Consider the following 57,671-nt stretch of genomic DNA (forward strand, 5'->3'; position numbering starts at 1 on the left):
GAGCTGTGGAGAAAAAAATCAGGAGAGTTCACACAGAAACTTCGCAATCAAAAACAGTTAAAACCATTTCTTGAACAACATGAAATCAATCATCAGACTGTTCATACGAATCGTCAGCGAATGAATTATTCAAAAGATGAATATCAGAAAATTTTTGTTAATATATTTAAGGGAATTCAAAATCAAAAGATTATTCTTTTTGGTTCAGGGAATTTTACAAAGCGTTTTTTGAGTCTGTATGGAGAAGATTATGCGATTGCGTTTATTGTGGATAACAACCCAGCACAATGGGGAAAAAAACTAAATGGAATAGAAATTTGTTCGCCAGAGCGCTTAGTCAATCTAAACCTAGAGGCATACCGAATTATTATCTGTATTAAAGCGTTTTTACCGATTGTACATCAGCTAAAGGCAATGCAGATTGATACCTACTATGTGTATGACCGGAATATCGAATATAAACATAGCCAGGCACCAAAGATGATCGTATCAAAGGATGAAGATCAGACAATAAAAAAATATAATGTTGGGTATATCGCCGGGGTCTTTGATTTGTTCCATATTGGGCACTTGAATCTATTAAAGCGTGCAAAAGAGCAATGTAATTACCTTATTGTTGGTGTGGTCTCAGATGAGGGGGTTAAGCGAAACAAAAAAGTTGAACCCTATATTCCTTTTGAGGAGCGTATAGAGATTGTTCGTTCCTGCCGATATGTAGACAGAGCAGTCGAGATTCCTTTGGATTTTGCTGGATCACGGGAAGCTTATGAGAAGTATCAGTTTGATTGCCAATTTTCAGGAAGTGATTATACACAAGATCCGGATTGGAAGGCCAATCAATTGTTCTTAGAAAAAAAAGGGGCAACCCTTGTTTTCCTACCATATACAGAGCAAACGAGTTCGACAAAAATAAAAAAGGCTATTCAATCAAGAGACGAAAAGAATAATTAAGATTAGAGGTTAATTTTTTTTAAGAACGATCCGATAATTATATCAGAGGTAGTGAATTTGAGGAGGTAATGCAATGAGAGTTGAAACAATCAATAGTGAATATCAGGCAAGAGCATCCTATATGAATGGAATGCAATCAAAAAATATGGGAGTATCGCAGGCTGAAGCCAAAAAGACAAAACAAAACAACGATAACAGTGCGGCTGCTCATGCAGAGCCCAACAATACAAAGGAAACCGGAAAAGAAGAAAAAGACAAAACATTAGAAGCAATTGAACAAGCAAACAAGCATTTACGTATATATAATCGTCGTTTGGAATATGAAATCCATGAAGCGACAAACCATATTATGGTCAAGGTCATTGATGCGGAAGATGATAAGATCATTCGCGAAATCCCTTCAGAAAAGATTCTTGATATGGTCGGACGCATTTGGGATGTAGCAGGAATTTTAGTTGATGAAAAGCGATAGTATCTTTTTAAGGAGGCAATAACCATGGGTATACAATTTACTGGATTGGCATCAGGATTAGATACACAATCCATTATTAGTGACATGATGAAAGTTGAAAATTTAAAAGTACAGCGTGTCAAAAATCAAAAAACAATGATTGAGTGGAGAAAAGACGCGTGGAGTGAGATGAATTCAAAACTATATTCTTTTTATAAAGAAGAATTGTTTGATTTTAAATCTCAAGGAACATATCAACAGAAAAAAGTAACGAGTTCAAATGATGCGATTGTCTCAGTTAAGAATACGAACAGTGCATTAATTGGCAGTCATACAGTGGATGTTCAGCAGATGGCTAAAGGATCGTTTTTAACAGGGACAGAGCTTGCGGATACAACGACGGGGTCAACAACGGCTCGAGACTTAATGGGCTTAGCAGCAGGTGATGCTTGGACCGATAAGACGATCACGATTGAAGCGGATGGTGTGACCAGTAAGTCGATTACCATTGAAGAAACTGATACACTAGATAGTATCATGAAAAAGTTCAAAGATACAGGACTCGATATTAATGCAACTTATGATTCAAACTATAACCGTATCTTCTTATCCACAAAAGACACAGGAGAAAACCTTCAACTTGAATTATCAGGGGATAGCCAAGCATTAGAAAAACTTGGTTTCCAAGCAGGGAATCTTGTGGGAACAGCTGGACAAGACGCAATCTTTACATATAATGGAACAGAGTTGACAAGTGCGACAAATGATGTTAATGTCAATGGATTATCTCTATCTATTCGTGCAGATAGCGGTTCGGTTAATATTGCGGCAACGCAAGATACAGATGCTATTTATGAAAAAGTCAAAGAGTTTGTCTTAAAATATAATGAACTAAAAGATTTGTTTAACACAAAATTAAATGCGGATTCAGCCAGAGGTTATGATCCGTTATCATCAGAAGAAAAAAGTGCAATGTCGGATGATGAAATTGAAGCATGGGAGACAAAAATTAAAGACGCACTTCTTCGACGTGATAGTAAACTGGAAGATGTAGATAACCTCATGCGAAGTACGTTGACAGCATCTATCGGCGTGGATACAAGCGGTATGGAGTATAATTACTTGGCAGACCTAGGTATTGTTACAGGGGCATATACTGAAAAAGGATTGCTACATATTGAAGGCGACGATGATGATACACTTTTTTCTGAAAAAGAAAACAAACTTCGTCAAGCCATAGAGGAGAATCCTGATGATGTAATGGAATTTTTATCTGCATTAGGTGGACAGCTATATGATGAGATGCGCGATAAGATGAAATCATCAACAATGAGCAGTTCGTTAACTTTTTACAATGATAAATATATGAGTGATCAAATTGAAGATAAAGAAGAAGAGATTGCAAAACTGGAAGATCGACTTGCTGCAATTGAGGAAAGATATTATAATCAATTTGCGGCTATGGAACAAGCTATGCAAAAAAGCCAGTCGACAGGTCAGTGGCTATCGCAACAATTTGCATCATTTTAAGTTGTAAGAGTATTCAGGAGGAATTAAATGACAAGTAATCCATATGCGAAAATCAAACAAAATTCAGTGATGACAGCTTCAGCACAAGACTTGACACTCATGTTATATGATGGAGCTATAAAATATGCTAATCAAGCAATTGTTGCAATTGAGCATAAGCAATATGACGTGGCTCATGCCAAAATTATGCGAGTTCAAGACATAATACAAGAATTTATCGTGACCCTTGATCCTAATTACGAGATTTCAACGGATATGCGTCGATTGTATGATTATCTATATCAGCGACTAGTTCAAGCAAATGCGCGGAAAAATGTGGAGATCATAGAAGAAGTACTTGGTTTTCTAAGAGATTTTCGAGATACATGGAAACAGGCGATGGAACTATCCAAGCAAGGGACGCAATCTGTACAAGTACAATAAGTCAGGCGGTGAAGTTGTGCAAGAAGTCATTACAACATTGGAATTGTTGAATCATGGTCTTTTATCAAAGAAAAAAAGCCTTGAGGCTTTATTAATTTACACAAAAGAACAGCAACAATTGTTAGCTGAAGAATTGTTTGATATGAAAGCTTTTAATACGCTTATTAAAAAGAAACAACAAGATATTAACAATATTGTTCAAATTGATGATGGGTTTGCGCAAAGTTACAAACGCATTCGCAATCAAGTGGAAAAACACCCAGCAATGTATGCGGATTACATACGATTAATACAAGAAAATTTAAAAGAGATATCAGAATTAAGTACAGAGATAAGTGTTTTAGAAGAAAAAAACAATATGACCTTTAAAAATGTATCAAAAAAAACAAAAGAGTATATTCGTTCCTTTAGAACGAACAAGAAGTCTGTTGTTAATTATTATAAAAATTATAATAAGCAGCAAGAAAGTGTGCGCGACCGATTTTTTGATTCGCAAAAATAAATGCGAGTAATCCTATTGACAAAAGCCCCTAAGTGTGATAAATTATTAGTTGCACGTTTAGAGGGCTCTTTTTTTTTGTAAGAAAATGTCCGAAAAACAACCTTATTAGACTAAGTGGAGGTGGAAGTTGTGCGTGTAAAAATTACTTTAGAGTGTACGGAGTGCAAAAACAGAAACTATAACATGACCAAGGATAAAAAAGCACACCCAGAGCGCTTAGAAACAAAAAAATATTGCAAGTTCTGTAAAAAGCATACGAATCACAAAGAAACGAAGTAATTCTTGATTCCGTTTTTTATGGAAGAAAAGGAAGTGAATCAATGGGAGAAGCAGACGCTAAGAAAGTTGGTTTTTTCAAAGGGGTCCGATCTGAATTTAAAAAGATTGTGTGGCCCAACAAAAAGACAATAATGAAACAAACGTATGTTGTTGTCATTCTTGCCCTCATCCTTGGTGGACTTATTGCGGCCATCGATGCAGGTTTTCAGTTCGTTATTTTTGATCTGATTTTAGGAAATCTATAAAGGTGGTTACTTATGGCAGAAGAAGCTAAGTGGTACGTAGTTCATACCTATTCTGGGTATGAAAACAAAGTAAAAGCAAATATTGAGAAGTTGATTGAAAATCGTAAGATTCAAGATCAGATTCTAGAAGTCATCGTTCCGTTGCATAAAGTATATGAAGACAAAAACGGTACACGAAAAGAAGTCGACAAAAAACTTTTTCCAGGCTATGTCTTGTTGAAAATGTTTATGAACGATGAGACGTGGTACGTAGTTCGAAATACACGAGGTGTAACAGGATTTGTAGGTCCGGGTTCTAAACCGGTTCCGCTTTCGGAAGCAGAAATTTCTGCGATGGGTATTGACTTATCTGTTGTTGAGTTGTTTGTCGAAATAGGTGACACTGTTACTGTTGTTGACGGACCATTTGAAGGTTCTGTTGGAGTGATTAAAGAGATCCATGATCATAAACGAACAGTTATTGTTAATCTATCTATTTTTGGACGAGAAACACCGGTAGAATTAGATTATGCAAAGATTCAAAAAATGAATTAAACGAACAAAGCTTTTTATGGAAGAAATTCAGGAGGTGCGCTAAATGGCGAAAAAAGTTACAGGACTTATTAAATTGCAGATTCCTGCTGGAAAAGCAACTCCAGCACCACCAGTTGGACCGGCGTTAGGTCAACATGGTGTGAACATTGTGCAGTTTACAAAAGAGTTCAACGCAAAAACGGAAAAAGATGCCGGTATGATTATTCCGGTTGTAATCACAGTATATCAAGATAGAAGCTTTAGCTTCATCACAAAGACTCCACCTGCAGCCGTTCTTATCAAAAAAGAATGTGGAATCAAATCTGGTTCAGGTGTACCACAAAAAGATAAAGTGGCTACAATCACAAAAGAGAGTCTTAAAAAGATTGCAGAAATCAAGATGCAAGACCTTAATGCTGCAAACGTTGAATCAGCAATGAGCATGATCGCTGGTACATGCCGAAGCATGGGTGTTGTTGTCGAAGAATAGTTAGATTTGTGTGGGAGGGATACTCCCGATATTACCACAAGGAGGAAATGGAATGAAAAAAGGTAAAAGATATGCAGAAATTGCCAAACTAGTTGATAGAACCAAACTGTATGATCCTGAAGAAGCTTTGAGTTTAGCGACAGAAACAGGTAAAGCAAAATTCGATGAAACTGTAGAAGCACATATTCGATTGGGAGTAGACAGTCGTCATGCAGACCAACAAGTACGTGGTGCGGTAGTATTACCTCACGGTACAGGTAAAACAGTTCGTGTTTTAGTATTTGCTAAAGGCGAACAAGCGACACAAGCAGAAGAAGCAGGAGCTGACTTTGTTGGTGCAGAAGAACTTATTCCTAGAATCCAAAATGATGGATGGTTGGATTTTGATGTAATCGTTGCTACACCTAACATGATGGGTGTTGTTGGTCGTTTAGGACGTGTCCTTGGTCCAAAGGGATTAATGCCTAACCCAAAAGCGGGTACAGTTACTATGGATGTTGCGAAAGCTGTTAATGATATTAAAGCCGGTAAAATTGAGTACCGACTTGATAAAGCCAATATTATACACGTACCAATCGGTAAAGTGTCATTTGGTAAAGAAAAATTAATGGACAACTTCCACACATTAATGAGTGCGATTATTAAAGCGAAGCCAGCGGCAGCAAAAGGTAAATACCTTCGAAGTGTTAACGTTGCTTCAACAATGGGACCTGGTATTAAAATTAATACAGGTAAAATTGAAGATAAATAGTACTTAATATAATATGACTTTAATGTGGAGAATGACTCCCATCATTCTCCACAAAATATTACTTGACAGCGAGTAATATCTCTGATATACTTTGTCAAGTGAAAAAAATGACTACCGCAGACAGTAGGTGCTTAAGAGCATAACGTACACAACCTACCGAGGAGATAATAACGATATGGTTAGACTCTTTCTGCGTGTGTAGTAAGAGCTTTTTTTATTTACACAATACTTAAGGAGGTGTAACAGTGCCAAAAGTTGAACAAAAACAAACAGTAGTACAAGCGATAAAAGATAATCTTGAAAATGCAAGTTCAGTCGTTCTTGTTGACTATCGTGGATTGACAGTAGAGCAAGATACGAATCTTCGTAAAGCTTTACGTGAAGCGAATGTAACATATAAGGTTTACAAAAACACAATGATGAAGTTTGCTTTTGAAGGAACGGCGTTTGATCAACTTAACGATCAATTAGCAGGTCCTAGTGCGATTGCAATTAGTTATGACGATGCAACTGCAGGTCCACGCGTGCTTAAGAAAATGTCTAAAGACATGCCTAAGCTTGAATTTAAAGCCGGTGTTGTTGATGGTGAGTTGTTTGATGTTGACGGAATCATTAAAGTGGCTTCGGTACCATCAAGAGACGAATTACTTGCAAAACTATTTGGAAGCTTCAAGTCTCCAATGTCATCATTTGCTCGTACAGTTAAAGCGATTGCAGACAAAATGGAAGAAACAGGCGTTGCTACAGCAGCTGATCTTGCAGCCACTGTAGAAAAAACAGAAGAAGTAGCAGAAGAAACAACAGAAACAGTAGAAGAATAATATAAAATATTTCGGAGGTGCAAATAATGGCAAAATTAACTACTCAAGAATTAATTGATGCAATTAAAGAATTATCAGTTTTAGAACTTAACGAATTAGTAACAGCTTGTGAAGAAGAATTTGGTGTATCTGCAGCAGCAGGTGTTGTTATGGCAGCAGCTGGTGGAGCTGAAGGTGGCGCAGCAGAAGAAAAAACTGAATTTGACGTAGAACTTACAGAAGTAGGTGCTTCTAAAGTTAAAGTTATCAAAGTTGTTCGTGAAATTACTGGATTAGGACTTAAAGAAGCAAAAGCTCTTGTAGACGAAGCTCCTAAAATGGTTAAAGAAGGCGCTAGCAAAGAAGAAGCAGAAGAAATCAAAGCTAAACTTGCAGAAGTTGGAGCAACAGCTACAGTTAAGTAGTCTGAAATACTTAAAATTTCAAAAGTCTCGATTCATTATGAATCGAGGCTTTTTTTACACTATAGGGTAACACATATACTTTTTAAAAATAGTGTTGACATACTTGACAAGATATGATATTATCTGTTAATGCGTCAGTATGGAATTGTATGCTTATTTTTAAGGTATACTAGATGAAGATTATTATAGCCAAGGGGTGAATCATAACTATGGAAAAAAATAGGATCAATCCTATCGAAAGTGGAGTATCAGTTCGAATGAGCTACTCCAAGCAAAAAGAAGTCCTTGACATGCCAAATCTAATCGAAGTTCAAAAAGATTCTTATAATTGGTTCCTTGATGAAGGATTAAAGGAAGTATTTCGAGACATATCCCCAATTTCGGATTACACAGGGAATTTAATGTTAGAATTTGTCGGTTTTTCTTTTAATGAAGATGCAAAGTACACAATGGATGAATGTAAAGAAAGAGATGCAACGTATGCTGCACCTCTTAAAGTTCGTGTGCGTCTAATTAACAAGGAAAAGGATGAGATTAGTGAACATGAGATATTCATGGGTGACTTGCCGTTAATGACAGACACAGGAACGTTTATCATTAATGGAGCGGAGCGTGTTATTGTAAGTCAGTTAGTACGTTCTCCGGGGATTTATTATGCACAAAAGCATGATAAAATCGGTAAAGAACTTTTTTCGGCAACAGTGATTCCGAATCGCGGGGCATGGCTTGAATATGAGACAGATTCAAATGACATTTTTTATGTGCGAGTAGACCGAACACGTAAAGTGCCGGTAACAGTGTTAATGCGTTCATTTGGCATCGGGACAAACGCAGAGATTATTGAACTTTTTGGTGAAGAACCTAAAATCCTTGCGAGTTTAGACAAAGATAGCTCATCTTCATATGAAGAAGGGCTCATTGAAATATATAAACGCATACGTCCAGGAGAGCCACCAACCGTTGAAAGTGCAGAATCTCTATTAAACTCCATGTTTTTTGACCCAAGACGTTATGATTTAGCCAAAGTTGGTAGATATAAATTCAATAAAAAATTAGCGTTTTCTAACCGAATTACAGGACATGTTTTATCCGAGGATGTAGTTGATAAATCAACAGGAGAAATACTAGCAGAAGCGGGAACCGTTGTTGATCAAGAATTAGCCAATCTAATTCAAGATGCGGCGATACCTCATGTTTTTGTGACGGTTGAAGATAGAAAAGTTAAAGTGTTAAGTAATATGGTCGTGAATATAAAAAATTATGTTCATGCAGATATTGAAGCGCTTAGAATTCATGAACGTGTATATTATCCAGTGTTAAAAGAATTAATGGACGAATATACGAATGAAGAAGAATTGGTTGAACAAATTGGACGTAATATGCATCGATTAATTCCAAAGCATATTACAAAAGAAGATATCTTTGCTTCAATGAACTATAATATTCATGTTGAATATGGTGTAGGCAATGTTGATGATATTGACCATCTAGGAAATCGACGCATTCGTGCAGTTGGAGAATTACTTCAAAATCAATTTAGAATTGGTTTGTCTCGAATGGAGCGTGTAGTTCGTGAGCGAATGACAATTCAAGATCCAGATGGTATTACACCACAATCACTTATTAATATCCGTCCGGTAACGGCGTCAATTAAAGAGTTCTTTGGTAGTTCTCAGTTATCACAGTTTATGGATCAGACGAATCCGCTAGCAGAATTAACACATAAGCGACGTTTGTCAGCATTAGGACCTGGAGGTCTTAGTCGAGAGCGTGCAGGTTTTGAGGTTCGTGACGTTCATTATTCCCATTATGGCCGTATGTGTCCAATTGAAACGCCAGAGGGTCCAAACATTGGACTAATCAACTCATTGGCTTCCTATGCGCGAATTAATGAATATGGCTTTATTGAAGCGCCATACCGTGTGATTGACCAATCAGGAGATGCGCCTGTAGTAACTGATGAAGTAATCTATGTTACTGCAGATGAAGAAGAAAAATATCGTGTTGCACAGGCAAATGAGCCGCTAGATGAAAGTGGACACTTTATCCATAAATATGTTACCGGGCGTGACCGCGAACATATTATAGAGATGGAAGCTAGAACAATTGACTTAATGGACGTATCACCTAAGCAGGTCTTTTCTGTGGCGACATCAATGATTCCTTTCCTTGAGAATGATGATGCCAACCGTGCGCTTATGGGATCAAACATGCAACGTCAGGCAGTACCACTGCTTATTACAGATTCATCCCTTGTAGGAACAGGAATGGAAAACAAAGCAGCGGTTGACTCAGGAATTGTTAAGGTTGCTAAAAATGCAGGTGTTGTTGATCGTGTAACAGCAGCTGAGATCGTTATTCGAACACCGGAAGGTGCTAGAGATACATACAAGCTACAAAAGTTTTCACGTAGTAACCAAGGAACGTGTATTAATCAGCGACCGTTAGTCACTAAAGGACAAAAAGTTCAAAAAGGTGCGGTGATTGCTGATGGTCCATCCACGCAAAATGGAGAGATTGCTTTAGGTAAGAACCCATTAATCGGATTTATGACTTGGGAAGGTTATAACTTCGAGGATGCGATTTTGTTAAGTGAAAATCTAGTTAAAGAAGATGTATATACATCAATACATATAGAAGAATATGAAGCAGAAGCCAGAGATACAAAGCTTGGACCGGAAGAAATTACTCGAGACGTTCCAGGGGTTGGAGAAGATGCGCTTAAAGACTTAGATGAACGTGGTATCATTCGTATTGGTGCGGAAATCCGCTCAGGCGATATTCTTGTTGGGAAAGTCACACCTAAAGGTGAGACTGAACTGACAGCGGAAGAACGTTTGCTACGTGCAATCTTTGGTGAAAAAGCAAGAGAAGTGCGCGACACTTCCCTTCGAGTGCCACATGGCGAAGAAGGAATCATTGTTGATGTTCATGTCTTTACACGTGAAAATGGGGATGAACTGCCACCGGGAGTGAATCAGTCTGTACGTGTCTACATTGCGCAAAAACGTAAGATCTCGGTTGGAGATAAGATGGCAGGACGTCATGGTAATAAAGGTGTAATCTCACGTATATTACCGGCAGAAGACATGCCGTTTTTACCAAATGGTCGACCGCTTGACATCGTACTAAACCCGCTAGGGGTACCTTCACGTATGAATATTGGACAGGTACTTGAAGTCCATTTAGGACTAGCTGCCAAAGCGTTAGGTATTAAAATTGCAACACCTGTATTTGATGGTGCTAACGAGATTGATATCATGGAAACGCTGGATATGGCCAATGATTATGTGAATACACCATGGGATGAATTTGAAGAAAAATGGGGCGAAATATTAAACCCTGAAATAAAAGAATTCTTATTAACGAATGTGAATCATCGAGAAGAGTGGAAGAATGTTCCAATCCGTGAAGACGGTAAGATTAATCTTCGTGATGGACGTACTGGAGAGTATTTTGATAATCCGGTTACGGTTGGATATATGCATTACCTGAAACTACATCACTTGGTTGATGATAAGATACATGCACGTTCAACAGGACCTTATTCACTTGTAACCCAACAACCACTTGGTGGTAAAGCACAATTTGGTGGACAGCGTTTTGGAGAGATGGAAGTTTGGGCACTTGAAGCTTATGGTGCAGCATATACATTGCAAGAAATCTTGACAGTTAAGTCCGATGATGTCGTTGGTCGTGTTAAAACATATGAAGCAATTATTAAAGGAGAAAACATTCCGGAACCAGGAATTCCAGAATCCTTTAAAGTATTACTTAAAGAATTACAATCACTCTCCTTAGACATTAAGATTCTTTCAAATGAAAAAGGTGAGATTAGTTTAAAAGATGATTATGACGATGATGCAGATATGGAACTACACTTGACAGATGATGAATTTGTAAATCAAAACATAGCTGTCGGTAAAAGTGAAGATGTCCCAGATCTTGATGCAGAAGAAGATGATGTAGATGAAAGTGATGAAGAACTATTAGATTCAAGTTTTATTCTTGAAGATGATGACCAGTAAATGATCTTAAAGGAGCGTGTAGTTAATGCCAAATGAAGCTATGGAGCAATCAGTGAATTTTGATGCCATTAAGATTGGTTTAGCATCACCGGAACGAATTCGTGAGTGGTCTCGTGGCGAAGTTAAAAAGCCCGAGACGATTAACTACAGAACATTAAAACCTGAACGTGATGGTTTGTTCTGTGAGAAGATTTTTGGACCAAGCAAAGACTGGGAATGTCATTGTGGAAAGTACAAAAAAATTCGTTATAAAGGTGTTGTCTGTGACCGATGTGGTGTTGAGATAACAAAATCAAAAGTACGTCGTGAACGTATGGGGCATATCGAATTGGCAGCCCCGGTATCACATATTTGGTACTTCAAAGGTATTCCAAGCCGTATGGGACTTATCTTAGATATGTCTCCTCGTACATTGGAAAAAGTACTGTATTTTGCTTCTTATATCGTTATTGATAAAGGAAATACAAACCTTCAGTACAAACAAGTTTTAACTGAAAAAGAATTTAGAGATGCCTATGACAAATATGGCAATTCATTTAGAGCTGCGATGGGCGCAGATGCAATTCGGGAAATCTTATCTGAGATTGATCTTGAAAAAGAGTCTGTTGAACTACGAAAAGCACTTAAAGATGCAACTGGTCAGAAAAAAGCTCGTATTATAAAACGTATGGAAGTTGTTGAAGCCTTTAGAGAATCGGGAAACAAACCTGAATGGATGATACTTTCTGTTGTTCCTGTTATTCCACCGGATTTACGTCCGATGGTACAACTTGATGGTGGACGATTTGCTACGTCAGACTTAAATGATTTATATCGTCGTGTCATCAATAGAAACAACCGTTTACAAAGACTTCTTGATTTAGGAGCACCTGAAATTATTGTTCGAAATGAAAAGCGTATGTTACAAGAAGCAGTTGATGCATTGATTGATAATGGTCGCCGTGGTCGTCCAGTTACAGGACCAGGAAACCGTCCATTAAAATCTTTGTCCGATATGCTTAAAGGAAAGCAAGGTCGATTCCGTCAAAACCTTCTTGGAAAACGTGTTGACTATTCGGGTCGTTCAGTTATTGTTGTTGGACCGGAACTTAAAATATATCAGTGTGGTCTTCCTAAAAAGATGGCGATTGAATTATTTAAGCCATTTATCATGAAACGTCTTGTAGCTGATGGTGTTGCACATAATATTAAGTCAGCGAAAAAGATGGTTGAACGTTTAGAAGATGGCGTGTTTGATGTTCTTGAAGAAGTTATCCGTGAACATCCGGTTATGTTAAACCGTGCGCCTACATTGCATAGACTTGGAATTCAAGCCTTTGAACCGGTTCTTGTTGAAGGTAAAGCAATTCGCTTACATCCATTGGTATGTACTGCGTATAACGCCGACTTTGATGGTGACCAGATGGCGGTTCACTTACCTTTGTCTGTAGAAGCGCAAGCTGAGTGTCGATTCTTGTTATTGTCACCGAATAACTTACTTAAACCTTCAGATGGTGGACCCGTAACGGTTCCTTCACAGGATATGGTTTTAGGAACATACTATTTAACCCTTGATAAAGATGGTGAAAAGGGTGAAGGTATGAAATTTAGAAGTGAAAATGAAGCAGTACTTGCATATGAGAACAATGTAGTTACACTTCATGCTAGAGTACAAGTGCTTCGTGAAGCAGAAATCGATGGAGTAAAACAAAAGAAACTCATTGAGACATCTGTTGGTCGTATTATCTTTAACGAAGCTATTCCTCAAGACTTAGGTTTTGTCGATCGCGAAGAACCTGGACATGAGTTTGAATATGAAGTTGATTTCTTAGTTGGAAAAAAACAATTGCAACAAATTTTACACCGTTGTATTGATATTCATGGATCAACACGAACTTCTGAGATTTTAGATGCAATTAAAAAACTTGGATTCAAATATTCAACCAAAGGTGCTTTGACCGTATCTGTATCTGACATGGAAGTACCAGAAACAAAACCGGCAATCATCAAAGAAGCTGAAGATACATTAGAGACAATCATGAAGCAATATAAGCGTGGTATGATGACTGAAGAAGAACGCTATAAAAATGTTGTTGAAACATGGCGTTCAGCCGATGAACGTATTACTCGTCAGCTTCTAGGAAATCTTGACCGATATAACAACATCTTTATGATGGCTGATTCAGGAGCCCGTGGTTCAGAAAGCCAGATCAAGCAGTTGGCTGGTATGCGTGGTTTGATGGCCGATACCCAAGGACATACGATTGAGTTACCGATCAAGTCAAACTTTAGAGAGGGTCTTGACGTTCTCGAGTACTTTATCTCAGCCCATGGAGCGAGAAAAGGACTTGCCGATACGGCACTTCGTACAGCGGACTCAGGATACTTGACCCGTCGTTTGGTTGACGTATCTCAAGACTTAATCATTCGTGAGCAAGATTGTTGTGCAGGTGAAGATGAAGTTGTTGGACAAACAGTCAAAGCGTTCATGGATGGAAAAGAAGTTGTTGAAAGTCTTGAAGAACGTATTACAGGACGTTGGTCTGTTGAGGAAATTGTTCATCCAGAGACTGGAAAAGTCCTTGCAAAAGCAGACACCATGATTAACCCAAGACAAGCACGTAAAATTGTCAAAGCAGGAATCACATCGGTTCGAATTCGAACGGCATTAACGTGTAAGTCGGATGTTGGTGTATGTGCTAAATGTTATGGAGCAGATATGGCTACTGGTTTACCGGTACAAGTTGGTGAATCTGCAGGAATTATTGCAGCACAATCAATCGGAGAGCCAGGAACACAGCTTACAATGCGTACCTTCCATACAGGTGGTATCGCAACAGCTGATGACATCACTCAAGGTCTTCCAAGAATCGAGGAGCTGTTTGAAGCTAGAAAGCCAAAAGGTCTTGCAATTATTGCAGATTTTGCTGGTGTTGTACGTATCAATGAAACGAAGAAAAAACGTGAAGTTGTCTTAACGGACGAGACAGGTGAAAATACAAAAACATACTTGATTCCATATGGATCTCGTATCAAAATTGAAGATAACCAAGTTGTAGAAGCCGGAGATGAACTCACAGAAGGTAGCGTTAACCCGCACGATATCCTAAAAATTAAAGGCCGACGCGCACTACAAGATTATATGTTGCAAGAAGTTCAAAACGTATATCGACTACAGGGTGTTGAAATCAATGATAAACACGTTGAAGTTATTTGCCGTCAGATGCTTAAAAAAATACGGATTGAAGAAAGTGGAGATACTACATTCTTACCAGGTAGCTTAGTGGATAAATTGGAATTTGATAAAGTGAATAAACAATTGGAGCAAGATGGCTTAGAACCAGCTGAAGGAACGCAAGTTCTTCTAGGGATTACAAAAGCATCACTTGCAACGAATTCATTCTTATCTGCTGCGTCATTCCAAGAGACAACAAAAGTATTAACAGAAGCAGCAATCCATGGAAAAGTTGATCCATTGATTGGTCTTAAAGAAAACGTTATCTTAGGTAAACTGATTCCGGCAGGAACAGGAATGAACCTATACCGTAATGTTGATATAGAAAAAAAAGTACCTGTAGAAGAACCAATAAATGAAACAGATGTATTTTTAGATTAAATGTAAGGCACTATTAATATATAAGCAGATGACCATGTAAATGGAAGTGCCGGACACACAAGCATGTAGGACTTACCACCTAAAACCTTGTTTTAGGCAGTAAGTCCTACACACGCCAGTGGCCGGGACACCTATGATTACATGGTCATCTGTTTTTTGATAGAACGGTCATTCCCCTCATCAATAGCGACTATAACGTACATTTTTGTCAATAGATAAAATAAAATTTTACTTGACATATTTATATAGAAGTGGTATTATTCATCAGTGTGCATTTTCAACATGTTTTTCAGCATGTCAATGCACTTATGAAAGGAATGATGAATGTGCACGATACCATGAATGGTCCGCTGGTTGTTGGGACCAAGCAAACGTTGAAAGCCCTTGAAGATCAAGACGTTTTGACACTTTATATTGCTAATGATGCAGATAAAGATATCAAACAACAGGCGATTCAACTTGCAAATTCACGAAAAGTTCCTATTGTATATTATGATACGATGGAAGAACTTGGGAAAGCTTGTAAAATACGAGTTGGAACAGCGACTGCTGCACTAATTAAACAATCATAAACGGAGGTGAAATGGATGCCAACTTTTAACCAGTTAGTTAGAAAAGGTAGAGCTACGTCAGAGAAAAAGTCAAACTCCCCAGCTTTTCAAAAAGGGTTTAACTCTCTAAAAAAGAAGACTACAGATATTTCGGCGCCACAAAAGCGTGGAGTATGTACAGCAGTAAAAACAGCGACACCTAAAAAACCTAACTCAGCGCTTCGAAAGATTGCCAGAGTACGTCTTACAAACGGAATAGAAGTAACAGGATATATTCCGGGAGAAGGTCACAACTTACAAGAACATAGTGTTGTTCTTTTAAGAGGTGGTAGAGTAAAAGACTTACCAGGTACACGATACCACATTGTCAGAGGAACTCTTGACACAGCAGGTGTTGCAGACCGTAAACAATCTCGTTCTAAGTATGGAGCGAAGCGACCAAAGAAATAGAATAAGATTAGTGCCGGTCAATGAATGTCGATTACCTATTGTTAGGATTATATAGATAAAGAATTAACCGTGCGCGAACAGATTCTATCTGAGTACCTAAGATTTAATTCATGTTAAGGAGGGAAGAACCGTGCCACGTAAAGGTCATATTGCGAAAAGAGAAGTTTTAGCAGATCCAATCTACAAGGATAAAGTGGTTACAAAGTTAATCAACAATATCATGTTAGATGGTAAAAGAGGAACAGCTCAAAGAATCGTATACGGTGCTTTTGAAAAAGTAGCGGAAAAAACAGGTAAAGATGCAATTGATGTTTTCTATGAAGCATTAAACAATATCATGCCAGTTCTTGAAGTTAAAGCACGTCGTGTAGGTGGAGCAACATATCAAGTTCCGATTGAAGTACGACCAGACCGAAAGCAAGCTTTAGGTCTAAGATGGTTAGCATTGTATACTCGTAAAAGAGGAGAAAAGACAATGGTAGACCGTTTAGCAGCAGAACTTATCGATGCGTCCAATAATACAGGCGCTTCAGTTAAGAAAAAAGAAGACGTACACAAAATGGCGGATGCCAACAAAGCATTTGCAAGCTACAGATGGTAGGAGTTTTACCATTTATTTAAACTATACACAACAATCCATAACCAGAGGAGGTTATTACTTTGGCAGGAAGAGAATTTGCGTTAAGTGATACCAGAAATATAGGTATCATGGCTCATATTGATGCCGGTAAAACAACTCTAACAGAACGTATTTTATTTTATTCAGGAAAGACGCATAAACTTGGAGAAACACATGAAGGTGGAGCGCAGATGGACTGGATGGAACAAGAGCAGGAAAGAGGTATCACCATTACTTCTGCTGCAACGACATGTTCATGGTTAGATAATCGCGTCAATATTATAGATACACCAGGTCACGTTGACTTCACAGTTGAGGTTGAGCGTTCCTTACGTGTACTTGACAGTGCTGTAGGTGTTTTCTGTGCAAAAGGTGGTGTTGAGCCACAATCAGAAACAGTATGGCGTCAAGCTGATAAGTACAGAGTACCACGTATGGCATTTGTTAACAAAATGGACCGTAGCGGTGCGGATTTCTTCAATGTAGTTGAAATGATGCGCGAACGCCTAGGTGCAAATGCAATACCAGTTCAAGTTCCAATTGGATCCGAAGAAGATTTCAAAGGAATGGTCGACTTATTCAAGATGAAAGCATATGTATACAATGATGACTTAGGAAATGACATCGATGAGTTAGACATTCCAAGTGAACTTGAAGATATTGCTACAGAATATAGAGAAGCTATGGTTGAAGCTATTTGTGATACAGACGAAGATCTTATGATGATGTATCTTGAAGGGGAAGAAATTCCTATGGAAGATTTGAAAAAAGCTATGCGTAAAGCAGTATGCAACGTTCAAATCATCCCAGTTTTTTGTGGTTCAGCTTACAAAAACAGAGGAGTACAAAAACTTCTTGATGCAGTTGTAGAATTTGCGCCATCACCACTTGATGTACCAGCAATCAAAGGTACTTTAGTTGATAGCGAAGAAGAAGTGGAAAGACATTCATCGGATGAAGAACCTTTCTCAGCACTAGCATTCAAAATTATGACAGACCCATTTGTAGGTAAGTTAGCCTTTTTCAGAGTTTATTCTGGAGTAACAAATGCAGGATCTTATGTATATAACTCAACAAAACAAAAGAAAGAACGTTTAGGACGTATACTTCAAATGCATGCGAACAAACGTGAAGAGATTGACAAGGTGTATGCAGGAGATATCGCAGCAGCTGTTGGTCTTAAATTTACAACAACAGGTGATACACTATGTGACGAAAAAGATCAAGTTATCCTTGAGTCCATGGTATTCCCTGAGCCGGTTATCTCGGTTGCAATTGAGCCAAAAACAAAAGCTGGTCAAGAAAAAATGGGTATCGCATTATCTAAGCTTGCAGAAGAAGACCCAACATTCAAGACATATACAGATGAAGAAACTGGACAAACAATCATCTCAGGTATGGGTGAACTTCACCTTGAGATTATCGTTGATCGTTTGTTAAGAGAATTCAAAGTAGAAGCGAATGTTGGAGCGCCTCAAGTTGCATATAAAGAGACGATTACCAAAGAAGTTGAAATCGACAGTAAGTTTGCTCGCCAATCTGGTGGACGTGGACAATATGGTCACTGTAAAGTACGTTTCAGCCCGATGGATGTTAACGGCGATAATAGTTATGAATTTGTTAACTCAATTGTTGGTGGTGCGATTCCTCGTGAATACATTCCTGCAGTTGATAATGGTATTAAAGAAGCAATGCAAGCAGGTGCGTTAGCTGGATACGAAGTTGTTGGTATTAAAGCTGAATGTTATGATGGTTCATATCATGATGTTGACTCCTCGGAGATGGCGTTTAAAATTGCTGGTTCTATGGCGTTTAAAGATGCGATGCGAAAAGGTGATGCACAATTACTTGAACCGATATTCAAAGTTGTTGTAACTGTTCCGGAAGAATACATGGGTGACGTTATTGGTGACATTAACTCACGACGTGGACAAATGGAAGGAATGGAAGCACGAAGTGGCGCTCAAGTTATCAATGCTTATGTACCATTATCTGAAATGTTTGGATATGCAACGGACTTACGTTCAAAATCACAAGGTCGTGGAACATACTCAATGGAATTCCATCATTATGAGCCACTACCAAGAAGTATTCAAGAAAAGGTTATCAGCAAGCAAGGAGAATAATACGAATAAACCCTTGCAAAGTATGATGCTACATACTATAATTTGATTGATGGCTTTTTTGTAAGCATAAGCTACATAAAACGAAAGAATGGGGATAGTACCCCGATAATAAAGGAGGAAATATACAAATGTCTAAAGCTAAATTTGAAAGAAGCAAACCACATGTTAACATTGGTACTATTGGTCACGTTGACCATGGTAAAACAACATTAACAGCGGCAATCACTAGAACATTACATGAAAGATTAGGAACAGGTGAAGCTGTTGCATTTGATAACATTGACAAAGCTCCTGAAGAGAGAGAACGTGGAATCACAATCTCAACATCTCACGTTGAATATGAGTCAAATGCACGTCACTATGCGCACGTTGACTGCCCAGGGCATGCCGACTACGTTAAAAACATGATCACAGGAGCTGCTCAAATGGATGGTTCAATCCTTGTTGTTGCTGCTACTGATGGTGTTATGGCTCAAACTAGAGAGCATATCCTTTTATCTCGTCAGGTTGGAGTACCTTACATCGTAGTATTCATGAACAAATGTGATATGGTAGACGATGAAGAGTTACTTGAATTAGTAGAAATGGAAATTCGTGAGTTATTAAACGAGTATGAATTCCCAGGTGATGACCTTCCAGTTATCCAAGGTTCAGCTCTTAAAGCTCTTGAAGATCCAAGCAGCGAATGGGGAGACAAGATTCTTGAGTTAATGGAAGCTTGTGATGAATTTATTCCAGAACCAATTCGTGATACAGATAAGCCTTTCTTGATGGCTGTTGAGGACGTATTCTCAATTACAGGACGTGGAACAGTTGCAACTGGTAAAGTTGATCGTGGTGTTCTTCATGTTCAAGATGAAGTTGAAATCGTTGGTTTATCAGAAGAAAAACGTAAAGTTGTTTGTACTGGTATCGAGATGTTCCGTAAACTTCTTGACGAAGCTCAAGCTGGTGACAACATCGGTGCATTACTTCGTGGTGTTCAACGTGATGAGATCGAGCGTGGTCAAGTACTTGCTAAACCAGGTACAATCACTCCTCATACAAAGTTCATGGCTCAAGTTTATGTACTTAAAAAAGATGAAGGTGGCCGTCATACACCATTCTTCGCTAACTACAGACCACAATTTTACTTTACAACAACTGACGTAACAGGCGTAATCACTTTACCAGAAGGTGTTGAAATGTGTATGCCTGGTGACAACATCGAAATGAATATCGAATTGATCGCTCCAATCGCTATGGAAAAAGGTCAAAAATTCGCGATTCGTGAAGGTGGACGTACAGTTGGTTCAGGATCTGTTGTTGAGATCATTGAATAATTAAGACGTTTACAAAAGACTATATAAAGTCATATATGACTTTATATAGTCTTTTTTTATACGCATTTCGATTCTTGTTTTTGTAATCTTGAAATGCTATAATAGACTGATGTCGGACATAAAGAAAAAAAGGAGGTATATTATGAAAAATATTCATATTATGCTATGCGGATCAAACGATCAAATATTAAAGCAATCTAAAGGACATGAAAGTTGTGAATTAATTTATGAAAAGGAATATCCAGAAGGGGCGTATTATGTCATTGAAACAAAGGAAAAATATTTAAAAGTTGACATAGATGAACATATCCACCCTTCGATTATCTATATTCCAGATGGTCGTATGGTATATAAAATCCCAGAAGGAGAAAAGTTAACTGCTTATCACCCAGAGGCATTTAAAGGAAGCTACCATCACGTACATATTTTAGCTGTGACAAAACAGGAACTTAAAGAAAGACGTAATATAGCCCTCAATGGCTATGACATCCGAAATGCAAAAGGATACTATCCTCATTCAGATGCCAACGTGATGACAAGAGATGAAGCTGTTTTTGAATCACGTAATGCTATCGATGGATATTTAGATAATAAAGGTCATGGAGCTTTCCCATATCAATCATGGGGTGGAGGATTACGTGATGATCTGGAATTTGAATTATATTTTGGACGAACAGTGGTTGCTGATGAAGTTATCATAACTTTAAGAGCTGACTATGTGGATGATCATGACATTCATTGGGAAAGTGCAGTCATTGAATTTTCAGACAGTGATCGATTACCGATAAAGATGATCAAAACGACTGAACCGCAAAGTTTTAAATTTGAAGCAAAAGAGATCGAATGGATAAAGCTGAACCATTTACAACGTGAAAAATCATCAGCGTTTTCAGCGTTATCACAAATTCAGGTGATGGGAAAAGATATAGTATAAGGAGAGCATATGTTTAAAAATTTGAAATTAATGCGAAAATATCAATCAATTCTTTTGTTATTAGGCATTTTCTTTGTTGTATTTATGTTACTTATAACCAGACAAATTAACGTCGTAGAAAATGAAATAGAAATATTAAATCAAGAAGATGTTCGAGTACAGGAATTAAAAGATATTCAAAAATTGTATCTACATGGAGATAGCTTAGTTTCAGAATATATTTCTTTAGTGATACCAGAGACTATTACAGAGTATGAAACTGTGATTGCGTCGATTAAGACAGATGTAACAGAACTTATGAATAATAGTGAAGATGAAGAAGAAAAGCAAGCCTATGCATCAATACTTGAAAAAACAGATCATCTTACCGTTCTTTTTAATGAAGAGATTATCTATGGTACAGACAGAGGTTTAAAAAGTCGATATGTCATAGGAAAAAATAATTATATTGACACAAATAAAGCAATATTAACAACCTTAGACTTAATTATTGATGAATATAATCAATCAAAAATAACGGCAAACACAAACCTCACAAGTAGCTTACAAACAACACAAGTTGTATTTTTGATATTATTAATTATTGTTGGAGTAGTAAGTTATGTACTTGTATATTTACTAACACGAAATATTAGTAAGCGCTTGAAGCAATTAGTAGAAACCAATAATGAAATTAATAATAAAAATCTTAGGGTTAATCGAGTTTCAGAAGATTGTAAAGATGAGATTGGTCTGTTGGCAGCGTCTTCAAATACGATGGTAGATACACTAAATGAAATCATAAGTGAGATGCACTCCGTTGCAAAAAATCTTGAGCAACAAGGGGAAAATGTAAAAACATCGACCAATGAAGCCAAAAGTGCCAGTGGATATATTCACACCACAATGGATGAGCTTTCATTAGCGATGAATAATCAAGCAGACGTACTCTACCAAATTGTTGAGAATATAAACACGTTGAAAGATGAAATTGTAAGTACGAACAATGAAAGTAGAAAGCTTTCAAAGGCATCCGAAGCTTTAAGTGATTTATCAACAACAGGTAATGAACTCATGGATGATTCGATAATCAGTATGAAAAAAATAGATGAGGTTGTGAATAATGCCGTTAATATGATGAAACAATTAGAAATACATGCAAGCGGTATAACATCACTCACCGATGTGATTAACAATATTTCAGCGCAAACCAATCTGTTATCGCTTAATGCGTCAATTGAAGCAGCTAGAGCCGGTGAAGCAGGAAAAGGCTTTGGTGTTGTCGCAGGGGAGATTGGAACCTTAGCGACTCAAGTGAATAAATCCGCATTAGATATAGAAGAGATTATTAAAAAAGTTCAATTGGAAACTCAAAAAGTTACAGCAGCATTATCAGAAGGTTATAAAGAAGTAGAAAATGGCATGGTGCAAATCAATCAATCAGCAGACACATTTGTACGTATTCATGAAGAAGCTGTACGTGTTGAAAAACGTGCTGTAGCTATTGATAAGAATCTTGATGAAATTGAGACCAATTCAACGAATGTAGCTCAAGCCATTGATCAAATTTCATCTATTGCAGAGGAGACATCTGCAAGTATTGAGCAAACACTTAGTGGTGTCAAAGAACAAGATGAACTATTAGGAAAGATTTTAGATGAGTCGAAAAAGATGCATGCAATTTCAGGAAAATTAAATGATAACATACGTGATTTTCAAATATAAAAAAAATAAAAAAAACCAATAAAATCACTTGCATTATGAGAAAAAGTAGTGTATAATTGCAAATGCTGTGACATGAGAGCGATGAAATAAGAGGTTGCTACGATAAATAAAACGTAGGTTTTCTTATGGAGCGATGTCTAGTTCAAGAAACTGACGACAAGATCACTGTACAAATATCTTAAGAGGATTTAGCTATGTGAATCGGATGATACACGTGGACAGATGTACAGTCACCACTTGTCGTACAACAAGTACGAAAAGGAGGCGGCTTTTTTTATGGCAACACAAAAAATGCGAATCAGCTTAAAGGCATACGATCACCAATTAATTGATCAATCATCACAAAAGATTATTGAAACAGCTAAAAAAACTGGAGCTAAGGTTAGCGGACCAATTCCACTACCTACAAAGAAGGAAGTAGTAACAATTCTTCGAGCTGTACATAAGTACAAAGATTCCAGAGAGCAATTCGAAAGAAGAACTCACAAAAGATTAATCGATATCAACTTGCCAACAGCAAAAACGGTTGACGCGTTAATGCGTTTAGAGTTACCAGCTGGTGTGGATATCAAAGTAGATGTAAAATAATGAACACAGTAAAAATAGACGAAGGTAGCACACCCGTCTAGGATGAATGCAGAACTCTGTATTCCGCTGTAGAAAAATCAGGAGGTGCAAGAATGAATAAAGCAATAATTGCTAAGAAAATCGGTATGACGCAAATATTTGCGGAAGACGGTTCATTAGTGCCTGTAACAGTGCTTCAAGCAGGCCCATGTACAGTAACTCAAGTTAAAACAGTTGAAAATGATGGTTACAGTGCAGTTCAAGTAGGATTTATGGACAAAAAAGAAAAGCACACAACACAACCGGAACAAGGACACTTCAATAAAGCAGGCGTTACATTTAAACGTTTTGTAAAAGAATTCCGTTTAGAAAACTCAGAAGAATATGCTGTAGGACAAGAGATTTCAGCAGATATCTTCGCTGCCGGAGATACAATTGATGTATCTGGTACATCAAAAGGTAAAGGATACCAAGGTGCGATTAAGCGTCACAATCAATCAAGAGGCCCTATGGCTCATGGTTCCAAGTATCATAGATCAGCAGGTTCTATGGGTAATGCATCTTATCCGGGACGTGTATTTAAAGGTAAGAAACTAGCAGGACATATGGGATCTGAAGCGGTTACAATTCAAAACTTGGAAATAGTTAGAGTTGACGCAGATAAAAACCTTATTCTTGTTAAAGGCGCGGTACCAGGCCCTAAAAAATCTATCGTTACATTGAGAGATGCCGTTAAGGCCTAAGCTTTCAGGAAGGAGGAAAACTAATGGCTAAAGTTGCTGTTTATAATATGCAAGGACAACAAGTGGAAGAACTTGAATTAAATGATGCAGTGTTTGGCGTAGATGTCAATAAGAATTTATTACATAGAGCTGTCGTAACACAACTTGCGAACAAGCGTCAAGGGACACAAAGTTCATTGACAAGAGCAGAAGTAAGAGGTGGCGGAGCTAAACCATGGAGACAAAAAGGAACAGGTCGTGCGCGACAAGGTTCAATTCGTTCTCCACAATGGAAAGGCGGCGGTGTTGTATTCGCACCAAAACCACGTGATTACTCAAAGAAAATGAATAAAAAAGAGCGTAGAATTGCATTGAAATCTGCGTTATCTGCAAAAGTAATGGATCAAAAATTTATTGTTGTTGATGAGTTAAAGCTTGATGAAGTTAAGACAAAAAATATGGTTAACGTATTAGAGAATCTTAAAGCTCAAAAAGCCCTTATCGTACTTAACAATGATGAAAAAAATGTAGTTTTATCAGCGAGAAACATTCCTACTGTAAAAACGGCTACAACAAATACAATTAATGTATATGACTTGTTAAAATATGATGTATGTGTTGTGACGAAAGATGCAGTGGCAACAATCGAGGAGGTGTACGCATAATGGCAAACCTTTCTTACTATGACGTGCTGCTTAAACCTGTAATTACAGAAAAAAGTATGGAAGCTATGGGCGAAAAGAAATATACTTTCAAAGTTCATCCAGAAGCGACTAAAGTACAAATACGAGAAGCAGTTGAAAAAATGTTCAAAGGAACAAAAGTATTAAAAGTTAACACTATGAACCAAGGCGGAAAGAAAAAACGTCGTGGAACAACAGTGGGTAAAACAGCTAAAGTTAAAAAAGCAATTGTGACTTTAACAGAAGAGAGCGAAGAAATCGAATTCTTTGATGGAATGTAATCAATCCATCAAGTAAATGACACACACGGTAGTGTGGTAATATATGTAATAGGAAAGGAGTGGCATAATGGGTATCAAAAAGTACAACCCATATACACCTTCCAGAAGACACATGACTTCATCAGATTTTTCCGAGGTAACAAAGAAGAGCCCAGAAAAATCACTTGTAGTAAGTCTTAAAAAGAATTCTGGACGTAATAATCAAGGTAAAATAACAGTAAGACATCGTGGTGGCGGACATAAGATTAAATATAGAATGATCGACTTCAAACGTAACAAAGATGGTATTCCAGCAAAAGTTACAGCAATTGAATACGATCCAAATCGTACAGCTAATATTGCATTAATCGTCTATGCAGATGGTGAAAAACGATATATCTTAGCACCAAACAAATTAGTTGTTGGAGATACATTAATGAGTGGACCAACAGCAGAAGTTCGTATCGGTAATGCGTTACCATTAGCGAATATTCCAGTAGGTTCTCAAATTCATAACATTGAGATGAAACCAGGTAAAGGTGGACAATTAGTTCGTTCAGCAGGAAACGTAGCTCAGTTAATGGCGAAAGAAGGAAAATATGCAACACTTCGTTTACCATCAGGTGAAATGCGAATGGTTCCAATCGATTGTAAAGCGACATTAGGACAAGTTGGTAATATTGATCATGAGCTTATCACTGTTGGTAAAGCAGGTCGTAAGCGTCACATGGGATTCCGTCCAACTGTACGTGGTTCTGTAATGAACCCGAATGACCATCCACATGGTGGTGGTGAAGGTAGAGCTCCAATCGGACGTCCAAGTCCAATGACACCATGGGGTAAACCAGCACTTGGTCTTAAGACTCGTAAGAAGAAAAAACATTCGAACAAATATATTGTAAGAAAACGCGGTGGAAACAAATAGAAGGAGGTTTTCGTAAATGGCACGTTCATTGAAAAAAGGACCTTTCGCTGATGATCACTTACTAAAAAAAGTAAGAGAAGCAAACGAAAGTGGAAATAAACAAGTAATTAAAACTTGGTCAAGACGTTCTACGATCTTCCCTGAAATGGTTGGACATACAATCGCTGTTCATGACGGCAGAAAACATGTTCCGGTATATATTAGTGAAGACATGGTTGGACATAAACTTGGTGAATTCGTTTTAACACGTACCTACAAAGGTCACGGAAAAGACGAAAAGAAAACAAAACGATAAGCGAAAGGAGGCTATAAACAATGGCTAAAGGACATAGAAGTCAGATAAAACGAGAAAGAAATGCGAACAAAGATACAAGACCTAAAGCTAAAGTTTCATTCGCTCGCGTATCACCAACTAAAGCTAAACAAGTTTTAGATACAATCAAAGGTAAAGACGTTGCTACAGCACTTGGAATTTTGGCTTATACTCCAAGAAAAGGTGCTCGTGTAATCGAGAAATTATTAAAATCTGCAATTGCAAACGCAGAAAATAATAACAGTCTTGATCCATCAACGCTTTACGTTGCTGAGTGTTTTGCAAACAAAGGACCAACAATGAAGCGTATTCGACCAAGAGCGCAAGGTCGAGCGTTTAGAATAGAAAAGAAAACTAGTCATATAACAATCATCTTAAATGAAAGATAGGTAAAGGAGGTAAAGCATGGGTCAAAAAGTTAATCCTCACGGTTTACGTGTCGGCGTTATCAAAGACTGGGATTCAAAATGGTACGCTGAGAAGGACTATGCAGATTTCTTAGTTGAAGATTATGAAATAAGAAAATTCTTGAAAAAAAAGCTTTATCAAGCGGGAGTTTCAAGAATTGAAATAGAAAGAGCTTCAGAACGATTGAAGATCGATATTCACACAGCTAAACCAGGTATCGTAATTGGTAAAGGTGGTTCAGCAATTGATGCACTACGTAAAGAAGTGCAAGAAATGACAGCAAGCAAAGTTATCATCAATATTCAAGAAGTAAAACGTCCAGAAAAAGATTCTCAATTAGTTTCTGAAAACGTTGCATTACAACTTGAAAATCGTGTAGCTTTCAGACGTGCTATGAAGCAAGTTATGGGACGTGCATTAAAATCTGGAGCGAAAGGTATCAAAGTGACTTGTTCAGGTCGTTTAGGCGGAGCTGAGATGGCAAGAGTTGAAAGTTACAGTGAAGGTACAATTCCACTTCAAACTTTAAGAGCTGACATTGATTATGGATTTGCAGAAGCAAATACAACATATGGAAAAATCGGTGTTAAAGTTTGGATTTATCATGGTGAAGTTCTTCCAGCAAAAGCTAGTAAAGAAGGGAGAAATGCGTAATGTTAATGCCAAAAAGAGTAAAACGTCGTAAGCAATTCCGTGGTCGTATGAAAGGAAAAGCGTTACGCGGCAATAAATTAGTACTTGGTGAATACGGTTTAGTTGCGACTGAGCCAGTATGGATCAAGTCAAATCAAATAGAAGCAGCTCGTATAGCGATGACTCGTTATATGAAGCGTGGTGGTAAAGTTTGGATCAAAATTTTTCCAGACAAACCTGTAACATCAAAACCTGCTGAGACACGTATGGGTTCCGGTAAAGGATCACCTGAGTACTGGGTAGCTGTAGTTAAACCAGGACGCGTAATGTTCGAAGTTGCTGGGGTACCTGAAGAAGTAGCTCGAGAAGCCCTTAGACTTGCAATGCACAAGTTGCCAGTTAAGTGTAAAATCGTTTCTAGAGCAGATTTAGAAGGCGGTGAACAATAGTGAAATCTACAAAAATATTAGAAGACTTAAGAAATAAATCCGCAGCTGAGCTGCAAGAGGAATTAGTAACGGCAAAGAAAGAATTGTTCAACCTTAGATTTCAAAATGCTACGAATCAACTTGATAATACAAGTCGTATAACAGAGGTTCGTAAAACTATTGCAAGAATTCAAACGGTTATGACTGAACAATTGAAAGCTGCCAAGTAATAATCGCGAAGGGAGGCAATACAATGTCAGAAAGAAATCTTAGAAGAACTCGTGTAGGACGAGTATCTAGTGATAAAATGGACAAAACTATCGTTGTAGAGGTTGTAAACAGTGTAAAACATCCTTTATATGGTAAAGTTATTAAAAGAACTTATAAATTGAAAGCTCATGATGAGAACAACGAATGCCAAATCGGAGATCGTGTAAAGGTTATGGAGACAAAGCCTATCTCTAAAGACAAAAGATGGCGTTTGGTTCAAATCGTAGAGAAAGCTAAGTAGATAGCAGAAGGAGGTTTAAGTATGATTCAACAAGAGTCAAGACTTAAAGTTGCTGATAACACAGGAGCAAAAGAACTTCTTTGTATTCGTGTGTTAGGTGGCTCAACTAGAAGATATGCAGCTATCGGAGATGTCATTGTCGCTTCTGTTAAAGATGCAACACCAGGTGGCGTTGTAAAAAAAGGTGATGTGGTTAAAGCCGTAGTTGTTAGAACAGTAAAAGGTGCACGCCGTAAAGACGGTTCATATATAAAATTCGATCAAAATGCAGCAGTTATTCTTAAAGAAGATATGAGCCCAAGAGGAACGCGTATATTTGGACCGGTTGCTAGAGAATTAAGAGAAAAGAAATACATGAAAATATTATCATTAGCACCAGAAGTACTATAAGGAGGTGTACCCATTGGGAAATACAAAATTAAGAACCGGTGATACAGTTATTGTAAGAGCTGGTAAAGATAAAGGTAAAGAAGGTAAAATTGTTGATGTTGATCGTAAGAACAACAAAGTGTTAGTGCAAGGTGTCAACAAAGTAACAAAACATGCGAAGCCTAGCGCAGCGAATCAACAAGGTGGAATTATGCACCAAGAAGCATTTATTGATGCATCAAATGTTATGTATGTACACAAAGGTAAACCTACAAAACTTGGCATCAAAGTTGAACAAGAAGAGCGTAACGGAAAGACTAAAAACGTTCGTAAACGTGTAGCAAAGACAACTGGCGAAGTTATTGATAAATAATTTAATCGAAAGGAGGTTACCTAAGTGAGTAGACTTATTGAAACTTATAATGATGAAATCAAAGATGCAATGATGAAAAAATTTGAATATAAAAGTATCATGGAAGTGCCAAAGATCGAAAAAATCGTTATTAACATGGGTGTTGGAGAAGCTAAGGAAAATGCAAAGATTCTTGACAACGCAGTGGGAGATTTAACAAAGATCGCAGGTCAAAAACCATTGATCACAAAAGCTAAGAAATCTGTAGCTGTCTTCAAAGTACGTGAAGGAATGAATATTGGATGTAAAGTAACATTACGCGGTAAGCGTATGTATGAATTCTTAGATCGATTGGTAAATCTTGCGTTACCTCGTGTACGTGACTTTAGAGGTGTAAATCCAAACGCTTTTGACGGTAGAGGTAATTATGCTTTAGGACTTAAAGAACAAATCATTTTCCCAGAAATCGAGTATGATAAAATTGATAAAATTCGAGGAATGGACGTCATTTTTGTAACAACTGCAAATACTGACGAGGAAGCACGTGAATTGTTAACTTTATTCGGAATGCCGTTTAGAAAGTAATAAGGAGGAGCTAGCATGGCAAAAACATCCATGAAAGTAAAGCAACAACGTAAACCTAAGTTCTCTTCAAGAGCTTATACACGTTGTAGAATATGTGGACGTCCACATTCAGTTTTGAAAAAATACGGAATTTGTAGAGTATGTTTCCGTGAATTAGCATATAAAGGACAAATCCCTGGCGTAAGAAAAGCTAGTTGGTAAATTTTAGGAAGGAGGAAACAAACTATGGCAATGAGTGATCCAATCGCAGATATGCTTACAAGAATCAGAAATGGTAATGTAGCTAAGCATGATTTTATAGAAGTGCCAAACTCAAAAATGAAACTTGCTATTGCAGACATTTTGGCAAAAGAAGGATATATCAAAGGATATAAAGAAGTAAAAGCTGGAGAATTCGTAAACCTTCGTGTTGAACTTAAATATGGAGAGACTAAAAATGACAAAGTCATTTCAGGAATCAAACGAATTTCTAAGCCAGGTTTACGTGTATATGCAAATAGAGAAGAGCTTCCTAAAGTATTAGGTGGTCTTGGAACAGCTATTATTTCAACAAATAAAGGTGTTATTACAGATAAAGAAGCACGTGAACTTAATGTTGGTGGCGAAGTAATCGCCTTTGTATGGTAGATTAAGGTGAAAAGATTCATAGAGAATGATAACGTCATTCAAAAATGAATCATAATATAACCGATAGGAGGAAAACAAATGTCAAGAATCGGAAGACAACCTGTTGAAATTCCAGCAGGTGTTGAAGTTAAAGTAGCAGATGGTAATGTGATTACCGTAAAAGGTCCAAAAGGAACTCTTGAAAGAACACTAGTACCTGAAATGAAAGTTGAAGTTAACGGTGCAGAAGTTGTTGTTACACGACCTAACGATCTTAAGAAAATGAAATCTTTACATGGCTTAACACGAACTTTGGTATATAATATGATTGTTGGTGTAACATCCGGTTATGAAAAGAAATTAGAAATCAATGGTGTTGGTTACAGAGCTGCAAAACAAGGTAACAAGCTTGTGTTATCATTAGGATACTCACATCCAGTTGAGATGGAAGACCCAGAAGGTATTGAATCAGTTGTAGAAGGCCAAAACGTGATTATCGTTAAAGGTATGAGCAAAGAAGATGTTGGTCAATATGCAGCCGAAATCAGATTCAAGAGACCACCAGAGCCTTATAAAGGTAAAGGTGTTAAGTATGCTGATGAAGTTATCCGTCGTAAAGAAGGAAAAACTGGTAAATAATAGAAAAGGGGTGAATCCACAATGATAAAAAAAGTGTCAAGAACAAGCGTACGTGTTAAAAAGCACAAAAAACTACGTAATAAGTTTTCTGGAACAGCTGAAAGACCACGCTTATCTGTATATAGAAGTAACAATCACATATATGCACAAATTATTGATGATACAAAAGGTCATACACTTGTTAGTGCATCCTCAAAGAATCTTGGTCTTGAAAAAACAAATGACGTAGCAGCTGCCGTTTCTGTTGGTGAAGCAATTGCTAAAAAAGCTCTTGAGGCAAACATTGAAGCAGTTGTATTCGATCGTGGCGGTTACATATATCATGGTAAAATCAAATCATTAGCTGATGCTGCAAGAGAAGCAGGATTAAAATTCTAAAGGAGGCAAAACTATGCGAAAGAATTTAATAGATGCCAGCAATTTAGACCTAGAAGAAACAGTTGTTACCATCCGACGTGTAACAAAAGTTGTAAAAGGTGGACGTAACTTCAGATTTGCAGCTTTAGTCGTTGTTGGTGATAAGAATGGTCATGTAGGCGCTGGTGTAGGAAAAGCAACTGAGATTCCTGAAGCGATTCGTAAAGGAATCCAAGATGCGAAGAAAAAATTAATCGAAGTTCCATTAGATGAGAATGCAAGTATTCCTCATGACTGGTTAGGAAAATTCGGAAGTGCTAACGTATTACTTAAGAGAGCTCCAGAAGGTACAGGAGTTATCGCGGGTGGTCCAGTGCGTGCCGTATTAGAACTTGCCGGTGTAAGAAATATTCGTACAAAATCTTTGGGATCAAATAACAAGAACAATGTTGTGACAGCAACAATTAAAGGTTTGTCAGAATTAAAGACTCCTGAGAAGGTAAGTCAATTAAGAGGCAAAACCGTTAGTGAAATTTTAGGTTAGGAGGAAGCAATAATGGCAGAATTAAAGATTACTTTAGTAAAATCAACCATTGGTGCCAAACCTAAGCATAGATTAACAGCTGAAGCTTTAGGCTTAACTAAGCTTCATAAAACGGTTGTTCAAAAAGACAATGATGCTATAAGAGGAATGGTTAATCAAATCAGTCACTTAGTAAAAGTAGAAGAAGCATAAACTTTCTCAAGGAGGTGTAAGACACATGAATTTATCAGAATTAAAGCCTGCAGAAGGATCAACAGGAAAAAAATTCAGAAAAGGTAGAGGTCATGGTTCAGGGAACGGTAAAACTTCCGGTCGTGGACAAGGCGGACAAAAGTCTCGTTCAGGCGGCGGAGTAAGACCGGGCTTTGAAGGTGGACAAATGCCTTTATATAGACGTTTACCAAAGCGTGGATTTACTAACAGAAATAGTAAAGAAATCGTGGGTATTAATGTAGACGCTCTAAATAGATTTGAAGCTGGAACAGTTGTTGATATAGAAACAATGGTAACAAATGGCTTAGTTAGTAATCCAAAGGACGGCGTAAAAATCTTAGGTAATGGCGATATAACAATAAAACTTACTGTTAAAGCAAATGCTTTCAGTAAAACTGCTATTGAGAAGATTGAAGCTGCTGGCGGGAAAGCCGAGGTGATTTAGGTGTTTGGAACACTTAGGGATGCGTTTAAGGTTGAGGATTTAAGAAAAAGACTTATTTTCACATTATTAATGTTGGTGGTTATTCGAATTGGTGCTTCTGTACCAATTCCAGGAATCAACAATGCATATTTAAAAGAAGTTTTTGCTGCAAATAATCTTGACTTAGTTGGTATGCTTGATGCCTTTTCAGGTGGAGCTTTTCAAAACATGACCTTGTTTGCTCTAGGTATTATTCCATACATCAACTCATCGATCATCATGAACCTTTTAACTATTGCAATTCCTGCATTAGAGGAAATGCAAAAAGAAGGAGAAGATGGTCGTAAAAAAATTGCAAAGATTACGCGATATGGAACAATCCTATTTGCAGTAATCCAAGCAACAGCTATCTCAATTAGTTTGCAAAATATTTTCTACACATATAATGCTTTTTCAGTTATTGTTGCTGTAATCGCTATGACTGCAGGAACAGCGTTCCTAATGTGGATTGGGGAAAGAATTACAGAAAATGGTATTGGGAATGGTATTTCATTAATTATCGCAATTAACATTTTATCAAGACTACCCAGTGGCGTACGTCTGATTTTTGATCAAGTTCGATCAGGAAGCTATTTAAATGTAATTGCAATTTTACTTGTTTTCTTATTGATGATTGTTGTTGTCATCTTAATACAATTAGGAGAACGACGTATCAATGTACAATATGCAAAACGTGTACAAGGAAGAAAAGTATATGGCGGACAAGCAACACATATTCCGCTTAAAGTAAATATGGCAGGAGTTATTCCTGTAATCTTTGCTTCATCATTACTACAATTTCCAAGTATTATAACAAACTTTTTTGTTACAAACCCTACAGGTTGGTGGGGAACTGTACTTAATTGGATTAATTATTATAGCATAAAGACTAATTACGGTGTTGGTGCGTTAATATATTTTATTTTAATTATACTGTTTGCATACTTCTATACAGCGATTATTTTCAATCCGTTTGAAGTAGCAAATAATTTGAAGAAAAATGGTGGCTTTGTACTAGGAATCAGACCGGGTCGCCCTACAGTGGACTATTTGACTACAATACTTAACAGAATGGTATTTATCGGAGGAACAATTTTAGGTTTAATCGCTTTAACGCCAATTATTCTATCATTTATTATAGATGTTCAGATAAACTTTGGTGGTACTTCATTAATCATCGTTGTTGGTGTAATTATTGAAACTATGAAGCAAATTGAATCACAGTTAGTTATGCGTCATTACAAAGGATTTTTGAACTCTTAAAATGTCATTACAATTCAAGTCAGTGATTAAGTGTCAAAGGAGACTTTGACACTTGATCGGGTTTGAAGTGTATAAGTAAGGAGGCCATAAAATGAAACTGATTTTGTTGGGAGCACCGGGAGCAGGAAAAGGTACACAAGCAAAGATGTTGGCTAAGAAGTATGAGATTCCTCATATTTCAACAGGTGATATCTTTAGAGCAAACATAAAAAATGAAACAGAGCTCGGTAAAAAAGCAAAAGGCTATATGGATCAAGGATTACTTGTTCCGGACGAACTTGTTGTAGCCCTTGTAGCAGACCGATTGCAAGAAGATGATGCTCAAAAAGGATTTATATTGGATGGATTTCCAAGAACAATTCCACAAGCTGAGCATTTAGATAAGACCCTAGATGAAATGGGGACAAAGATCGATCAAGTTATTGATGTTGATTGTCCAGACGAAAATATCGTTAAGCGATTATCTGGACGACGTGCATGTATTAAATGTGGGGCAACCTACCATACAGAACATCTTAAACCAGAAGTTGAAGGCATATGTGATGTATGTGGAAGTGAATTAGTATTGCGTGATGATGATAAACCAGAGACCGTTTTACGACGACTTGAAATTTATCATGAGCAAACGCAACCGTTAATTGATTACTATGAAGCCAAAGGTGTTTTAGTATCTGTTGATGGAAAGCTTCCTATTGAAGAAACTTTTGAGATCATTGTCAAAATCTTAGGAGAACGATAATGGCAATAAATATTCGAAGCAACACGGAAATTGAAAAATTACGTGCAGCAGGAGCAGTTGTTGCCCAAACACATAAACTACTAGAGCAACATATCAAACCGGGGATTACAACACAAGAGCTTGATGAAATTGCTGAAAAGTTTATTTTGAGTAAAGGAGCAACTCCTTCATTTAAAGGTTACGGAGGATTTCCCGGAACAATTTGCGCTTCAATTAATGACGAAGTTGTCCATGGAATTCCTAGTCGTTCACGAATACTTAAAGACGGCGATATTATTAGCTTAGACATTGGTGCTTATTTGAACGGATATCATGGTGATGCTGCGCGTACACATGCAGTGGGCCAGGTTGATGACGAAGCACTCCGATTAATTCAAATCACAAAAGAAAGCTTTTTTGAAGGTGTAAAATATGCCAAGCCAGGAAATCACTTACATGAGATTTCAGCGGCAATTCAAAAATATGTTGAAAAAAACGGCTTTTCTGTGGTAAGAGATTTGGTTGGTCACGGTGTAGGTACTGAGTTACATGAAGAACCTCAGATTCCGAACTATAAACCAATTGGTCGTGGGCCTAAATTACAAGTCGGTATGGTACTAGCGATTGAACCGATGGTGAATTTAGGTGATTATGCTGTTCGAGTACTTGATGATGAATGGACTGTCGTAACACGTGACGGCTCATTATCAGCTCATTATGAACATACAATAGTGATAACTGACAACGGTCACGAATTACTGACGGACTGTTAGGCAGGTGAGAATGTGTGTGATATAAAGAAAGGTCAAATCGTATATTCGAAGGCCGGACGAGATAAAGGAAAATGCTTTGTTATTCTTGAACATGATCATCCATTTGTTTACTTAGTCGATGGAAAAAGTAGACGTTTGGAAAATCCAAAAAAGAAAAAAGAGCTTCATATACAGATTACTCACTATGTTGATATGACCATTAATGAGTTACTTGAAAACGGAAAACGAATTACCAATGCGGAAATTCGAAAAAGTATAGATCAATTCATCCACATGGATGACCAAGAATTTTAGGAGGCACGTATGTCAAAGAAAGACGTAATAGAAGTTGAAGGAAAAGTTGTTGAAAAATTGCCAAATGCTATGTTCCAAGTTGAACTAGAAAACGGACATCAAATCTTAGCCCATATTAGTGGTAAGCTAAGAATGCACTATATACGTATACTACCAGGTGATAAAGTGACAGTTGAAATGTCACCATACGATTTAACAAAAGGTCGTATCATTTGGAGAGATAAATAAAACAACGATTAACATAAAGCAGGATTCCAAGAAAGGAGCGAACGAGATGAAGGTAAGAGCATCTGTAAAACCAATTTGTGAAAAATGCCAAGTCATCAAAAGAAATGGTCAAGTTCGTATCATCTGTGAGAACAAAAAACATAAGCAACGTCAAGGTTAATAGATATTTTAAAAAAAGTGCTTGAAACCAAAGAGCAAATAGATTATAATATCTATTTGTGATGTTGTAGTTAGAATTACAGTCATGATTCACGTGGGTAAGTTGTAACTGGCTTCTTGCTCATTCAGACTGTATTCCTATATATTGAATCGGACCATAATAACCTCAATAGAGTTGCTGAGCGTTCGTGGTCGGATGTGTTGATTGAATGGAAGTTTATTCGAGTTTCACCGCCTTAGATAAACAGAAGTGATTTCAATACGAAAAACAGACTTATACACAACGATAATGAAAATGAAATATATGAACGAATCGATATGGAGGTGCAAAAGTACATGGCACGTATTGCTGGTGTAGATTTACCAAGAGAGAAACGTGTTGAGATTGGTCTTACTTATATTTATGGTATAGGACGTCCAAGTTCACTACGTATTTTAAAAGAAGCCGGAATCAATCCGGATACAAGAATTAGAGATTTGACGGATGATGAAGTAGCTAAAATCCGTGAAGTCATTGATGCAACACAACAAGTAGAAGGTGATTTACGACGTGAAATCGCTTTAAATATCAAGCGTTTGATGGAAATCGGATGTTATAGAGGTATTCGTCATCGTCGCGGACTTCCTGTAAGAGGTCAAAAAACGAAGACAAATGCTAGAACACGCAAAGGTCCTCGTAGAACTGTTGCGAACAAGAAGAAATAGGTGTAAGGAGGTTTGACCAATGGCAAAAGTAGCCAAAAGAAGCGGTAAACGACGCGTTAAAAAGCATGTTGAACGTGGGCAAGCTCATATTCAATCAACGTTTAATAATACAATTGTTACATTAACTGATACCGAAGGTAATGCATTATCATGGGCTAGTGCAGGTGGACTTGGATTTAGAGGGTCTCGTAAATCAACTCCTTATGCAGCTCAAATGGCAGCAGACACAGCAGCTAAAGCAGCTATGATTCATGGATTAAAAACTGTTGATGTAATGGTTAAAGGTCCAGGTTCAGGTCGTGAAGCTGCAATTAGAGCATTACAAGCAGCTGGTTTGGATGTTACTAGTATTAAGGATGTTACTCCGGTTCCACATAACGGATGTCGTCCACCAAAACGAAGAAGAGTCTAATCAGTAGGAGGTGTTAGAATAAATGGCAAGATATAGAGGTGCAGTATGTAGACTTTGCCGTCGAGAAGGGGATAAATTATTCCTTAAAGGCGAAAGATGCTACACAGGAAAATGTGCAATGGATCGTCGTCCATTTGCTCCAGGGCAACATGGAAGAAGAAGAAGTAAAGTATCTGAGTACGGACTACAGTTACGTGAAAAGCAAAAGGCAAAACGTATTTATGGTGTGTTAGAAACTCAATTCTATAACTACTATCTTGAAGCAGAGCGTCGTAACGGTATTGCCGGTGATAACTTACTTATCATTCTTGAGACAAGACTTGATAACGTAGTATATCGTGCAGGACTTGGACGTTCAAGAACAGAGGCTCGTCAAGTTGTACGACACAATCATATATTAGTTAATGGTAAAAAAGTAAACATTCCATCATACTTAGTTAAAGCTGGTGATGTGATTACTTTAAAAGAAAAATCCCTTAACCTTCAAAGATTTAAGGATATTATCGAAACAACAGGTTCAAGAACAGCTCCTGAATGGATGGAAGCAGATCTTGAGAATCGTTCAATCAAAATTAACGATGTTCCAACACGTGAAACAATTGACGTACCTGTTAATGAAACACTTATCGTCGAGTTATACTCTAAATAATAAGTGAACCCAAAAATCAAAGGAGGGTCCTATAAGGTGTTTGATTTTGAAAAACCAAGAATTGATATTGCTGAGATATCAGAAGATAATCGATATGGACGTTTTGTCATAGAACCTCTTGAGAGAGGCTATGGTACGACTTTAGGAAATTCGCTCAGAAGAATTATGTTGTCCTCATTACCTGGTGCTGCTGTAAGTAGTGTTAAAATTGAAGGCGTTTTGCATGAGTTTAGTACGATTCCAGGCGTTAAAGAAGACGTTACTGAAGTTATCTTAAACATTAAACATTTAGCGATTCAAAACAACAGTGACGGTAATGAACCGAAAGTGGCGTATATTGAATTTGAAGGCGAAGGTGTTGTTACCGGAGCTGATATACAAGCAGATCCTGATATTGTAATCGTGAATAAAGATTTACCGATAGCAACCTTAAGTGGGGGCCCTGACAGTAAATTATTCATGGAACTTACGATTACAAAAGGTAGAGGATATGTTGGTGCTGATAAAAATAAAACAGAAGATCAACCTATTGGTGTAATACCTGTAGACTCTATCTTTACACCTGTTGAACGTGTTAATCTAATTGTTGAGAATACACGTGTCGGACAAATCACTGACTACGATAAGTTAACATTAGAAGTATGGACGAACGGCTCTTTATCACCGGATGAAGCAGTTTCTTTGGCAGCGAAGGTTCTTAATGAACACTTGAACTTGTTCATTGATTTATCTGAAAATGCAAAGAATGCAGAAGTTATGGTTGAAAAAGAAGACGATGAAAAAGAAAAAGTTCTTGAAATGAGTATAGATGAATTGGAACTTTCAGTACGATCATATAACTGCTTAAAGCGAGCAGGTATCAATACAGTTGAAGAATTGACTAATCGTACATCAGAAGATATGATGAAAGTTCGAAATTTAGGTCGTAAATCATTAGAAGAAGTTTTACAAAAATTGAATGAGTTAGGTTTACAATTAAAACCTAACGATGAATGAAATTACAGGTAAAGGAGGTCTATAGATGGCTGGATACAGAAAGCTTGGAAGAACTTCATCTCAAAGAAAAGCATTGCTTCGTAACCAAGTAACGAATTTAATCTACAATGGTAAGATTAAAACAACGGATGCAAAAGCAAAAGAAGTTCGTAAAATTGCAGAAAAGCTTATTACATTAGCGATTAAAGAAAAAGACAATTATACAGAAGTTACAGTAACACAAAAAGTTCCAAAGAAAACGGCGGACGGAAAACGTGTTAAAGAGGTAGTTGACGGTAAAAAAGTAACTCAATTTGAAGAGATTGAGAAAACAATTAAGAAGGATAATGCTTCAAGATTGAATGCTCGTCGTACAATGCTTAGCATACTCTACCCTGTAACAGAAGTTCCTGAAACAAATGCAGGACGTAAGAAAAATACTAAAGAAGTGAGTCTTGTTGACAAATTGTTCGACGACATCGCTCCTAAGTACACAGATCGTAACGGTGGATACACACGTATCATCAAGATCGGTCCTCGTAAAGGCGACGCAGCTGAAGAAGTTATTCTTGAGTTGGTATAAATAAGCTTACAAAAAGCTGCTTGTGAATACAAGTGGCTTTTTTGTTGCATTTTTTGTTTTTTATGTGTATAGTAAGAGTGATATTTTACGAAAGATTGGGTGAACTTATGTTTATTAAATCAAAACAAGTCAGTTATGATTATAACGTCCATAACGATGTGGGCGATATAGAAACTACATATAGAGCTTTGTCTTCCATTGATTTGGAAATCAAAAAAGGAGATTTTATTGTTATTTTGGGACACAATGGTTCTGGAAAATCGACTTTTGCAAAGCATTTGAATGCATTATTATTACCAACAGAGGGAACACTATATGTGAACGACATTGATACCACTGATGCCGAGCGTATTTGGGAACTTAGAAAAAGTGCAGGGATGGTCTTTCAAAACCCTGATAACCAAATGATTGCCACCATTGTTGAGGAAGAAGTCGCTTTTGGTCCGGAAAATTTAGGGGTTGCCTCAGAGGAAATAGTTTTTCGAGTAGATCAGGCATTGAGCACCGTTGATATGAAAGAATATGCTATGCATTCACCGAATAAGCTATCAGGAGGACAAAAGCAGCGTATTGCTATTGCAGGCGTTGTTGCGATGCATCCAGAGTGCATTATCTTAGACGAGCCTACAGCAATGTTGGACCCTTCAGGACGAAAAGAAGTGGTGGATACGATCAAGTATCTGAACCAATCTGAAAATATGACCATTATTTTAATTACCCATTATATGGAAGAGGCTATTGATGCAGACTATATCTATGTCATGGAAGAAGGAAAAATAGCGTGTCAAGGCAAACCTAAGGAGATTTTTTCAGATGTAGAAGCAATGAAGAAAATGCACTTAGATGTGCCACAAACAGTTGAACTTGCATATATGCTGCAACAAGAAGGGGTGGAGATTCCCTTAGATATATTAAATGTAGAGGAGATGGTGGAAACGTTATGGCAATTGAAATCAAAGAATTAAGTTACATCTACTCTCAAGGGACCCCTTATGAAAAGCATGCTCTAAATGGCGTTAATTTAACCATAGAACAAGGAGAGTTTATTGGACTTATCGGACATACAGGCTCAGGTAAATCGACGCTTATACAGCATTTAAACGCTTTGCTCAAGCCAACGTCAGGAAGCGTTGTGATTGATGGCCTTTCACTTTTTGAGGAAAAAACATCTAAAAAAGCAATTCGACAACAGGTTGGGCTGGTATTTCAGTATCCGGAGCATCAATTATTTGAATTGACGGTGTATAAGGATGTAGCCTTTGGACCTAAGAATATGGGACTTGAAGATGATGAGATTCACGAAAGAGTTATAGAAGCACTCAAAAAAGTAGGACTTGAAGAAGAAATTTATGAAAAATCACCTTTTGAATTATCGGGTGGACAAAAACGCCGTGTAGCTATTGCAGGAGTATTAGCTATGAAACCGCACATATTGATTCTAGACGAGCCAACAGCCGGTCTTGATCCTTATGGACGAGATGAGATCCTTAATGAGATTAAACGTATGCATTTACAAGAAAACATGACCATTATTCTTGTATCCCACAGCATGGAAGATATAGCGAATTATGTTGAACGTATTATTGTTATGGATGGGGGCAGCGTCATCTTACAAGGCGATAAATATACGGTGTTTAAAGAAGTTGAGTTACTTGAACGTATAGGTCTTGGGGTTCCGCAAGTCGCAAAGATATGCAATGAGTTAGCAAAGAAAGGGTTTGTATTTGACCAGACAATAACGACACTAGATGAGGCGGTTAAAGCACTCAAACCTCAGCTAGTCAAGAAACAATAGGTGAAGATATGATAAGAGATATAACAATAGGACAATATTATCCCATAGAATCAAAAATTCATACATTAGACCCAAGAACCAAACTTGCAATGACCTTTGGATTTATTATTTCCTTATTTTTTGGAACGAATTTACTCATCTATTTAATTGCGGCAACAGCCCTTGCAATTGTGATAAAAGTAAGTAAAGTTCCCTTTAAGTATATGGTTAAAGGGTTAAAATCCATTATGATTTTAATTGTGTTTACGGTTATTATCAATATTTTTATGACCCAAGGCGATCCGATTTTTACATGGCGCTTTTTAACGATAACACGCGAAGGACTAGTGTTGGCTTTTTCTATGGCAGTACGTTTGATTTTGCTGATTATCGGGTCATCAATTTTGACATTGACAACATCCCCTATTGATTTGACAGATGCAATTGAGCGGCTTTTAAAGCCGTTTGAACGTATTCGGGTTCCGGCCCATGAGATTGCCATGATGATGACCATTGCACTACGTTTTATACCAATCTTACTTGAAGAGACTGATAAAATTATGAAAGCGCAAATGGCAAGAGGTGCGGACTTTGAAACAGGAGGACTAATAAAAAAAGCAAAAAGCTTGGTTCCCCTGTTAGTTCCGTTGTTTATCTCGGCTTTTCGACGCGCAGATGAACTTGCATTAGCCATGGAAGCAAGATGTTATCGAGGTGGCAAAGGACGTACACGTATGAAATCCTTAGCATATCAGCGACAAGATGCGATTATGTATGGCTTGATTATTGGATATTTGCTAATGATGGTTGGAATAGGGATTGTTTTATGAGTGAGCAAAAGTATTACAAATTAACCATAGCTTATGAAGGAACAAATTACTGTGGATGGCAGTTGCAAAAAAACAGTGTATCGATCCACGAAGTCTTAATGAAAGCAGGTCGAGCATTTTTACCCGATGATTTTTCTATTACAGGAGGAAGCCGGACGGACTCAGGTGTTCATGCATTGGGATATGTAGCTTTGCTAAAGACGACCTATGATAAGCAAGCATATAGAATTTGCCGTGCATTTAATGCATACTTACCCAAAGATGTTGTTGTCTATGAAAGCCAAGAAGTAGCAAAAGATTTTCATCCAAGATATAGCGCCAAAGGAAAACACTATCGCTATACGATATATAATGATGAATATGCACTTCCTCAATATATGCATTACGCATATTACTATCATGCCAGAGAACTTGATGCGCAGAAAATGCAAGAAGCGGCCCAATGGCTTGTTGGTAGACACGATTTTATGGCGTACAGTTCAAAAAAAACCTCTGTCGAAGATACTGTGCGCACATTATATGAATGTTGCGTCACGCGAGAACATAAATATATTCATATCGATGTCAAAGGCGATGGTTTCTTGTATAACATGGTAAGAATTATTGCTGGCATGCTTATTGAAGTGGGACGAGGCAAAATAGAACCGAGAGCAATCAAAAAAATATTGGAAGAAAAAGATAGGATGAAGGCAACAAAAACAGCGCCTGCCAATGGGTTGACGCTTATGGAAATATACTATAGTTAGGAGAGTAAAGACATGCATAAGAGGCTAATAATTTTTGTGATATTATGTTTAAGTTTTTTTAATGTTGCTTTGCAAGCGCAGAGTGAATATCAAGAGCCAACTTTATATAAAGGGGAAATTATTGAAATAATATCCGAGGAAGACAGCAGTATTCAGACATCAGGCGGAGAATATTATCGACGGACCCAATTATTAAAGGTTGAGTTATTAGATAAAGAAAAAAAGGGTGAAATTATCGAGATTAAGAATAATATCGATGAAATTATGGCCTATACTCTCGAGGTAGAAGAAGGCGATGATATCTATGTGTTTTTTGAATATGACGAAGAAGGCAATGAATTGGCAGCGCATATTCATGAATTTCGCCGCGATAAGGATATCTATGTATTAGCAGGAGTTTTTGTTGTACTAATGATTATTGTTGGTGGCATAAAAGGTATAAAAAGTTTGATTACACTAGGGTTAACAGTTGTAGGTATATATTATCTACTCAATGGTATTGTATCCGGAGGAAACCCTATTTTCCTCTCGATTGTTGTTAGCTTGGTTTTAACTATAATGACAATGTTTTTAGTAGCAGGATTTAATTTGAAAGCTATATCCGCCATTATCGGGACCATAGGTGGTGTTATTATCGCCGGACTTATTGCACTATTAGTAAGTAATACTTCGAATTTGACAGGTCTTGGGACACAAGAAGCTCAAATGCTTGTGTATAGTGATCATCCGGTGGCCTTTAATATTCATGGGATTCTCTTTGCCAGTATTTTGCTAGGAACCCTTGGGGCGGTCATGGATGTCTGTATGTCGATTGCCTCAGCCATCAACGAGGTGACTGAAGCCAATCCTTTGATGAGCGCCATGGATTTGTTTAAATCTGGAATGAATATTGGACGGGATGTCATGGGAACGATGGTAAATACCTTGATCTTAGCCTATGTTGGAACGTCGGTCTTTTTGATTTTGATTTTTATGGTCAATGATATTAGCTATGTAGATATCATTAATATGGACTTAGTAGCCACTGAAGTTGTGCGAGCTGTTTCGGGAACAATTGGATTAATCTGTGCTATTCCGCTAACCGCTTTTGTTTCATCAACCTTGGAAAAAAAGGTGTTAAATTAGAAAAAAACATTTGACACACACGGATAGATGTACTATAATATGGAAGCGTGAGTTTACTAATAAAATCCAAAGCCCCGGATTTTATAACATAGATTCTATAGTTTGATAATTTAAGGAGGAAATTCCATGAAAACATTCATGCCAAATGCTGAAACAGTTGAAAGAAAATGGTATGTTGTCGACGCTGAAGGCCAAACTCTTGGACGTTTAGCTTCAGAAATAGCAAAAGTATTAACGGGTAAAAACAAACCGATTTATACACCACACGTGGACACAGGCGATTTCGTAATCGTAATTAATGCAGATAAAGTAGTACTTACTGGTAAAAAACTTGATCAAAAACTTTACAGATGGCATACAGGACATCCAGGTGGTCTTCGTGAAGTGAAGTATCGCGACATGATGAACAAAAAACCTGAAGAAGTTGTTATGCACGCTGTAAAAGGAATGTTACCTAAAAATACACTTGGACGTAAGATGTTAACAAAATTACGTGTATACAAAGGTACAGACCACAAACATGAAGCTCAAAAACCAGAAGTTCTTACATTCAATAATTAATTAGGATTCGGAAGGAGGAAAAATCGTGGCACAAGTTAAATATTATGGTACAGGCCGTAGAAAAAGTAGTGTAGCTAGAGTATATTTAGTACCTGGAAATGGTAATATTACAGTAAATAAAAGAGACCTTGATGAATTTTTCGGTCTTGAAACATTAAAAGTAATCGTAAAACAACCACTTGTACTTACAGATACATTATCAAAATTTGATGTATTAGTTACAGTTAAAGGTGGCGGATATACAGGTCAAGCAGGCGCAATCCGACACGGTATTGCAAGAGCTTTACTTGAAGCAGATATTGAATTACGTCCAGCCCTTAAAAAAGCAGGGTACTTAACACGTGACCCTCGTATGAAAGAACGTAAAAAATACGGACTTAAAGGCGCGCGTCGTGCACCTCAGTTCTCAAAAAGATAATCAGTTTTTTACGCATACTTTGTTTAATCAAAGCCTTGAAATATTTATTTCAAGGCTTTTTTTGCGTACGCTGTTTGAAGTGATGTGGATTTTGTGATATTCTTTTAAAGGACCTAGCCTGTTTTTTATAGGTCAATAGTCCTAAAAAAATAGGAAAAGAATAAGCAAATTATACAAAAACATCTTAAAGAGGGTTTAATAAGTGAAGTCTGGTTGAATGCTGGATTAAGTCAAGGTATAATAGAGCTAATATAATAAATTGGGGTGGTGCAATGAGAGAGGACCAAAATGAGCAGCAACAGGACAAGAATCGTCTAGACATTACAGAGGATATGGAGAATAAAACTATGCGAAAAGGTAAAGAAAAAAGAAACAAATTAAAAAGGGCAAGTAAAAAAAATCTTAGTTTTCCTAAAGTAAAAAATCGTTTTAAATCTAAGAAAAAATCCGTAGAACAAACAACATCAAAGAGTATCAACACAAAGCGTAAGCATAATGAGGTGATTTCATTAAAGCTGAAGTTAATCTTATCCCATGTGCTCATTGCTGTGTTGCCGATGATTCTTATTGCTGTGCTTTTATATAATACAGGAAAGGGGTCCATACTCGAAGAAGTTGAAAAAGCCAACCTTGCTGTTGCCAATCAGGTGACAAATATTATTGACTTTAAAACAAATGCAATTGATTCCAACTCAATGGTATTGATTGCTAGCCAAGAAGTTTTAGCAACGGTTAGCAAAAATATTGAGAATTATGAAAACCTATATTATATGCTTAAAGAACGAGAAGATAATATTTATACACTGGTTACGTCCTTACAGTCTTCAGAAAAAAGTATAAAATCCATTGCATTCATCAAAGAAGATGAAGTTATAGAACAAACAAAACAAACCTATTATACAGCAGAGAATTTCACAAAAGATTATTTTGCAAGTCCTGAATATCAAGCTGTAGATAAAGCAAAGTCGAGACCGGTTTGGTTTTATGGATTATTTGGAACAGAAGATTTGTTCTTTATGCGACAAGTACGTAATATATACTCAGCGGCTTCCGTATCTGTATTGACATTTGCTATTGATCCTTCTTATATTGAGAGCCTATTCGACCCAGAACAATTAGGTGAAGGGGCGAAGATGAGCTTGATTGACAGTGAAGGGCGTGTTGTACTGTCAACGGACGAAGAGCGCAACGTTTCAGATAAAGCGAATATAAGTGATGAACTATTAGTAGATTTGGCAAAGCAAGTGGATAATGACCCTGCTGCAAAATCCTATAGTGGATCATTTATCACAGAAAATAATGTTGATCATGAGACAATGGTTGTTTATGAAACCACCAATGCAGGATGGACGTATGTAGCTGAGATACCAACAGCGGCGATATTTACCGGAGTTAATATGATGCGTGATGCAGCCATCCTTATTGTTGGGCTTAGTATGATTGGCGCTATTATCATTGGAATATTATTAGCATTTAATATTGTAAAACCAATTTACTATATCCGAAATAAGATGCAAGAAGTTGAAAAAGGTAATCTATTTGTACGAAGTGACTTTAAAGGTAGATTTGAGTTCGGACAATTATCTCATAGTTTTAACAGTATGACAGAGAATATGGCGCAACTGATTAATGAGACAAAACGAATTACAAAGGCGGTTGAATCAGATTCTGACGAATTAAAGAAAATTTCAGAACAATCAGCGCTTGCATCTAAAGAAGTTATTCTTGCGGTTGAGTCTTTATCAGAAGGTGCAACAGAACAAGCCAATGATGCAGATAACACGGCGGGAGTTATCAAAGAGTTAGTAAACCAAATGAATAAAACAGAAGAAACATTTAATCAAGTGGTTGGAGTGACAAATCGAACGAAAAAAGCCAGTGCAGAAGCAGCGGTTACGATTGAAGAATTAAATGAAACGACAAGTGAGACCATACAATTATCCAATAATATCAAGACGGATATGGACGATTTATCTAAGCGATTCAAAGATATTTTAGGTATTATTGATATGATTAATGCGATTAGCTCACAAACCAACTTACTGGCATTAAATGCAGCTATTGAAGCAGCAAGAGCGGGAGATGCAGGAAAAGGTTTTGCAGTGGTTGCCGATGAAGTTCGAAAATTGGCAAGTCAATCCAGTGATGCGGCGAAAGATATTAGTGATATCGTAACAAATATCTATAACGCAACGAAAAAAACAGGTACAATGATTGAAGAAGGTAGCGAGATTTATAGTCGACAAGAAATTGCGGTTAAAAATACGGAAAAAACATTTAAAGAAATTGCACAGGATATGGATAGCATCATTCAAGAAGTCGATAAAGTGTATATTTTGTTAAGTGAGTTAGACGGTATTCAAGTGGAAGCAACAGACTCCATTACAAGTATTGCTGCAATTGCTCAAGAATCCGCGTCAGCGATTGAAGAAGTATTGGCAACAGGAGAAGAACAAACGGCGGCTGCAGATCATATGAGTGAAATGGCTAATAAATTAGCGGAAATCATCGTTGTGATGAATAAAAATGTAGAACGTTTTAAACTCGAAGAGAATGAATAAAAGGTAATAGTTTGATAAAGAGTGTATGTCGATATAAAGACATACACTCTTTATGTTTTTGCCAACAATATCTCAAGGAGATAACGAGGCATAGCCTCTTTGTTTTGGGCTCCATTCGTCTTCTTGATATGAGTTATCTGCATAAAAACATAGCAGATAACGTCAAAGAAAGACGAAATACGCCAACAATATCTCAAGGAGATAACGAGGCATAGCCTCTTTGTTTTATTTGTGGTAAAATGGTGTTTGTGAGATGGAAGGAGGAACAAGAGTGGACAAATTATTTACACATCTTCACTTACATACGGAGTACAGTATGTTGGATGGCTCCAGTAAAATTACGGAGCTAGTGTCTCGAGTTAAAGAGTTGGGAATGGATAGTGTTGCCATAACAGACCATGGTGTTATGTATGGTGCCATTGATTTTTATAAAGCGTGTAAAAAAGAAGGCATTCACCCCGTTATTGGTTGTGAAGTCTATGTTGCGCCTCGAGGGCGAAAGTATAAAGAAAACAAATTCGATGCCAATAATTATCACTTAGTTCTTCTAGCTGAAAATCAAAAGGGATATGAGAATCTCATCAAACTCGTCTCTTTTGGATTTACGGAAGGATTTTATTATAAGCCAAGAATAGATTTTGAACTTATGGAGAAATATAGTGAAGGAATTATTGCCCTTAGTGCTTGTCTTGGAGGGCATATCTCCCAATTGATTATCTCCAATCAACTTGAAGAAGCCAAAGAAACCGCGTTAAAATATAAGACAATTTTTGGAGCGAAGAACTATTATCTTGAATTGCAGCAACATGGTTATGAAGAAGAAAAACGTGTTAATACAACATTAGTTGAGATGAGCCAAGAATTAGATATTCCTTTGGTTGTGACGAATGATAGTCATTATACCTACGAAGATGATGTTAAATCACATGATGTCTTATTGTGTATTCAAACCAATAAGAAGGTGACAGACCAAGATCGAATGCGTTATTTGGGTGGTCAGTTTTATGTGAAAAGCCCAGAAGAGATGTACCAATTATTTGAAGGCTATGAAGAGGCTCTAAATAATAGTTATCAAATCGCACATCGTTGTCAAGTGGAGTTTGAATTTGGTGTGACCAAACTGCCTCAGTATGACGTACCGGATGGATATACTCCTAAGGAGTATTTACGTAAGATATGCCATGAAGGTTTAGTCGAGCGTTATAAGCAAGAAGCAACAAAACATCAGGAACGTTTGGATTATGAGCTGAGTGTTATTGAAAATATGGGGTATATCGATTATTTTTTGATTGTATGGGATTTTATTCGTTATGCAAGACAAAACCATATAATTGTCGGACCGGGACGAGGATCGGCGGCAGGAAGTATTGTTGCTTATGCCCTAAGAATCACAGATATTGATCCGATAAAGTATAGTCTTATTTTTGAGCGTTTTTTGAACCCTGAACGTGTGAGCATGCCTGATATAGATATTGATTTTTGCTATGAACGGCGCGGAGAAGTTATTGATTATGTTATTCAAAAGTACGGAGCAGAAAAAGTTGCTCAGATTATTACGTTTGGAACGATGGCTGCAAAAGCCGTTATACGCGATGTAGGACGGGCGTATGACTTGCCTTATTCTGAGGTGGATAAGATTGCTAAGATGGTCCCTCAAGAGCTTAATATGACCATTACAAAAGCACTATCGATGAATAAAGACCTAAAAGCGTTGTATGATGAAGATCGACAAGTAAAAACTTTGATTGATACGTCTAAACGTCTAGAGGGACTTGTGCGTCATAGCTCGATTCACGCAGCGGGAGTTGTTATTTGTGATCGACCGGTATATGAATATGTTCCGTTAAATGCCAGTGACGATGCTGTAACGACGCAGTTTCCTATGGGGACCCTGGAAGAGTTAGGCTTGTTAAAGATGGACTTTTTGGGACTTCGAACGCTTACCGTGATCCAAAATGCTATGGATCAGATTAATTTTCAGCGAAGCCAAGATGAACGGATAATCATTGATGATTTTACCTATGATGATCCACAAGTATTTGACTTAATTGCATCAGGAAAAACAGAAGGGATATTTCAACTTGAAAGTGAAGGCATGAAAAACTTCATGAAAGAGTTGAAGCCGCAAAACATTGAAGATATTATTGCGGGTATTTCTTTATATAGACCAGGACCTATGAGCTCAATCCCGGACTATGTGCTTGGACGCCATCATCCGGAACAAGTACATTATATTACCAAAGAATTAGAGCCAATACTAAAGCCGACCTATGGATGTATTGTGTATCAAGAACAAGTGATGCAAATTGTGCGTGATTTGGCGGGATATACTCTTGGTCGAAGCGATTTGGTTCGACGAGCGATGTCAAAAAAGAAGTTGGATGTTATGAATACCGAACGTCAAAACTTCATCTATGGTAATGAACAAGAAGGGATTGAAGGATGTATTCGACGAGGAATTTCAGAAGAAGCAGCAAAAAAAATCTTTGAAGATATGGAAGATTTTGCAAAATATGCATTCAACAAATCCCATGCAGCAGCGTACGCAATTATTGCCTATCAAACGGCGTGGTTAAAGCGATATTATCCAGTTGAGTTTATGGCGGCTTTGATTACATCGGTACTTGGTCATCCGACCAAGACATCGGAATATATCATGCATCTTAGAGATTTAGACATTGAATTACTTCCTCCAGACATTAATGAAGGTTTTGCCGATTTTTCAGTTAAAGACAACCAAATTCGCTTCGGACTGGCGGCAATCAAGAACGTCGGAAAAGGGATTGTGCAAAATATTGTCAAAGAACGAAAAGAAAATGGAGTGTTTGCTTCACTTACAGACTATTGTATGCGTATGGAAAGTCGGGACCTAAATAAACGGATTATAGAAAGCCTAATAAAAGCAGGGGCTTTTGATTCGCTAGGAGGAACACGTAAACAGTATCTTCAAGGATACAAACCCATCTTAGATTCCGTGCTTCATGGACGCAAGAATCGATTGGAAGGTCAACTTGATTTGTTTGGCATGTCTCAGGAAGACGAAAGTTTGGATGAGATCTTGCCGGATGTAGGTGAATTTGATGAAGAACAATTGCTATCATATGAAAAAGATGTCTTAGGTATCTATGTCAGTGGTCATCCACTTCAAAAATTTGATGCGTATTTAAAAAATATTGCAACCCATCAAAGCCTTGACTTTCAATCTCAAGACCAAGAAGAGATGGAAAGTGACTTTTCAATACCGCAGACAGAAGGTTCTATTAAGTTAAATGAACAACGTATATATGATGGACAGCGTACGATAATGGGTGGGCTGATACGCAGTATTACAAAAAAAACAACGAGAAATAATGCAATGATGGCTTTTGTCGAAATTGAAGATTTGTACGGAAGTGTGGAAGTCATCGTTTTTCCAAAAGTTTTTGAGCAGTGCAAGGAGCTTTTGGTAGAAGACCAACCTATTATTGTCCGTGGACGGGTGACCATACAAGAAGATCAGATTGCCAAAATTATTGTGGATCGTATCCAGTTGCTCGACAATGATGGGATAGATGACTCAGCTATTGTATGGGTCAAAATCAAAAATAACGATGAATACAATCTTTTGATTCAGCCGTTGCTTAATATTTTCAATCAATGTCAGGAGGGAACGAATATCGTTGCTTTTTACCTTGAGGAAACGGGGAAAAAACAAAAATACAATCAGCAACTACGTATATCTCAGCAAGATGTTGAATCTATGAGGAAAGTTGTTGGAGAGCAGCGAGTTAAAGTTGTGAAAAAAAGTTGAAATTTCAATGGATATATAATACAATTATCTATAAATTCACATAAGAAGAAATGACTATGGAGGTTATGAAATGGCTAAAGAAATTAAAACGATTGGTGTACTGACAAGTGGTGGAGATGCGCCAGGAATGAATGCAGTTACACGAGCTGTTGTTCGAACAGCGTTAGCAAAAGGCATGCGTGTCATGGGAATTCGTAAAGGATTTGCCGGATTAATTACAGGCGATATTTTTGAGATGGATGCGCGAAGTGTTTCTGATACCATTCAGCGTGGAGGTACAATCTTACATACGGCACGGTGCCCAGAGTTTGTCAATAAAGAGGTTCAAGAACGTGGTGCAGAGATGTGCCGTGTATTTGGTATTGACGGAATTGTTGTTATTGGCGGTGACGGGTCTTTCCAAGGTGCTGAAAAATTAGCAAATCTTGGCATCAACACTATTGGAATTCCAGGAACTATTGATTTAGACATTGCATGTACTGACTATACGATTGGATTTGATACAGCTGTCAATACAGCCATGGAAGCGATTGATAAAATTCGTGACACATCAACATCCCATGAACGTTGTTCTATTGTAGAAGTTATGGGACGTAATGCAGGATATATTGCCCTTTGGTGTGGAATTGTCAATGGTGCAGAAGATATTTTCCTTCCAGAAAAAGAAAACATATCAGAAAATGATCTTATTCGCCGAATCCTTGAAAATCGTCAAAAAGGTAAAAAACATAATCTTATTATTGTGGCAGAAGGTGTTGGCGGTTCGGCAGAATTGGCAAAACGTATCGAAAAAGTAACAGGAATATCAACACGTGCAACAATTCTTGGACATTTACAACGTGGTGGTAGTCCAACAGCAGTTGATAGAATGCATGGATCAATGATGGGAGCTGTAGCGGTAGAATTATTGGCAGAAGGCAAGTCAAATCGCGTTGTGGCTTATAAAGATGGAAAATACATTGATTTAGATATTAATGAAGCATTAAAAATGGAAAAAAATATTGATGATTATCATGTTGAAGTGAGTAAATTATTAGAAACACGATAACATTAAGTTAGGGGTATTCTTATGAACTGTCCGAAGTGTGGCGTAGCTATCAAAGAGTCATCGAAGGTTTGTTTTAACTGTGGGGAAGATTTGGAAAAATATTCCATCGATCAATTGATTCAAACCATGTTAAATGAAGATGAAGATAAACTACAACCTAAGGCGAAAGCCTCAAAGAAAAAGGAAGCGAAAAAAAACAATTCAGAGCAAGATAAACATCCATATAGTATGGGAATGCTTATTACAAAAGGAATTAACATCCTAATTATTGTATTATTAATTGGGTCCTTGTTTTTGCCATGGTTTGTTTTCGAAGGCGAAGGTTTTGCTAAAGGGTATATTTCGCAAGGACGCGAAAGTGCAGAAACTCTAGATACATCCATAGAGTTTTCTGCATTTGAACTTAGACAATACGCAAAGAATTACGGTGACTACTATAATGTGTTCAATAAAGGAACCGAGGAAGAAAAACACGTATGGTCTAGCCAACTTCAACTCTATTACCTGCATGGAATTCTGGGCATTATACTTTTAGGTGGGCTATCAATTATTCTCATTGCATTGGATAGAAAAATGAAAACAGGAGAATGGGTTCGAGGATTTTCAGTGATTAGTGCATTGATTATTGGACTCATTTATTCCACGTTCAAAATTCCTTTTTTTAGCATGTTTACAACCCGCGCGCAGAATATTTTGCGCAGTGAAGATATGTTAAGCGCCGTTAAGATGAATCTTGATGGGATACAGGTAAACGATCAATTCTATGCATATATGATGACAGAACAGATAGGTTTTTACATAGCGGCTGTCGTGTGCGGGCTTTGGTTCGTTTTTTCTACCATAATGATTGAAATGCGAGAAGGCAAAGAGGAATAGTATGAAAGAATTATTAAAAAAATTACAGATTAAACCTGCCCAAATTTTGGCATTAGGTTTTTTTGGATTGATTATATTTGGAGCATTGTTATTAAATTTACCTATTGCTTCCAACGATGGACAAAGCATAGGGTTGGTTAATGCTTTTTTTACATCAACATCAGCGGTATGTGTAACCGGATTGGTTGTAGCAAACTCTATGGAACAGTGGACATTATTTGGAAAGATTGTCATCATTATTCTAATTCAAATTGGAGGATTGGGTGTGATGACATTGGCTACAACGTTTTTTTTACTATTAGGGAAAAAAATAGGGTTAAAAGAACGTTTGGTCATTCAAGAAGCGCTTAACCAAAATAAGATTTCCGGAGTTGTACGCTTAACACGGAATATTATTTTTGGAACGTTGGTTATTGAAGGAATCGGAGCCCTTATACTTATGTTTCGGTTTTTACCGGACTACACATTTATTGAGTCTTTGGGATTAGGCATCTTTCATAGCATCAGCGCATTTTGTAATGCCGGATTTGATGTATTAAGTTTTAACAGCTTATCGCCATATGTTCATGATTGGACGGTTAACCTAACGATTAGTGGGTTGATCATTCTTGGTGGATTAGGCTTTACAGTCTGGCATGATTTGATTGATACCACTCGTGAAACGATTCGTAAGAAGCGCCACCATGGATATTGGTTTCACAGTCTAGCGTTACATACCAAATTGGTTTTGGTGCTGACAACGACACTTTTATCGGTTGGATTTATTTTGTTTTTCTTACTTGAGATGAATAATCCAGGGACCATGCAAGATTTTTCATGGCCACAAAAAGTACTGGCGTCCTTTTTTCAGTCGGTAACGACGCGAACAGCAGGATTTAATACAATTGCTCTTGATCAAATGACAGATGGATCAAAATTTATCACCATTATTCTTATGTTTATTGGAGGATCACCAGCAGGGACTGCAGGAGGAATTAAAACGGTCACACTTGGTGTAGTGTTTTTTTCTGTTATGTCAACAATACGTTCAAGAGAAGAGACGGAAGTTTTTCATCGGCGAATTCCAGATGACATTATTAAACGCAGCTTAGCAATTATTATGATGAGTTTGGGTGTTATTATTAGCGTAACCATTATTTTAACAATAACAGAAAACCAAACATTTTTGGACGCTGCATTTGAAGCGGTCTCGGCATTTGCAACGGTTGGTTTGTCACTAGGGATTACAGGAGAACTTTCAGTTATCGGGAAAATCGTTATTGCAATTACCATGTTTATCGGCCGACTTGGACCGATGACATTTGCAGTAGCTATGGCTATTCGTTATGATCGTAAGAAAATATCTGTTCGAAAGCCATCAGAACGTGTTATGGTAGGATAAGAAAGAGAGAATGAGTTATGGCAGATAAAAAAGATTTTGTAGTTTTAGGTATGGGAAAATTTGGACGTAGCGTTGCAGAAACTTTAGCAGCACATGATTATGACGTCCTTGCAATTGATAATAATGAAGACATCATACAGGAAGTCTCGGATGTGGTAACACATGCTGTACAAGCAGATGTGACAGATGCAGATGCATTGGCAGCGCTTGGAATGCGTAACTTCGATGTTGCTGTTGTGGCGATTAGTGACGATATGCAATCCTCCATTATGGCGACCATATTAGCCAAAGAAATGGGTGTACGCTATGTGGTTGCAAAGGCCCAAAGTGACATTCATAAACGGGTTTTAGAAAAAGTGGGCGCAGATAGAGTTGTCTTTCCGGAGCGTGAGATTGGGGTTAGAATTGCTAATCAATTAACCCAAGATAGTTTTGTTGATTTTATGGAATTGTCGGATGATTTTTCAATTGTTGAGATTGAAGTACAGAAAAAATGGCGAGGAAAAACCCTTCGTGAGCTGGACATGCGTAACAAATATGGAATTAACGTTATCGGTATGCGACAAGGCGATCACATTACGATTACGCCAGGAGCAGATAAGCTGTTGGAGATGGGTGAGATTTTGATTGTTATCGGAAACAATAAAAATCTATCAAAGGTTAGTGGAGATGAATGAAGATAAAACAGATTACCAGTACAAATAATAAGCAGCTAAAATGGATAAAAAAACTTCAATCTCAGTCGAAGCTGCGTTATCAAGAAGGCGTGTATGTTGTTGAAGGTATGAAGCAGGTTCTTGAACTTTCGCCGGAGACGATTGATACATTGATTCTTGAGGAACATGTGGATCGCAAGGTATTTGAGGATTATCAGGGGCAGATACTTATTTTGCCCCAAGATATTTTTCGTACTATTTCGCTAGATAAAACACCTCAAGGCTATATGGCGGTCGTGAAAATGCAAAAAAACATCCTCTCTACGGCCACATTAAATAAAAATGGATTATATCTTGTCCTTGAAACGATTCAAGATCCGGGAAACATGGGGACGATGATTCGGGTATGTGATGCTGTAAAAGCCGACGGAATTATTTATAATAAGGCTTCAGTAGATATTTATCATCCGAAGGTGGTCAAGAGTACAGTTGGGTCTTTGGAGCGTGTGGCGTGCTATCAAGTGGAAGATTTGATAGAGGCAATACATGTTTTAAAGTCCGCAGATATTCAAGTCTTTGGTGCCTATTTGGATGATAGTGCATATCATTTTTCAAAAGAGTATCAGCGAGGAACTGCATTTGTAATAGGAAATGAAGGCAGTGGAATATCGGATGAAGTTATTAATTGTGTGGATGCACGTGTTAAGATTCCGATTATTGGAAAAGCGGAATCCCTTAATGCAGCAGTTGCTGCTTCAGTATTACTGTATGAAGCGCTATGTCAGCGTATAAAAAAAAGTGCCCTTTAAGAGGCACTTTTTGTTTTCAATTCATTGATTCGATCAATGGAAACCGTACTTAATCCATTAACACGGGAGATATCCATAGCGTTAAGCTGGTTTTGTGCTGCGTCTTTATTTCCCTCATCCCATGCAATCTGGGCTAAAAAAAACATACTGTCAATCATTCCGGGTTTTAACTCGAGTGCATGCATAAAATGCTCTTTTGCTTGTTCAAGGTTGCCGTGGGCATATGCAATTTGTCCTAGGTTATCATATGCCGGACCATAGGATTCGGATAACTCAAGTGCAACCTGTGTATAATAGCTGGCTTTGTCAAGCTGGTTGTTGATAAGTGCCAAGTATCCCATAGTAACAAAATCTTGAGCATAGAAATTACCATTTTTGCTTTTCCCTTCTTCAAGGTTTTCTTCGGAAAAATCAGTAATGGTTTCCAAATCCGGAAAATAGAACAACTCTTCATATGTGGTAAGAGCTTTCTGTTCATTACCCATTTTCCAATGACAAAGAGCGATATTGCCGGTTAAAGTTTTGGTGTATAGATAATTGGTCGTCAACTTGAGTGCTTTTTCAAAGACACCTAAGGCTTCATCCGGCTTAAAGGTTTTTATTAGTAACACACCATATGCTGCTAAAATATTGATGTTTGTTGTACCAAGTGTATAGGCCATACGATAAAAGGGCATCGCAGCATGCTCTTTTTTAAATAAGGTATGTAAGATGATTCCAAATAACCCAATAAATGTCCCGATAAATAAAATTAGTGTTACAACAAGAAAGGCGATACCTGCATAGGTTAGATAGTCCGTACGTTTATCCATATACACGATAAAGGTAAGGTAACTGATTAATAAATATCCTAAGGTAATAATACGCCATTTTTTTTTGATAAAATCCATATGAACCTCCTGAGCGTTGTTTTATAAAGATGATACCATGGGATGAAGTATTAATCAACAAGATGATTTAGAGCAAAAATATTGATTAGTTTTTATGAGTATGCTATTTTTAATATAGACAAGGTGAGTATTTGGAGGTGTATTTTATGGAAGAGTATCAACATAAACGTTATGGTTTAGTCTTTGAAGGTGGCGGCACACGTGGGGCATATGAAGTCGGTGTGTGGAAAGCGTTAAAAGAATTGGATATACAAATTGATGCAGTTGTTGGGACGTCAATCGGTGCAATTAATGGAGCCTTGTTTGTGCAAAATGATTTGGACAAAGCCTTAGAGATATGGAATAATATCCGCTATTCAAAAGTCATCAATATTGAAGATCGACTGATGTTGAGCCTAGAAAATAACCAGCTTCGTAACCTAAATTTTTCAGAGGCCTTAAAGGCGTTTGGAGACATCATTAAGAACCGAGGCTTAGATATTAGCCCCTTAAAAAAGCTTCTTGAAGAGGTTATTGATGAAAAAGCGATTCGAGAATCGAAGATCAACTATGGATTAACAACATTTAACCTATCGGATATGCGCCCGGAAGAATTGATGGTGGATGATATTGAACCGAATCGTTTGGCAGGTTATGTCTTAGCCAGTGCCTATTTGCCGGCGTTTCGTTCGGAGCGTATTTTTGGAAAACGCTTTCTTGATGGCGCCTTCCATAATGTGGCGCCAATAAGTATGCTGGTGAAAAAAGGATATAAGGATATCATTGTTGTACGTATTCATGGTGTGGGGATAGAACAAACCTATGATGATACAGATGTGAATGTAATTGAAATAAAAACTCAGGAAGATTTAGGTGGCGTTCTAGAATTTGATATTGAACGGATTAAAAAAAACATACAGTTAGGCTATTTTGATACACGAAGGATATTTGAAAATGGGCGAGGGCAAAAGTATTATATATCCGATTACCATAGTGAAGCATATTATCTAAAGCAGTTTTTAAGATTAAGTAAGCGAAGTGTTGTACGTGGATTACTCGCTATTGCAGGCAAAAGTTCTATGCGAGGATATAAACATAAGGAACGTCTGATTTGTGAAGTCTTGTTACCTTTAATAGCCAAAGAAGTTAAGTTAAAAAAAGATGCATCCTATGAACAGATATATATTGCATTACTTGAGAT

69 protein-coding genes and 1 other annotated feature (1 of these 70 only partly in view) are annotated in these 57,671 nt (G+C 37.4%); of the genes, 68 read left to right on the forward strand and 1 reads right to left on the reverse strand.

All coding sequences use genetic code 11. The features are described 5' to 3' along the window. The first annotated feature begins 510 nt into the window (after positions 1-510). From QBE53_03180 to QBE53_03510, 67 genes are all read left to right on the forward strand, one after another. Complete coding sequence (locus tag QBE53_03180; protein ID WZL83260.1) at positions 511-951, forward strand: adenylyltransferase/cytidyltransferase family protein; 441 nt, start codon at positions 511-513, stop codon at positions 949-951. Between the two features lie 73 nt (positions 952-1,024). After that, positions 1,025-1,423 carry a flagellar protein FlaG gene (locus QBE53_03185; protein WZL82125.1) on the forward strand — a complete coding sequence of 133 codons (399 nt, stop codon included), beginning with the start codon at positions 1,025-1,027 and terminating at the stop codon, positions 1,421-1,423. A 24-nt stretch (positions 1,424-1,447) separates the two neighbouring features. Continuing rightward, a complete protein-coding gene (fliD, locus tag QBE53_03190; GenBank protein ID WZL82126.1) occupies positions 1,448-2,932 on the forward strand; it encodes a flagellar filament capping protein FliD in 1,485 nt (494 codons plus the stop codon). 27 nt (positions 2,933-2,959) lie between these two features. Then, positions 2,960-3,355, forward strand: a complete 396-nt coding sequence (fliS, locus tag QBE53_03195) for a flagellar export chaperone FliS (protein WZL82127.1) — start codon at positions 2,960-2,962, stop codon at positions 3,353-3,355. Positions 3,356-3,371: 16 nt separating this feature from the next. Then, a complete protein-coding gene (locus QBE53_03200; GenBank protein ID WZL82128.1) occupies positions 3,372-3,857 on the forward strand; it encodes a hypothetical protein in 486 nt (161 codons plus the stop codon). 129 nt (positions 3,858-3,986) lie between these two features. Next, a complete protein-coding gene (gene rpmG, locus QBE53_03205) occupies positions 3,987-4,136 on the forward strand; it encodes a 50S ribosomal protein L33 (GenBank protein ID WZL82129.1) in 150 nt (49 codons plus the stop codon). 41 nt (positions 4,137-4,177) lie between these two features. After that, the gene (gene secE / locus QBE53_03210; protein ID WZL82130.1) at positions 4,178-4,381 is read left to right on the forward strand and encodes a preprotein translocase subunit SecE; all 204 of its coding nucleotides are present in this window, start codon (positions 4,178-4,180) and stop codon (positions 4,379-4,381) included. Between the two features lie 12 nt (positions 4,382-4,393). Then, on the forward strand, positions 4,394-4,915 hold the full coding sequence (gene nusG / locus QBE53_03215; GenBank protein ID WZL82131.1) for a transcription termination/antitermination protein NusG: 522 nt from the start codon (positions 4,394-4,396) through the stop codon (positions 4,913-4,915). Positions 4,916-4,958: 43 nt separating this feature from the next. Continuing rightward, positions 4,959-5,384: a 50S ribosomal protein L11 gene (gene rplK / locus QBE53_03220; GenBank protein WZL82132.1), complete on the forward strand. Its 426-nt coding sequence runs from the start codon at positions 4,959-4,961 to the stop codon at positions 5,382-5,384. 52 nt (positions 5,385-5,436) lie between these two features. Further along, complete coding sequence (gene rplA / locus QBE53_03225; protein ID WZL82133.1) at positions 5,437-6,135, forward strand: 50S ribosomal protein L1; 699 nt, start codon at positions 5,437-5,439, stop codon at positions 6,133-6,135. Positions 6,136-6,231: 96 nt separating this feature from the next. Further along, positions 6,232-6,359 (forward strand) — a sequence feature (ribosomal protein L10 leader region). Between the two features lie 21 nt (positions 6,360-6,380). Further along, complete coding sequence (gene rplJ, locus QBE53_03230) at positions 6,381-6,956, forward strand: 50S ribosomal protein L10 (protein WZL82134.1); 576 nt, start codon at positions 6,381-6,383, stop codon at positions 6,954-6,956. Between the two features lie 26 nt (positions 6,957-6,982). Next, a complete protein-coding gene (gene rplL / locus QBE53_03235; protein WZL82135.1) occupies positions 6,983-7,360 on the forward strand; it encodes a 50S ribosomal protein L7/L12 in 378 nt (125 codons plus the stop codon). Between the two features lie 209 nt (positions 7,361-7,569). After that, complete coding sequence (locus tag QBE53_03240) at positions 7,570-11,388, forward strand: DNA-directed RNA polymerase subunit beta (GenBank protein ID WZL82136.1); 3,819 nt, start codon at positions 7,570-7,572, stop codon at positions 11,386-11,388. 25 nt (positions 11,389-11,413) lie between these two features. Beyond that, positions 11,414-14,983, forward strand: coding sequence for a DNA-directed RNA polymerase subunit beta' (rpoC, locus tag QBE53_03245; protein ID WZL82137.1), 3,570 nt, complete (start codon positions 11,414-11,416; stop codon positions 14,981-14,983). 269 nt (positions 14,984-15,252) lie between these two features. Next, the gene (locus QBE53_03250; protein ID WZL82138.1) at positions 15,253-15,555 is read left to right on the forward strand and encodes a ribosomal L7Ae/L30e/S12e/Gadd45 family protein; all 303 of its coding nucleotides are present in this window, start codon (positions 15,253-15,255) and stop codon (positions 15,553-15,555) included. Positions 15,556-15,570: 15 nt separating this feature from the next. Next, positions 15,571-15,984, forward strand: coding sequence for a 30S ribosomal protein S12 (gene rpsL / locus QBE53_03255; GenBank protein WZL82139.1), 414 nt, complete (start codon positions 15,571-15,573; stop codon positions 15,982-15,984). A gap of 130 nt (positions 15,985-16,114) precedes the next feature. Next, positions 16,115-16,585: a 30S ribosomal protein S7 gene (rpsG, locus tag QBE53_03260; protein ID WZL82140.1), complete on the forward strand. Its 471-nt coding sequence runs from the start codon at positions 16,115-16,117 to the stop codon at positions 16,583-16,585. Positions 16,586-16,644: 59 nt separating this feature from the next. Further along, positions 16,645-18,729 (forward strand): elongation factor G, encoded by a 2,085-nt coding sequence (gene fusA / locus QBE53_03265; GenBank protein ID WZL82141.1) that lies wholly within the window; start codon positions 16,645-16,647, stop codon positions 18,727-18,729. Between the two features lie 128 nt (positions 18,730-18,857). Beyond that, complete coding sequence (gene tuf, locus QBE53_03270) at positions 18,858-20,051, forward strand: elongation factor Tu (GenBank protein WZL82142.1); 1,194 nt, start codon at positions 18,858-18,860, stop codon at positions 20,049-20,051. A gap of 142 nt (positions 20,052-20,193) precedes the next feature. Further along, positions 20,194-20,985, forward strand: coding sequence for a hypothetical protein (locus QBE53_03275; GenBank protein WZL82143.1), 792 nt, complete (start codon positions 20,194-20,196; stop codon positions 20,983-20,985). A 9-nt stretch (positions 20,986-20,994) separates the two neighbouring features. Then, positions 20,995-22,689 (forward strand): HAMP domain-containing methyl-accepting chemotaxis protein, encoded by a 1,695-nt coding sequence (locus QBE53_03280; protein WZL82144.1) that lies wholly within the window; start codon positions 20,995-20,997, stop codon positions 22,687-22,689. 276 nt (positions 22,690-22,965) lie between these two features. Further along, positions 22,966-23,277, forward strand: coding sequence for a 30S ribosomal protein S10 (rpsJ, locus tag QBE53_03285; protein ID WZL82145.1), 312 nt, complete (start codon positions 22,966-22,968; stop codon positions 23,275-23,277). 92 nt (positions 23,278-23,369) lie between these two features. After that, entirely contained in the window at positions 23,370-23,999 is a 630-nt protein-coding gene (gene rplC, locus QBE53_03290; GenBank protein ID WZL82146.1) for a 50S ribosomal protein L3, read from the forward strand. A 23-nt stretch (positions 24,000-24,022) separates the two neighbouring features. After that, positions 24,023-24,643, forward strand: coding sequence for a 50S ribosomal protein L4 (gene rplD / locus QBE53_03295; protein ID WZL82147.1), 621 nt, complete (start codon positions 24,023-24,025; stop codon positions 24,641-24,643). Continuing rightward, positions 24,643-24,942, forward strand: a complete 300-nt coding sequence (gene rplW / locus QBE53_03300; protein ID WZL82148.1) for a 50S ribosomal protein L23 — start codon at positions 24,643-24,645, stop codon at positions 24,940-24,942. Before rplD ends, rplW begins: the two co-directional genes overlap by 1 nt. A gap of 67 nt (positions 24,943-25,009) precedes the next feature. Then, positions 25,010-25,846: a 50S ribosomal protein L2 gene (gene rplB, locus QBE53_03305; protein ID WZL82149.1), complete on the forward strand. Its 837-nt coding sequence runs from the start codon at positions 25,010-25,012 to the stop codon at positions 25,844-25,846. Between the two features lie 16 nt (positions 25,847-25,862). Then, a complete protein-coding gene (rpsS, locus tag QBE53_03310) occupies positions 25,863-26,141 on the forward strand; it encodes a 30S ribosomal protein S19 (GenBank protein WZL82150.1) in 279 nt (92 codons plus the stop codon). 20 nt (positions 26,142-26,161) lie between these two features. Continuing rightward, positions 26,162-26,548, forward strand: coding sequence for a 50S ribosomal protein L22 (rplV, locus tag QBE53_03315; protein WZL82151.1), 387 nt, complete (start codon positions 26,162-26,164; stop codon positions 26,546-26,548). Positions 26,549-26,564: 16 nt separating this feature from the next. Continuing rightward, on the forward strand, positions 26,565-27,221 hold the full coding sequence (gene rpsC, locus QBE53_03320) for a 30S ribosomal protein S3 (GenBank protein WZL82152.1): 657 nt from the start codon (positions 26,565-26,567) through the stop codon (positions 27,219-27,221). Continuing rightward, positions 27,221-27,649 carry a 50S ribosomal protein L16 gene (gene rplP / locus QBE53_03325; GenBank protein WZL82153.1) on the forward strand — a complete coding sequence of 143 codons (429 nt, stop codon included), beginning with the start codon at positions 27,221-27,223 and terminating at the stop codon, positions 27,647-27,649. The genes rpsC and rplP overlap by 1 nt, the downstream gene beginning before the upstream one ends. Then, a complete protein-coding gene (gene rpmC, locus QBE53_03330) occupies positions 27,649-27,858 on the forward strand; it encodes a 50S ribosomal protein L29 (GenBank protein ID WZL82154.1) in 210 nt (69 codons plus the stop codon). The genes rplP and rpmC overlap by 1 nt, the downstream gene beginning before the upstream one ends. A gap of 23 nt (positions 27,859-27,881) precedes the next feature. Next, the gene (rpsQ, locus tag QBE53_03335) at positions 27,882-28,139 is read left to right on the forward strand and encodes a 30S ribosomal protein S17 (GenBank protein ID WZL82155.1); all 258 of its coding nucleotides are present in this window, start codon (positions 27,882-27,884) and stop codon (positions 28,137-28,139) included. A 21-nt stretch (positions 28,140-28,160) separates the two neighbouring features. Then, a complete protein-coding gene (gene rplN / locus QBE53_03340) occupies positions 28,161-28,529 on the forward strand; it encodes a 50S ribosomal protein L14 (GenBank protein WZL82156.1) in 369 nt (122 codons plus the stop codon). A 13-nt stretch (positions 28,530-28,542) separates the two neighbouring features. Next, entirely contained in the window at positions 28,543-28,881 is a 339-nt protein-coding gene (rplX, locus tag QBE53_03345; GenBank protein WZL82157.1) for a 50S ribosomal protein L24, read from the forward strand. 24 nt (positions 28,882-28,905) lie between these two features. Continuing rightward, positions 28,906-29,445: a 50S ribosomal protein L5 gene (gene rplE / locus QBE53_03350; GenBank protein ID WZL82158.1), complete on the forward strand. Its 540-nt coding sequence runs from the start codon at positions 28,906-28,908 to the stop codon at positions 29,443-29,445. A gap of 15 nt (positions 29,446-29,460) precedes the next feature. Next, complete coding sequence (locus tag QBE53_03355) at positions 29,461-29,646, forward strand: type Z 30S ribosomal protein S14 (protein WZL82159.1); 186 nt, start codon at positions 29,461-29,463, stop codon at positions 29,644-29,646. Positions 29,647-29,670: 24 nt separating this feature from the next. Beyond that, a complete protein-coding gene (gene rpsH, locus QBE53_03360; protein WZL82160.1) occupies positions 29,671-30,072 on the forward strand; it encodes a 30S ribosomal protein S8 in 402 nt (133 codons plus the stop codon). 78 nt (positions 30,073-30,150) lie between these two features. Further along, entirely contained in the window at positions 30,151-30,690 is a 540-nt protein-coding gene (gene rplF, locus QBE53_03365; GenBank protein ID WZL82161.1) for a 50S ribosomal protein L6, read from the forward strand. Between the two features lie 21 nt (positions 30,691-30,711). Next, the gene (gene rplR, locus QBE53_03370) at positions 30,712-31,068 is read left to right on the forward strand and encodes a 50S ribosomal protein L18 (GenBank protein ID WZL82162.1); all 357 of its coding nucleotides are present in this window, start codon (positions 30,712-30,714) and stop codon (positions 31,066-31,068) included. A gap of 13 nt (positions 31,069-31,081) precedes the next feature. Further along, positions 31,082-31,591: a 30S ribosomal protein S5 gene (rpsE, locus tag QBE53_03375; protein WZL82163.1), complete on the forward strand. Its 510-nt coding sequence runs from the start codon at positions 31,082-31,084 to the stop codon at positions 31,589-31,591. A 12-nt stretch (positions 31,592-31,603) separates the two neighbouring features. Next, entirely contained in the window at positions 31,604-31,783 is a 180-nt protein-coding gene (rpmD, locus tag QBE53_03380) for a 50S ribosomal protein L30 (GenBank protein ID WZL82164.1), read from the forward strand. A gap of 25 nt (positions 31,784-31,808) precedes the next feature. Next, complete coding sequence (gene rplO / locus QBE53_03385; protein ID WZL82165.1) at positions 31,809-32,249, forward strand: 50S ribosomal protein L15; 441 nt, start codon at positions 31,809-31,811, stop codon at positions 32,247-32,249. Continuing rightward, the gene (gene secY, locus QBE53_03390) at positions 32,250-33,530 is read left to right on the forward strand and encodes a preprotein translocase subunit SecY (GenBank protein ID WZL82166.1); all 1,281 of its coding nucleotides are present in this window, start codon (positions 32,250-32,252) and stop codon (positions 33,528-33,530) included. 91 nt (positions 33,531-33,621) lie between these two features. Further along, positions 33,622-34,269: an adenylate kinase gene (locus tag QBE53_03395; protein WZL82167.1), complete on the forward strand. Its 648-nt coding sequence runs from the start codon at positions 33,622-33,624 to the stop codon at positions 34,267-34,269. Continuing rightward, on the forward strand, positions 34,269-35,021 hold the full coding sequence (map, locus tag QBE53_03400) for a type I methionyl aminopeptidase (protein WZL82168.1): 753 nt from the start codon (positions 34,269-34,271) through the stop codon (positions 35,019-35,021). Before QBE53_03395 ends, map begins: the two co-directional genes overlap by 1 nt. Before the next feature lie 12 nt (positions 35,022-35,033). Next, positions 35,034-35,315, forward strand: coding sequence for a KOW domain-containing RNA-binding protein (locus tag QBE53_03405; protein ID WZL82169.1), 282 nt, complete (start codon positions 35,034-35,036; stop codon positions 35,313-35,315). 9 nt (positions 35,316-35,324) lie between these two features. Then, positions 35,325-35,543, forward strand: coding sequence for a translation initiation factor IF-1 (infA, locus tag QBE53_03410; GenBank protein ID WZL82170.1), 219 nt, complete (start codon positions 35,325-35,327; stop codon positions 35,541-35,543). A 46-nt stretch (positions 35,544-35,589) separates the two neighbouring features. After that, positions 35,590-35,703: a 50S ribosomal protein L36 gene (gene rpmJ / locus QBE53_03415; GenBank protein WZL82171.1), complete on the forward strand. Its 114-nt coding sequence runs from the start codon at positions 35,590-35,592 to the stop codon at positions 35,701-35,703. Between the two features lie 335 nt (positions 35,704-36,038). Next, complete coding sequence (gene rpsM / locus QBE53_03420) at positions 36,039-36,407, forward strand: 30S ribosomal protein S13 (protein ID WZL82172.1); 369 nt, start codon at positions 36,039-36,041, stop codon at positions 36,405-36,407. 19 nt (positions 36,408-36,426) lie between these two features. Beyond that, positions 36,427-36,819: a 30S ribosomal protein S11 gene (rpsK, locus tag QBE53_03425; protein WZL82173.1), complete on the forward strand. Its 393-nt coding sequence runs from the start codon at positions 36,427-36,429 to the stop codon at positions 36,817-36,819. Positions 36,820-36,841: 22 nt separating this feature from the next. Next, entirely contained in the window at positions 36,842-37,468 is a 627-nt protein-coding gene (gene rpsD, locus QBE53_03430) for a 30S ribosomal protein S4 (GenBank protein ID WZL82174.1), read from the forward strand. A gap of 36 nt (positions 37,469-37,504) precedes the next feature. Next, the gene (locus QBE53_03435; GenBank protein ID WZL82175.1) at positions 37,505-38,464 is read left to right on the forward strand and encodes a DNA-directed RNA polymerase subunit alpha; all 960 of its coding nucleotides are present in this window, start codon (positions 37,505-37,507) and stop codon (positions 38,462-38,464) included. 25 nt (positions 38,465-38,489) lie between these two features. Beyond that, a complete protein-coding gene (locus QBE53_03440; GenBank protein WZL82176.1) occupies positions 38,490-39,026 on the forward strand; it encodes a L17 family ribosomal protein in 537 nt (178 codons plus the stop codon). A 107-nt stretch (positions 39,027-39,133) separates the two neighbouring features. After that, positions 39,134-39,991 carry an energy-coupling factor transporter ATPase gene (locus QBE53_03445; protein WZL82177.1) on the forward strand — a complete coding sequence of 286 codons (858 nt, stop codon included), beginning with the start codon at positions 39,134-39,136 and terminating at the stop codon, positions 39,989-39,991. Beyond that, positions 39,967-40,821: an energy-coupling factor transporter ATPase gene (locus tag QBE53_03450; GenBank protein ID WZL82178.1), complete on the forward strand. Its 855-nt coding sequence runs from the start codon at positions 39,967-39,969 to the stop codon at positions 40,819-40,821. The genes QBE53_03445 and QBE53_03450 overlap by 25 nt, the downstream gene beginning before the upstream one ends. A gap of 8 nt (positions 40,822-40,829) precedes the next feature. Continuing rightward, the gene (locus QBE53_03455; GenBank protein ID WZL82179.1) at positions 40,830-41,630 is read left to right on the forward strand and encodes an energy-coupling factor transporter transmembrane component T; all 801 of its coding nucleotides are present in this window, start codon (positions 40,830-40,832) and stop codon (positions 41,628-41,630) included. Next, positions 41,627-42,376 carry a tRNA pseudouridine(38-40) synthase TruA gene (truA, locus tag QBE53_03460; protein ID WZL82180.1) on the forward strand — a complete coding sequence of 250 codons (750 nt, stop codon included), beginning with the start codon at positions 41,627-41,629 and terminating at the stop codon, positions 42,374-42,376. The genes QBE53_03455 and truA overlap by 4 nt, the downstream gene beginning before the upstream one ends. A 12-nt stretch (positions 42,377-42,388) precedes the next feature. Next, positions 42,389-43,501, forward strand: a complete 1,113-nt coding sequence (locus QBE53_03465) for a YibE/F family protein (GenBank protein ID WZL82181.1) — start codon at positions 42,389-42,391, stop codon at positions 43,499-43,501. A gap of 126 nt (positions 43,502-43,627) precedes the next feature. Continuing rightward, a complete protein-coding gene (gene rplM, locus QBE53_03470) occupies positions 43,628-44,062 on the forward strand; it encodes a 50S ribosomal protein L13 (GenBank protein ID WZL82182.1) in 435 nt (144 codons plus the stop codon). 25 nt (positions 44,063-44,087) lie between these two features. Further along, positions 44,088-44,480 carry a 30S ribosomal protein S9 gene (gene rpsI / locus QBE53_03475; GenBank protein WZL82183.1) on the forward strand — a complete coding sequence of 131 codons (393 nt, stop codon included), beginning with the start codon at positions 44,088-44,090 and terminating at the stop codon, positions 44,478-44,480. A gap of 272 nt (positions 44,481-44,752) precedes the next feature. Then, on the forward strand, positions 44,753-47,041 hold the full coding sequence (locus tag QBE53_03480; GenBank protein WZL82184.1) for a methyl-accepting chemotaxis protein: 2,289 nt from the start codon (positions 44,753-44,755) through the stop codon (positions 47,039-47,041). Positions 47,042-47,312: 271 nt separating this feature from the next. Beyond that, complete coding sequence (locus QBE53_03485) at positions 47,313-50,831, forward strand: DNA polymerase III subunit alpha (GenBank protein ID WZL82185.1); 3,519 nt, start codon at positions 47,313-47,315, stop codon at positions 50,829-50,831. A 70-nt stretch (positions 50,832-50,901) separates the two neighbouring features. After that, positions 50,902-51,879 (forward strand): 6-phosphofructokinase, encoded by a 978-nt coding sequence (gene pfkA / locus QBE53_03490; GenBank protein ID WZL82186.1) that lies wholly within the window; start codon positions 50,902-50,904, stop codon positions 51,877-51,879. Between the two features lie 21 nt (positions 51,880-51,900). Beyond that, positions 51,901-52,755, forward strand: coding sequence for a zinc ribbon domain-containing protein (locus tag QBE53_03495; GenBank protein ID WZL82187.1), 855 nt, complete (start codon positions 51,901-51,903; stop codon positions 52,753-52,755). A gap of 1 nt (position 52,756) precedes the next feature. Beyond that, positions 52,757-54,136 (forward strand): TrkH family potassium uptake protein, encoded by a 1,380-nt coding sequence (locus QBE53_03500; protein ID WZL82188.1) that lies wholly within the window; start codon positions 52,757-52,759, stop codon positions 54,134-54,136. A 17-nt stretch (positions 54,137-54,153) separates the two neighbouring features. Continuing rightward, complete coding sequence (locus QBE53_03505) at positions 54,154-54,813, forward strand: TrkA family potassium uptake protein (protein ID WZL82189.1); 660 nt, start codon at positions 54,154-54,156, stop codon at positions 54,811-54,813. Then, complete coding sequence (locus tag QBE53_03510) at positions 54,810-55,601, forward strand: RNA methyltransferase (GenBank protein ID WZL82190.1); 792 nt, start codon at positions 54,810-54,812, stop codon at positions 55,599-55,601. The genes QBE53_03505 and QBE53_03510 overlap by 4 nt, the downstream gene beginning before the upstream one ends. Here the strand turns inward: QBE53_03510 and QBE53_03515 are convergent. Beyond that, positions 55,598-56,491 carry a tetratricopeptide repeat protein gene (locus QBE53_03515; GenBank protein ID WZL82191.1) on the reverse strand — a complete coding sequence of 298 codons (894 nt, stop codon included), beginning with the start codon at positions 56,489-56,491 and terminating at the stop codon, positions 55,598-55,600. The two genes, QBE53_03510 and QBE53_03515, sit on opposite strands and share 4 nt — an antisense overlap. Before the next feature lie 146 nt (positions 56,492-56,637). Between QBE53_03515 and QBE53_03520 the strand changes: the two genes are divergently transcribed. Continuing rightward, positions 56,638-57,671, forward strand: the 5' portion of a protein-coding gene (locus QBE53_03520; GenBank protein WZL82192.1) for a patatin-like phospholipase family protein. 151 nt of this gene lie beyond the right edge of the window; 1,034 of the gene's 1,185 nt are visible here — the first part of the coding sequence; it begins with the start codon at positions 56,638-56,640; its stop codon lies off the right edge, out of view.

The organism is Vallitaleaceae bacterium 9-2, from assembly GCA_038396585.1.
Lineage (GTDB): Bacteria > Bacillota > Clostridia > Lachnospirales > Vallitaleaceae > UBA1351.

Coding starts and splice junctions, on each gene's coding strand:
- QBE53_03185 (WZL82125.1), top strand. CDS start 1,025: ATGAGAGTTGAAACAATCAATAGTGAATATCAGGCAAGAGCATCCTAT.
- fliD (WZL82126.1), top strand. CDS start 1,448: ATGGGTATACAATTTACTGGATTGGCATCAGGATTAGATACACAATCC.
- fliS (WZL82127.1), top strand. CDS start 2,960: ATGACAAGTAATCCATATGCGAAAATCAAACAAAATTCAGTGATGACA.
- secE (WZL82130.1), top strand. CDS start 4,178: ATGGGAGAAGCAGACGCTAAGAAAGTTGGTTTTTTCAAAGGGGTCCGA.
- nusG (WZL82131.1), top strand. CDS start 4,394: ATGGCAGAAGAAGCTAAGTGGTACGTAGTTCATACCTATTCTGGGTAT.
- rplK (WZL82132.1), top strand. CDS start 4,959: ATGGCGAAAAAAGTTACAGGACTTATTAAATTGCAGATTCCTGCTGGA.
- rplA (WZL82133.1), top strand. CDS start 5,437: ATGAAAAAAGGTAAAAGATATGCAGAAATTGCCAAACTAGTTGATAGA.
- rplL (WZL82135.1), top strand. CDS start 6,983: ATGGCAAAATTAACTACTCAAGAATTAATTGATGCAATTAAAGAATTA.
- QBE53_03240 (WZL82136.1), top strand. CDS start 7,570: ATGGAAAAAAATAGGATCAATCCTATCGAAAGTGGAGTATCAGTTCGA.
- rpoC (WZL82137.1), top strand. CDS start 11,414: ATGCCAAATGAAGCTATGGAGCAATCAGTGAATTTTGATGCCATTAAG.
- rpsL (WZL82139.1), top strand. CDS start 15,571: ATGCCAACTTTTAACCAGTTAGTTAGAAAAGGTAGAGCTACGTCAGAG.
- tuf (WZL82142.1), top strand. CDS start 18,858: ATGTCTAAAGCTAAATTTGAAAGAAGCAAACCACATGTTAACATTGGT.
- QBE53_03275 (WZL82143.1), top strand. CDS start 20,194: ATGAAAAATATTCATATTATGCTATGCGGATCAAACGATCAAATATTA.
- QBE53_03280 (WZL82144.1), top strand. CDS start 20,995: ATGTTTAAAAATTTGAAATTAATGCGAAAATATCAATCAATTCTTTTG.
- rpsJ (WZL82145.1), top strand. CDS start 22,966: ATGGCAACACAAAAAATGCGAATCAGCTTAAAGGCATACGATCACCAA.
- rplC (WZL82146.1), top strand. CDS start 23,370: ATGAATAAAGCAATAATTGCTAAGAAAATCGGTATGACGCAAATATTT.
- rplD (WZL82147.1), top strand. CDS start 24,023: ATGGCTAAAGTTGCTGTTTATAATATGCAAGGACAACAAGTGGAAGAA.
- rplW (WZL82148.1), top strand. CDS start 24,643: ATGGCAAACCTTTCTTACTATGACGTGCTGCTTAAACCTGTAATTACA.
- rplB (WZL82149.1), top strand. CDS start 25,010: ATGGGTATCAAAAAGTACAACCCATATACACCTTCCAGAAGACACATG.
- rpsS (WZL82150.1), top strand. CDS start 25,863: ATGGCACGTTCATTGAAAAAAGGACCTTTCGCTGATGATCACTTACTA.
- rplV (WZL82151.1), top strand. CDS start 26,162: ATGGCTAAAGGACATAGAAGTCAGATAAAACGAGAAAGAAATGCGAAC.
- rpsC (WZL82152.1), top strand. CDS start 26,565: ATGGGTCAAAAAGTTAATCCTCACGGTTTACGTGTCGGCGTTATCAAA.
- rplP (WZL82153.1), top strand. CDS start 27,221: ATGTTAATGCCAAAAAGAGTAAAACGTCGTAAGCAATTCCGTGGTCGT.
- rpsQ (WZL82155.1), top strand. CDS start 27,882: ATGTCAGAAAGAAATCTTAGAAGAACTCGTGTAGGACGAGTATCTAGT.
- rplN (WZL82156.1), top strand. CDS start 28,161: ATGATTCAACAAGAGTCAAGACTTAAAGTTGCTGATAACACAGGAGCA.
- QBE53_03355 (WZL82159.1), top strand. CDS start 29,461: ATGGCAAAAACATCCATGAAAGTAAAGCAACAACGTAAACCTAAGTTC.
- rpsH (WZL82160.1), top strand. CDS start 29,671: ATGGCAATGAGTGATCCAATCGCAGATATGCTTACAAGAATCAGAAAT.
- rplF (WZL82161.1), top strand. CDS start 30,151: ATGTCAAGAATCGGAAGACAACCTGTTGAAATTCCAGCAGGTGTTGAA.
- rplR (WZL82162.1), top strand. CDS start 30,712: ATGATAAAAAAAGTGTCAAGAACAAGCGTACGTGTTAAAAAGCACAAA.
- rpsE (WZL82163.1), top strand. CDS start 31,082: ATGCGAAAGAATTTAATAGATGCCAGCAATTTAGACCTAGAAGAAACA.
- rpmD (WZL82164.1), top strand. CDS start 31,604: ATGGCAGAATTAAAGATTACTTTAGTAAAATCAACCATTGGTGCCAAA.
- rplO (WZL82165.1), top strand. CDS start 31,809: ATGAATTTATCAGAATTAAAGCCTGCAGAAGGATCAACAGGAAAAAAA.
- QBE53_03395 (WZL82167.1), top strand. CDS start 33,622: ATGAAACTGATTTTGTTGGGAGCACCGGGAGCAGGAAAAGGTACACAA.
- map (WZL82168.1), top strand. CDS start 34,269: ATGGCAATAAATATTCGAAGCAACACGGAAATTGAAAAATTACGTGCA.
- infA (WZL82170.1), top strand. CDS start 35,325: ATGTCAAAGAAAGACGTAATAGAAGTTGAAGGAAAAGTTGTTGAAAAA.
- rpmJ (WZL82171.1), top strand. CDS start 35,590: ATGAAGGTAAGAGCATCTGTAAAACCAATTTGTGAAAAATGCCAAGTC.
- rpsM (WZL82172.1), top strand. CDS start 36,039: ATGGCACGTATTGCTGGTGTAGATTTACCAAGAGAGAAACGTGTTGAG.
- rpsK (WZL82173.1), top strand. CDS start 36,427: ATGGCAAAAGTAGCCAAAAGAAGCGGTAAACGACGCGTTAAAAAGCAT.
- rpsD (WZL82174.1), top strand. CDS start 36,842: ATGGCAAGATATAGAGGTGCAGTATGTAGACTTTGCCGTCGAGAAGGG.
- QBE53_03440 (WZL82176.1), top strand. CDS start 38,490: ATGGCTGGATACAGAAAGCTTGGAAGAACTTCATCTCAAAGAAAAGCA.
- QBE53_03445 (WZL82177.1), top strand. CDS start 39,134: ATGTTTATTAAATCAAAACAAGTCAGTTATGATTATAACGTCCATAAC.
- QBE53_03450 (WZL82178.1), top strand. CDS start 39,967: ATGGCAATTGAAATCAAAGAATTAAGTTACATCTACTCTCAAGGGACC.
- QBE53_03455 (WZL82179.1), top strand. CDS start 40,830: ATGATAAGAGATATAACAATAGGACAATATTATCCCATAGAATCAAAA.
- truA (WZL82180.1), top strand. CDS start 41,627: ATGAGTGAGCAAAAGTATTACAAATTAACCATAGCTTATGAAGGAACA.
- QBE53_03465 (WZL82181.1), top strand. CDS start 42,389: ATGCATAAGAGGCTAATAATTTTTGTGATATTATGTTTAAGTTTTTTT.
- rplM (WZL82182.1), top strand. CDS start 43,628: ATGAAAACATTCATGCCAAATGCTGAAACAGTTGAAAGAAAATGGTAT.
- QBE53_03480 (WZL82184.1), top strand. CDS start 44,753: ATGAGAGAGGACCAAAATGAGCAGCAACAGGACAAGAATCGTCTAGAC.
- pfkA (WZL82186.1), top strand. CDS start 50,902: ATGGCTAAAGAAATTAAAACGATTGGTGTACTGACAAGTGGTGGAGAT.
- QBE53_03495 (WZL82187.1), top strand. CDS start 51,901: ATGAACTGTCCGAAGTGTGGCGTAGCTATCAAAGAGTCATCGAAGGTT.
- QBE53_03500 (WZL82188.1), top strand. CDS start 52,757: ATGAAAGAATTATTAAAAAAATTACAGATTAAACCTGCCCAAATTTTG.
- QBE53_03505 (WZL82189.1), top strand. CDS start 54,154: ATGGCAGATAAAAAAGATTTTGTAGTTTTAGGTATGGGAAAATTTGGA.
- QBE53_03510 (WZL82190.1), top strand. CDS start 54,810: ATGAAGATAAAACAGATTACCAGTACAAATAATAAGCAGCTAAAATGG.
- QBE53_03515 (WZL82191.1), bottom strand. CDS start 56,491: ATGGATTTTATCAAAAAAAAATGGCGTATTATTACCTTAGGATATTTA.